The following is a 53508-nucleotide window of genomic DNA, read 5'->3' as shown; positions in this document are numbered from 1 at the left end:
GACATCGATCACCAGGCCGTCGTTGTTCATGGACATTCCGGCCACTGAGTGGCCTCCGGCACGGACGGCAATGGCGAGGGAATTTTCCTGTCCATAGCGCAGGGCCTCGGCCACGTCCGCGTCATTGGAACACTGGGCAATCACCGCCGGCCGCCGGTCAATGCTGGCGTTGAAGACCTTCCGGGCCGGGTCATAGTCGGGGGTGTCAGGCCAGATCCACTTCATCACAAACGCTCCTCAGCGACTGCGGCCCCTCCCCTTCCCCATAGCGTAGGACTTCGGCCCGGGACGTTCCATAGGCAGCCCAAATGAACCCTCGAACGGAGCAAAACCGGCGGTGACGTCGTTTTCGGATACGCGGTGAAAACTGATAATAAAACCCGCAAATGCGGACTAGAATCATGAAATGCCCACTATTCGCGTATCCGAAGCCGCCCGGTTCCTCGGCGTCAGTGACGACACCGTCCGGCGCTGGACAGAGAACGGCAGCCTCACCCCGATCAAGGACGACGCCGGCCGGCTCGCCGTCGACGGACTGGAACTGGCAAGGCACGCCCACAAGCTCGCGCAGCTTCCCGACGACCCGCACCGTGCAGGGAGCTCGGCACGCAACAGGTTCGTTGGCCTGGTCACTGGGATCACGGCGGACAAGGTCATGGCCCAGGTGGAACTCCAGTGCGGGCCGTTCCGGGTGGTGTCGCTGATGAGCAGTGAAGCCGTGCGTGAGCTGGGCCTGGAACTAGGGTCCGTGGCCACCGCGGTGGTCAAAGCAACCACAGTCATCATCGAAACCCCGCACGGAAAGAGCATCATTTGAGCACCCGCACACTTGCGAGAGCCGTCGTTATCGCAGCCGGCCTCATATTGGGCCTGGCCGCGTGCGCGCCGGCTTCCACGACGCCCACGGCCTCGCAGTCCGCCGGCTCGCAGTCCCCGGGCGCCACCGGTCAGGTGTCCGGGACCATCACGGTGTTCGCAGCCGCGTCGCTCAAAAGCACGTTCACCAGGCTGGCCAGTGACTTCGAGGCGAAGAACCCGGGCACCGAGATTGTGCTGAGCTTCGCCGGGTCCTCGGACCTGGTCACCCAGATCACCCAGGGCGCGCCGGCGGATGTCTTTGCCTCCGCCGATACCAAGAACATGACCAAGCTGGCCGATGCCCAGCTCCTGGACGGGAGCGCGAAGAACTTCGCCACCAACGTCCTGGAGATCGCCGTCCCGCCGTCCAATCCGGCGTCGATCGCGTCCTTCGCCGACCTGGCCAAACCCGGCGTCAAGGTGGTTGTGTGTGCCAGCCAGGTTCCGTGCGGGGCCGCAGCGGACGCCGTGGAAAAGGCCGCGGGCGTGACCCTGACGCCGGTCAGTGAAGAATCATCCGTGACGGACGTTCTGGGCAAGGTCACCTCCGGCGAGGCCGACGCCGGCCTGGTCTACGTCACCGACGTCAGAGGCGCCGGTGACAAGGTCAAGGGAATCCCGTTCGACGAATCCGGCAAGGCTGTCAATACCTATCCCATCGCCACAGTAGGCTCAAGCCGGAACAAGGAACTGGCGGCAGCCTTCATCGCCAGCGTCACCGCAGCCAATGGGCAGAAAACCCTCAGCGCGGCCGGCTTCGGGGCACCGTAGCGCCCCGCCCCGCAGCACCCGCCCCCGAGGAGACCATGAAACAGGCCACGAATTACGGCGGCATCCCGCGCTGGATTTACGTCCTCGCGGCTGCCGGCGGACTGTTCGTGGTGCTGCCGCTGGCGGCCATGGTGGCCAAGGTCAACTGGGCCCAGTTCATCCCGCTGATCACGTCGGAAGCGTCGCTGCAAGCCCTTGGGCTGAGCCTGCGTACGTCCGCGGCCAGCACCGTCCTGTGCATCGTCCTGGGCGTGCCGCTGGCCCTGGTCCTGGCCCGCGGCAGCTTTCCCGGCCAGCGCTTCCTCCGCTCCCTGGTCCTGCTCCCGTTGGTCCTTCCGCCGGTAGTGGGCGGCATCGCGCTGCTTTACACCTTCGGGCGGCAGGGGCTGCTGGGCCGGACACTGGAAGTTGCAGGCCTGCAGATCGCATTCTCGACGACGGCGGTAGTCCTGGCCCAGACCTTTGTCGCCCTTCCGTTCCTGGTGGTCAGCCTCGAGGGCGCCCTGCGGACCGCCGGGAACCGGTATGAGGCGGTGGCTGCGACGCTCGGCGCGGGTCCCACCACGGTGCTCCGCAGGGTCACCCTTCCGCTCGTACTGCCGGGCCTCGCGTCCGGCGCGGTGCTGTCCTTCGCGCGCAGCCTGGGCGAATTCGGTGCCACCCTCACCTTCGCCGGCAGCCTCCAGGGAGTGACCCGGACCCTGCCGCTGGAAATCTACCTGCAGCGGGAAACGGACGCGGATGCCGCCGTCGCGCTTTCCCTGGTCCTCGTGGCGGTGGCAGTGGTTGTGGTGGCCCTCGCGTACCGCAGTCCCCGCGCCGCTGAGCGGGCCCCCGAACCCAGCGGCGAACGTACGACGCCGGCGCGTGCCGCGGGCGGTGAAGCCAGGTGACGTTCTCGGTTCAGGCTGCCGTGGCTGGCCGCGGGTTCGACGTCTCCCTCGCGCTGGGGCCGGCCGAAACGGTGGCCGTTATGGGAGCCAATGGCGCGGGCAAATCCACCCTGCTGAACGTCATCGCGGGGCTTCTGCACCCGGACTCGGGCTCTGCCGAACTGGACGGCAGAACCCTGTTTGACCTCACCGCAGGCCGCGCCGAATGGACGGCACCGCACAGGCGCGGCACGGCGCTCCTGGCCCAGGAACCGCTGCTGTTCCCGCACCTGAGTGTGCTGGAGAACGTGGCCTTCGGGCCCCGGAGTGCAGGCGCGTCAAAGCAGGCCGCCCGGGAGTCCGCCCTGCGGTGGCTCGCGGAAGTGGAGGCCACGGAACTTCAGGGACGCCGCCCGGCCGAGCTCTCCGGGGGCCAGGCGCAGCGCGTTGCGGTGGCCCGGGCGCTTGCCGCGGACCCCGGCCTGCTGCTCCTGGACGAACCGATGGCTGCGCTGGATATCCATGCCGCGCCGCTGCTGCGGCGCCTGCTCAAGCGCGTGCTGGCCGGCCGGCGCGCCATCATCATCACGCACGACGTCCTCGATGCCCTAATGCTGGCCGACCGTGTGGTCATCCTCGAAAACGGGCGGATCAGCGAGGAAGGCCCAACCCGCGAAGTCCTCCAGCGCCCGCGCAGCCGGTTCGCAGCGGGGCTCGCCGGGCTCAACTTTGTGGCCGGCCGGATCACCGAACACGGTCTTCAGGCTGGCGGCCTGAACCTCTACGGACACCGCGACGCAGCCGCCCCGCTCCCCGCTGGGCAGCCGGGAGTAGCTGTCTTCCCGCCGTCGGCCGTTTCCGTTTTCCCCAGCGAGGCGCATGGCAGTCCGCGGAACTCCTTCGCCGTGACCATTACCGACCTGGAGCCGCACGGGGACGGGATCCGGGTCCGCGCCGGGGAGGGCGGGCAGCTGAGCGCGGACATCACCCCGGCGGCCTCCGTTGACCTTGGGTTGGCCCCGGGGATGCAGGTCTACTTCGTGATCAAGGCCGGCGCTGTGGCCATCTACCCCGGCTGAACGGCATGAGAATCCGCGGGTAGGCTGGTCAACGTCGTCCGGACGCGGCGGCGGTATTGGGGGAGAACCATGAAGAAAATTACGACGGCGGCTGCCGTACTTGCGCTGCTGGCGGGCCTGTCCGGGTGCAGCCTGTTTCCGTCCCCTCCACCACCGCCGGACATCGCCCCGGCCACGCCCATGTCCGTGCTGCCGCCGGAGTGCCCTTTTGTGGGCCGGGATGACGTGTCGCCGGTCCGGATCCCCAAGGGCACGCCGCGTGAAACCATCGGCAGCGTCCTCAACGCCTACAGCGGCTGGCTCAACGCCGGCTCCGAGCTGGTCACGGCCTGGAGTCCGGGCAAAGCCGTCCCGGCAAACTGCGTCGCCGACCTCGCGGCCAGAAACTCCGAGGCCTACTCGAGCACGCTGTTCACCACCCACAGCGACGTCGCGTGGCAGGAATACTTCGCGGCGGTGAAGGTGATGAACCAGCAGAACCTGGCGGCGGTCCGCGTTGCCGAGCCGGGGACCGGCAGGCGCGGGACGTTTGAGCTGTTGCAGGAGATCGATTCGAGCGCCACGGACAGCGGGACGTTCCTGAAGTTCGACGCCGTCTACCGTCCCACCGTTGCCGGGCAAGGCGGCTGGGAGGATCTGGACAAGCCGACCCGCTGGTATGTGGAGCTTGTCCCGGCGGGGGAGTTCCTGGTCATCAACTACATCGAAACCAAGCCGGCAGCCGGCTATCCGTGAGTCCGTCCGGGCTGCCCCCGGAAAACTTAGTTGACTGATTCTGTCATTTAACGTGACAGACTTCACATCCGGCAGTAATGTCGCCTGTGGATCGCCCGCACCGATGGCCGGTCCATCCACTGGAACTGACCCGGCTGACTGCTGACCGCTGATGGCCGCGGGTCCACTTGCGAAGGAGCTACCCGCTTTGAAGATCGCCCGAATGCTGGCCACGGCCGCAGCAACCGCTGCCCTGCTGACCCCCTTGACCGCTTACGCCGCACCCGCCACCGGCGGTGATTCGGCCAGTCCGGACATTGCCGGCGGCACCACCACCACGATCTCCGCAGCCCCGTACGCCGCGCAGATTTCCTTCGATTCCACCGGGACCAACGTAGGCTGCACCGGCAGCCAGATCTCCGCGAGTTGGGTCATCACGGCCAAGCACTGCAACTCAACTTCACTGAAGTCCGTCCGGTTGGGCACCACGTACCTGGAAACCGGCGGAACGGTGAAGACGGTGGCCGCGCGTTATGCCTCCAGTACCGGCGATGTCCTGCTCCTGAAGCTCTCAACCCCGCACTACGGCTCATATGTGGGGCTCTCCAGTTCGTTCCCGGCCACGGGCGCCTCGGCCAAGGTCTACGGCTGGGGTGACCAGACCGAAGGTGCGGGCACCATGTCCTACTACCTCAAAACGGCCAACGTCACCGTTGCCGGACAGGGCGCGGACACCTACGGCGGGCCTTCCGTTCGGACGCAGTCACAGAGCGGCCACACGCTGGGCGGCGACTCCGGCGGCCCGCTGATCGTCAACGGCAAGCTGGTGGGAGTGCTCTCAACCTCCAGTATCCTGCCGCCGCAGAACCCGTCCGACTACACCCGTTACTACAACGACCACGCCTCGATCGCCAGCAATCTGTCCTGGATCACCAGCGTCTCAGGGGTTGCCGGCTCCTGACCTCTCGGCAGTTCTGATCGGCATGAACAGACCACCGGGCGGGTGGCTCCTTGGGGGAGCCGCCCGCCCGGAGTTTTTAACCCGGAGCTCTTAATCCCTGGTGCGCTACATCCCCGGGATGTCGAGCATTTCGTGGATCTGGATGGTGGCGCCTTCGCCGGACATGAAGTGCGGGTGGCCGTCCATCAGGGCAACGGCGGCGTCCAGATCCTCGGCCTGGATGATGCTGTAGCCGCCCAGCGTTGCCTCGGCGTCGGCGACGGACGAGCCGTCCATGACCTTGGTGGCGCCCCGCGGTGTGCCGAGGTCCACAATGCCGTCGCCGGCTTTGGCCGCCCAATCCATCCACATTTTCATGCTGCTGCGGCAGGGGTGCCGGGCCCGGATTTCCACTCGACAGTGGACGGCTCTGGACAGGCAGTTCGCCGTCGGCAAACATGGGGCGTAGAGGGCACATCCTCAAAGTTGAGCGTAGTAGACTCAACTTAGCGAACATGCGCATCCCCGGAAGGAGCTCTCTTTGGACGTCAAATTCACCACCAAGAGCCAGGAGGCTCTTTCGGCAGCAGCCATGAACGCCTCCACGGCCGGAAATCCCCAGGTGGAACCCGCCCACCTGCTCAAGGCGCTGATGGATCAGCGGGAGGGCGTCGCCGTCGCGCTTCTCCGCGCCACGGGCGCGGACCCGGACGCCGTCAGCGTGCAGGCGAGCGGCGCCATTAAGGCGCTGCCGGCAACGTCAGGCGGCTCCACGCAGCAGGCCCAGTTGTCCCGGCCCGCGCTGCTGGCAATCCAGAACGCCAAGAACGAAGCGGACCGGCTGGGCGATACGTATGTCTCCACCGAGGTGCTGCTGCTGGGGCTCTCTGCCGGGAGCGACGCCGTCGGGCGGTTAATGCGCGACGCCGGTGCCTCCCATGAAGCGCTGCTCGCCGCCCTGCCGGGTGTCCGCGGCGACCGAAAGGTCACCACGCCGGACCCGGAGAACACCTTCCAGTCGCTGGAAAAGTTCGGCACGGACCTCACCGCGATGGCGCGTGCGGGCAAGCTGGACCCGGTGATCGGCCGCGACACCGAGATCCGGCGCATCATCCAGGTGCTGAGCCGGCGCACCAAGAACAACCCCGTGATCATCGGTGAGCCGGGGGTGGGCAAGACCGCCGTAGTCGAGGGGCTGGCCCAGCGGATCGTGGCCGGCGATGTCCCGGAAAGCCTGCGCGGTAAAACGCTGATCGCCCTGGACCTCGCGTCCATGGTGGCCGGCGCCAAGTACCGGGGTGAGTTCGAGGAACGCCTCAAGGCCGTGCTGGAGGAGATCAAGAATTCGGATGGGCAGATCGTCACGTTTATCGACGAGATCCACACCGTGGTGGGCGCCGGTGCTACGGGCGAGTCCTCGATGGATGCCGGCAACATGCTCAAGCCCATGCTGGCCCGCGGTGAGCTGCGGCTGATCGGCGCCACCACGCTGGATGAGTACCGCGAGAATATCGAGAAGGACCCGGCACTGGAGCGCCGGTTCCAGCAGGTGTACGTGGGAGAACCCAGCGTGGAGGACACCATCGGGATCCTCCGCGGCCTCAAGGAACGCTACGAGGCGCACCACAAAGTCACCATCGCCGACTCCGCGCTGGTGGCCGCCGCAACCCTGTCCAATCGCTACATTTCCGGCCGCCAACTGCCGGACAAGGCCATCGACCTGATGGATGAGGCCGCCTCCCGGCTGCGGATGGAGATCGACTCCGCGCCGGAGGAGATCGACCAGCTGCGCCGTTCCGTGGACAGGCTCACCATGGAGGAGCTGGCCCTCGCGAACGAGAAAGACGCCGCGTCGGTGGAGCGCCTGGCTGCCCTCCGTGCGGACAAGGCGGACAAGAGCGAGGAGCTGGACGCGCTGAATGCCCGCTGGGCGGCCGAGCGCGCCGGGCTCAACCGGGTGGGCGACCTGAAGGCCAAACTCGATGAGCTCCGCTCCACGGCGGACAAGGCGCAGCGCGAAGGCGATCTGGAGACGGCGTCGCGGGTACTCTATGGCGAGATTCCGGCAGTGGAGCGGGAGCTCAGCGCCGCCGCCGCAGAAGAGGCGGTGACGGAAAAACCCGCCCAGATGGTGGCTGAACAGGTCACCGCGGACGACATTGCCGAGGTCATCTCTGCGTGGACCGGCATTCCCGCCGGGCGCATGCTGCAGGGCGAAAGCCAGAAGCTGCTGCATATGGAGGAGGAACTCGGCAGGCGCCTGATAGGCCAGTCCAAGGCCGTGGCAGCGGTGTCCGACGCCGTCCGCCGTGCCCGGGCCGGCATCAGCGATCCCAATAGGCCCACCGGTTCGTTCCTGTTCCTGGGCCCCACCGGCGTGGGCAAAACGGAGCTTGCCAAGGCGCTCGCGGACTTCCTCTTTGACGACGAACGCGCCATGGTGCGGATCGACATGTCCGAATACGGCGAGAAGCACTCAGTGGCCCGGTTGGTGGGTGCCCCTCCGGGGTACGTCGGCTATGAGGAGGGTGGCCAACTGACGGAGGCCGTCCGCCGCCGGCCGTATTCGGTGATCCTGCTGGACGAGGTGGAAAAAGCCCACCCGGAGGTCTTTGACATCCTGCTGCAGGTGCTCGACGACGGGCGGCTCACCGATGGGCAGGGCCGTACCGTGGACTTCCGTAACGCCATCCTGGTGCTCACCTCGAACCTGGGCAGCCAGTTCCTGGTGGACCAGACACTCGCTGCCGACGCCAAGCGGGACGCCGTGATGGCCACTGTCAATGCCTCCTTCAAGCCCGAGTTCCTGAACCGGCTGGATGAGGTGGTGCTGTTCGATGCCCTGACCGTGGACGAGCTGTCCCACATCGTGGAGCTGCAGGTGGCCGAACTCGGTAAGCGGCTGTACGACCGCAGGCTGACCCTGGAAGTGTCCGAGGGTGCCCGCGCCTGGCTGGCGATGTCCGGGTTCGATCCCGCATACGGTGCCCGGCCGCTGCGCCGGCTGGTACAGAAGGAGATCGGCGACCGCCTGGCCAAGGCCATCCTCTCCGGCGACATCGCGGACGGTGACACGGTGCTTGTGGACACCGCGACCGACGTCGACGAACTCACCATCGAAGGACTCGAGGCGCTCGCAGGGCCCGACGGTGGTGCTCCCGCCGGCACAGGGCTGGTGGTGCGGCGGAAGGAGTAGGCCGGGCTAGCCGGAGCGTCTCGCGGAGAAGTGAGTGGGGTGCTGCGGGCACCTGGCCAGGCATGCTTGGGGCGCCTGTAGGCTTCGTAGGTGATTCCCCGAAAGACGTCCCGTCTTCGATTCCGTCAGATGGCTTCAGTGGACCTGGACAACATGGCTGCGCTTCTGAATGATCCTGTTGTGATGGCCTATTACCTTGCGCCCAAGACGCGGGATGAGCTGCTCAATGGATCGCCTGGAACGAAGCGAACTACGCCACGCACGGTTACGGCCTTTGGATCGTGGAAACCCTCGATGGCGAGTTTTTGGGCGACTGCGGACTTACCTGGCAGCAGGTCAATGGTCGAAGCGAGTTGGAGGTCGGATTTCATATCCGGGCGGACTCGTGGGGCCGGGGATACGCGACCGAAGCGGCGGCGGCGTGTAAGGAATTCGCACGTGACGAACTCAACGTTGAGCAGCTCGTCGCCATTATCCATCCAGAAAATATGGCTTCTCGTCGGGTGGCCGAGAAAATTGGCATGATCCACATCGAGAACGATCATGGCGGCACCATAGCGACCCGGATGGTTTTCGGAGTTCAACTGGAGGCATGAGGCGCGACTATTACCTGGACGTCGTCTTCGTACAACAGCCGTCCGGGATCGTTTGAGTGAAGCACTTGCCACTCAACGCCGTACCGGCTTAGAAGGTCCGTGTAGAACCCAACGTGGACGAGCAAATGCCCGGCTGTGCACTTGAACCAAGCCTCCGCTGTTGGATTGATTTCATGGTCGTAGATCGATTTATCCACCGTCGACGGGTCCAGGTAGGCGGAGTCGTAATGGTCGTTTGAGCGCCGCCAGGATGCCCAGTCCTGGCTGCTGAGTCTGCCGCCGCGTGCTAATCCGTTGGCGAGATTAAAGATGCCCGGATGGCGTCCACGGCTATTGGGAATGCCTGCCTGGTAGCGCACATACGTTGATTCCATGGTCCCCAGCCCATCAACCGCCCGAAATTTGGAGGCCGCCGGCTATATCGTTCGCTTGACGTGCAGCGGCTTCAACCCGGGATCGATAGGCAGTCCATTCCTCCGACGTACGGCTTGGCACGTTCGGATCTTGCGGCCCGTTGCCCGCTGTGCCGTCGATCAACTCGCGCAAAATGTCGGCATGCCCTGCATGCCGGGCCGTCTCGACGCACACGTGAACCAGGATCTGATGAAGGGTTACACGTCGGCGCTCCGGCGTCCACCAAGGTACGCCACCTGCAGAATCGAGGCTGAGTGACTCTATCGTCGCGTCGCTACGACGAGCGGAGAAATGGTAGAAGTCAATGATGTCTTCCCGGCTCTCGTCGGCCGTTGCCCACATGTCATCGTCGGCCGCCCCGGCATCGGACAACCAGGGCACGTCCCGGCCGTGGGGCCTACCGAAGACGTCGGTGAAGTATTCCAATTGCACGCCTCCGACGTGCTTGACGAGCCCGAGGAGGTTGGTTCCCGTGGGGGGTCATCGGCCGGCGAATGTCGTACTCGCCGAGACCGTCCAGTTTCGCGAGAAGGTCTGCCCTTCGAAGGCGAAGGTACCCAAGCAAGTCACCCTTTTGATCCATGTCCCTCACTCTGCCGTAGGGCGACGCCTAAAACCGCAAACAACATGGCGGTTATCTGACGTAGGCTTTCAACCGTCCGAACGGGACCGCAACTTCTTGGGGGAAGAACACATGGATATTGTCCTGGCTGCCGTTTTTGCGGCCATTTTCTTTTATGTCCTCTATGGGGTCATCCGGGCGGCGACGCGGGACGGAATCATTGCGGCCCGGAAGGCCGAAAGGGCTGACGCTACTCGAACTGACGGCTCCGTGTGACCAGCCCGGACCTACGGCGGTGGCCTCCCAGTGACCGCAAATACCGTCGCTCAGAAGTCACAGCCGTAGTCGGAGGTGGTGACGATGTTTGGCAGCGCGCCGCATCTGATGTGCTCCGTTGGAGGGTCAAAACCGCGAGCGGGTTTGACGTTGACACCACTGGGCCGGTGTCGCCGGGCGACCGTGTGGTGATTCGGGCGCGCATGTTGGGCTTCACCGTTGTTGAGCCAGTCGAAGTGGTGGCTGTTGTGCAGGAGCCCAACCGAAGCGGTTTCTCGTACCGGACGATGCCAGGGCATCCTGTCAACGGCGAAGAGGCGTTCATTGTCCACCGTCGTGGCGACGACGTGCACCTCACCATCCGCTCACTGACCCGGGCGGCCGCTCGGCAACCATGGCGAGTGCTCTACCCCCTCCTGCTGGTGGCACAGCGAGTCGTGCGGAGACGATACCTGCGGTCTCTCCGATGAGTTGTGCGAACTGGTTGCCGGTGTTCACCGTCATCTCATAGCAGGCGTCCTAGCTCCCGTACTCGAAGCGTTTGACGAGCAGTTCCTCGGCAGGAGCAAACCCATACCTGGCATAGAAGGTCTGTGATTCGGCTGAAGGGGAGAGGACCATTCGTGCTGCCCTGATGCTCTGTGAGAATTGAAGCGCCGCCTCCACGAGCCGGCCTCCCACTCCGCGGTTGCGATATTCGGCAGCGACGAACGCGTTGCCGAGATACACCCAGCATGTCGACTTCCTGCCGGGTTTGGGCATCCGTTCAAAGACCATGAGATTCAGCATTCCTATAAGCGTGCCGTCCAGCTCTGCGACGAACATGGTGCGCGCGTTATTTTCCTGCCAGGCTCGATAGTCACTCTCAAAGTCCGGATCCTAGGTCCATTCCCCCTGTTTGTTCCGCAACCCACGCGGCCCGCAGACGGATGAGACCGGCCGTTTCGGGGGTGTTTGCACGGCGAATGATGAGCATCCGCCTACTTTAGCTACCACGCAAGGTCCTGTTCCCCGAGCGAACAGAAATGCGGCGAGGTGGGGTCGCCAGAGTCGACGAGTTTTCTCAGCTGCGCGGCAGCGGTGCCGGGATCCTTGGACGCGTCAGGCTGTCCCATGTCGGTTGCCAGTTTGCCCGGGTGCACCGCCCAGCAGCGGACGCGCCCCTGAAGGTCCTGAGCCAACGCGATGGTCAGCATGTTCTGCGCAGCCTTGGAGATCTTGTAGGCATAGCTGGTCTTCAGATCCGCGAATGTACCGCTGGCCTGGGCTGACAGGGAACCCAACCGTGAGGTCATGTTGATGATGATCGGGTCCGGCGCCGCCAGGAGGTTCGGCAACAGGAACTGCACCAGCCGCAGCGGACCCGCGGCATTCACATCGACCGCGTTCAGAACCCCTGCGGCCGGAATGGATCCCAGCTCACCGTGGGGCGCTCCTTGCGCCGCGTTATTGATCAGCAAATCGACCGGGCGGCCGTTCAGGACTTCCAGAAGCTCGGAGGCATCGTTGGACCGGACATCGTGCCGCACGGTTACCACGTCGGATGTGGTGGCCCCGGGGTCCGGCAGTTCCGGTGAACGCGTGAGGGCGATGACACTCCAGCCGCCCTCCGAGAACTCCTTCACGAGGGACAGGCCCAGCCCTCGGTTAGCGCCAGTAACGACAGCCAGCTTCTTCATCCGATCAGGCCAGGTCTTTAGGGCAGAGCGCTGGCGTTGATGACGTTTCCGCCGTCGGCCGTGACGTAGCAGTCCACGCGCCGATCCCCCGATTCCCAGCTGGTGCTGCTGGGGTAGGCCCGCTGGAAGTTCAGCGTGTACTCATTCGCTGCCGGCGCTAGCCTGGCCGCCTGGCAGGCCTCCAGGGCCTTGGCAGCGAGGGCCTCACGGCCCGGATAGGAGCCGACGGCGGGGTAGCGGAAGACGGCCACGAGCTGGGCCGAATGGCCGGTATCGCAGGCCACCACCGTTGACCGCAAAGCCTCGGGGTCAAAATCCTTGAAGCAGTCGCCCAGCCGGTACTCCGGCGGTTGCACACCCTCGCGGGGGAGGGGGAGTGGGGTGGCCAAAGGAGTGGGTGAGATCTCCACGATCCCCGAGCCGCCGTCGTCGGACGTCTCTGATGCCCCGGAATCCAGCCAGACGGCGAGCCACACCAGGCCTCCGGCCACGCCGAGCAGAACCACCACAAAGAGTGCCTTCAGGAATGTAGACGCGACCCGCCGGCGCTTCCGGGGGGAGGGCTCCGCCGCAGGCGCCGTGACCGCCACCTGCGGCAACCCCGCAGTGGGCGGAGCGCCGGGTCTGGGCGGGATGGGACGCAATTCCTGGTTGTCCATCCGGATACCCCTCCTGGGTTTCGCCTCGGTATGCCGCACGCTCCGTGCAACTGGATCGGCAGCTTATGAAGAGACTCTATCCAACAAAAAAGCCGGGAACGCTGCGCATCGCGGCGGTAAGGGTACCCGACATGTCGTCCACGCGCACGGGCCGGGCAGCACCGGGCGCGGAAAGCATGTAATCTAGGTGTTACGACAAATTGACCAAACATTCCGGGGCCTCACCGATAGCCAAGGTGACCACCTCCGGTCCGAGTACAAAAGGGGGTCACGCCATGGGGCGCGGCCGTCAAAAGGCAAAAGCTACCAAGCAGGCTCGGGATATTAAGTACTATTCCCCGAACACTGACTATTCGGCCCTTCAGCGCGAGCTCAAAGGTCCTGAAGGTCGTGCCACGAGCCATTTCGCGAATGACCCGGTTGAACCGGATTATTCGGCTTATGTGGATAAGTACGCGGACGATTTGGAAGAAGACGACGACGAGGTAGACACCCGTCGGATCGGCTAGCTGCCGCACCCCGGTCCCGCCGCAAGGCGCCCGGCCAGCGACACTGCAGTACGTTCGGACGCCTCGTTTGTTCGTGAGTACAGCACTTCTTTTCAGCACCCGGTTCCCAGCGGACCCGCGGTGCTGGCCTCAGTTATCAGGCCCGTTGCCTGCGCCGGAACCCGGTGCCGGCGGCGGGCTTTTTGGTGTTGACTGGAGGCATTGATGCGCTGTGCCGCCCGCGAAAGGACCTCCCATGACAGGAACTTCCTCATCCCCCAGCTACCGCCACGGTGAACCGTGCTGGGCTGATGTCCAGACCCGGGACGTGGAAGCCGCCAAGGCCTTCTACGCAGCGGTGTTCGGGTGGACCTTCAAGGACCTGCCCACGCCCGATGGCCGCAGCTATGCCCAGGCGTTCGTGGGCGAGGACCTCGTGGCGGTGGTGGCGCCGCAGAACCCGCACCAGGAATCACTCGGCACGCACGCCCAATGGAACATCTATTTCGCGGCGGAAGACGCCGGGGTGCTGGCCGAGGAAGTACCCCATGCCGGCGGCGCCGTGCAGTTCGGCCCCGAGGAAGTGGCGGACACCGGCGTGATGGTGTTCGTGGATCCTCCCGGCGGCGGGACTACCGGCGTGTGGCAGCCCGGGACGCACACGGGCTCCGGCCGGTACAACGAGCCCGGTGCGCTGTCCTGGACGGAGCTGCTGACGCCCGAGCCGCGGGCCGCCGTCGGCTTCTTCCAGCAGCTGTTCGGCCACGAGGTGACCGAGTATCCCCAGGACGACGGCGGGACGTACAGCACGCTGATGGTGAATGACGCGGAGGTGGCCGGGATCGTCGCGGCCGAGGCGCCTGCCAGGTGGCAGATCTACTTCGGGGTCACCGACGTGGCCGAGGCCGTGCGGAAGGCCGTTGCAGCCGGGGCGGAAGTCCTGATCGCGCCGGAGCCGGATGACGACGATACTCCCGGCGCCACAGCCACCCTCAAGGACCCGCAGGGCGGTGAGTTCAGCCTGCTGGAGGTTTAAACACGGTCGGCCCCCTCCCCACCGGCTCCCTCGCCTCGCAAGCTCGGCCAGGGAACCCTGCCGGCGTGGGCCCAACCAGTGGAGGCCGACCGTGGACTGGCTTTAGGCGTAGGCGTTGACCAAACGGACAGCGCCGCCATCCACGCCCTTGGCGCCCTGGACGTAGTCCGGACCGCTCTTGAGGATGGAATCCGAGTCCGCGGTGACAGTGCCCATGATCCAGGACGGCACGCCGCGGTCGTTGAGGCGGGCCACGGCGGCGTCGGCAGCTTCGGCGGACACGATGGCCACCATGCCCACGCCGAGGTTCAGGGTGCGCTCCAGGTCGGCCAGCGGGACGTTGCCCAGCTCGGAGACCAGCTTGAAGATGGCCGGCAGCTCCCAGGTGGCGCGGTCCACTGTGGCCACGAGGCCCTGCGGCAGCACGCGGGCCAGGTTGGCGGCCAAACCGCCGCCGGTGACGTGGCTGAAGCCGTGCACGGCTGCACCTCCGGCGGAGCCGCTGACCGGGAAGGCGCGCGCCAGGTCCAGGCAGTCTGCGGCGTAGACGCGGGTGGGTTCCAGCAGTTCCTCGCCCAGCGTGCGGCCGAGTTCGGAGACCTGGCGGTCCAGTGCCCAGCCGGCGTGGTTGATGACGCGGCGGACCAGGGAGTAGCCGTTGGAGTGCAGGCCGGAGGAGGCCATGCCGATCACAACGTCGCCGGCGCGGACGCGGTCCGGGCCCAGCAGGTCGGAAGCCTCGACAACACCGGTGGCGGCACCGGCGACATCGTATTCATGCTCGCCCAGCAGGCCGGGGTGCTCGGCGGTTTCGCCGCCCACCAGGGCGGTGCCGGCGACGGAGCAGGCCGCGGCGATGCCACGGACGATGTCCGCGATGCGCTCCGGGACAACCTTGCCGCAGGCGATGTAGTCGGTCATAAAGAGCGGCTCGGCGCCAACCACCACGATGTCGTCAACCACCATGCCCACCAGGTCAAAGCCGATGGTGTCGTGGATGTCCATGGCCTGGGCGATGGCAACCTTGGTGCCCACGCCGTCGGTGGACGTGGCCAGCAGCGGGCGCTTGAAGGTCAGCAGGCGTGAGACGTCGTACAGGCCGGCGAAGCCGCCCACACCGCCGATGACGGAGGAATTGTGGGTGGCCTTCACGGCACCCTTCATCAGTTCCACGGCGCGGTCGCCGGCTTCAACGTCAACACCGGCGGAGGCGTAGGTGATGCCTGCGGGGCTCAGTGGGCTGTTGCCGGCGGCGGGGGTTGCGGAAGTCATACGGACTCTTTCTTGTCAGCGCCGGGGGAGGTGGCTACGTGGTGGATCGCGGGCACGTGGTCTTCTTCGGTGAGCAGGTTCTCGAACTCGGCGTCCGGTCCCGGATCGCAGCCGGTGGCGCCGGACTTCTCCGCCGGGTCCTCGCTGTCGCCGATCGCGAGGGCGGCCGTTGCGCCGGGGAGGGCAGAGGGCGACGGCGTGAGGCCGCCGAGGTCGGTGCGCTCCAGCAGGTTCTTGCCCAGTTTGTCCGCGCCCGGGAGCGCGATGGGGTACTGGCCGGTGAAGCAGGCGGTGCAGAGGCGCTCCCGCGGCTGCATGGTCGCGTTGATCATGCCGTCCTCGGAGATGTACGCGAGGGAGTCGGCGCCGATGGCCTGCGAGATTTCCTCGATGGTGGCGCCGTTGGCGATCAGTTCCGCGCGGGAGGCGAAGTCGATGCCGTAGAAGCACGGCCACTTGACCGGCGGGGAGGAGATCTTGATGTGGACGGACGCGGCGCCGGCCTCGCGGAGCATCCGGACGATGGCACGCTGGGTGTTGCCGCGGACGATCGAGTCATCCACCACCACCACACGCTTGCCGCGGATCACGGACTCGAGGGCGTTCAGCTTGAGCCGGATGCCCAGCTGGCGCAGGGTCTGCGAAGGCTGGATGAACGTGCGGCCCACGTAGGAGTTCTTGACGAAGCCGTGGGCGAAGGGAATGCCGGATTCCTCGGCGTAGCCCACGGCTGCGGGGGTGCCGGACTCCGGGACCGGGATGACGATGTCCGCGTCCTGGGTGTTTTCGCGGGCCAGCTGGCGGCCCATCTCAACACGGGACTCGTACACGGAACGGCCCGCGATGGCGGCGTCCGGACGGGCGAGGTAAACGTATTCGAAAACGCAGCCGGCCGGCGTCGCCTCCGCGAAGCGCTTGGACCGTACGCCGTCCTCATCGATGGCGATGAATTCGCCCGGCTCGATTTCACGGATGAAGCTGGCGCCCACGGTGGCCAGGGCGGACTGCTCGGAGGCAACTACCCAGCCGCGCTCCAGCCGGCCCAGGACCAGCGGGCGGATGCCGTACGTATCGCGTGCCGCGTAGAGGGTGCCTTCGTCCATAAACACAAAGCAGAAGCCGCCCTTGATCTTCGGCAGCAGCTCCATGGCGGTCTGTTCGAGGGTCTTGCCCTCCTCGCCTTCGAGGAGTGCCGTGACCAGGGCGGTGTCCGAGGTGTTGCCCTGCTTCATTTCGCCGCTGAGCTGGCCGCCGTTGCGTTCCAGGATCATGGCGTTGAGCTCGGCCGTGTTGGTCAGGTTGCCGTTGTGCGCCAGGGCAACCGTGCCGGTGCTGGTGGCGCCGAGGGTGGGCTGGGCGTTGGCCCAGTGGCTGGCTCCGGTGGTGGAGTAGCGGCAGTGTCCCACCGCCAGGTGCCCGGTCAGGGTGTTCAGCGTGGTCTCGTCGAAGACCTGGGAAACGAGGCCCATGTCCTTGTAGACGTTGATCCGCTTGCCGTCACTGGTAGCTATACCAGCCGACTCCTGACCGCGGTGCTGCAATGCATACAGCCCGTAATAGGTGAGTTTTGCTACTTCTTCACCTGGCGCCCAGACCCCGAAAACGCCACAAGCGTCCTGAGGTCCCTTTTCGCCAGGGAGAAGATCATGAGAAAGTTTTCCATCGCCGCGTGCCACTGGTCGATTATCTCATGAGATGCGGTAAGACTTTTCCGCGCCCGGCATTGTGACCGCCTGCCGGCAGCCTACTGGCCGGTACCGTCATCGGGTTCCGAATCCGGAACCGCTTCCACGATGGCGCGTTTCTGGCGCTTGACGCTCCGCCGGTCCAGCAGCAGGGCCGCCACGGCGCCCAACACCGTGCCGCCGGCGCCGAACATGATCAGGAAGAAGCCGAACACCGAGCCGCGGTCGAAGGATTCGTCGCCGGGGAGACCGTACGCGACGGCGGCAGCCACCGCTGCGCCCACCAGGGCGCCGAGGATGAGGAACGGCACATACTTCGGTGCCCGGCGGACGGTGACCTCGCGGCGCTCCGCGGGGGTTTCTTCAAAAGCCATGCCCTCTAGCCTACTCATCATTGCCGTTGCCCTATCACGCACGGCTGCCAAACAGCTGCCAAACTGCCGGATGGGAACCGTAGGTGATAGAGCAACAGGGCGGGCAGGGGGGAGGGTCAGGGCTGTGACGTCCGGGATAGGATCCAGGTGTTGGTGCCGTCCTGCCGTTCGAAGATTACGGTGGTCACCAGCGCCTCGATGAGCGACAGGCCGCGGCCGGACTCGGAATCGTCGTCCGGGGTTCCCGGTTCCAGGGGGCCGAACGGGGGCTTGGCAAAAAACGCGCTGACCCGGGCCTGCAGGAGGCTGGGCTGGACGCTGATGTCCACTCCCAGCTCCACCGGCTGCTTCGCCTTGGCCGGCTGCGCGTGCTGGACGATGTTGGACGCGGATTCGATCACCGCCGTGGTGAACGTCATCTGGTCCATGGCCTGGACGAACGGGGCGTCCTCCCAGAGCTTGTCCAGCTCGTTGTGCACGGAGTCGATGGCCTCGGCCGTGGACAGTCCCCGGAACGTCCGCCGGGCCAGGACCTCAGTCATTGAGGAACGCCTCGTCGGCAGAGGCGTAGGCAGTCAACACCCGGTCCATGCTGGTCAGCTCAAGCACCATTTTCACCTGCGGCTGGACCGCTGCGATGCGAAGGTCCCCGCCGGCCTGGCGGGCGGCCTTGAGGCAGCCGATCAGCGCGCCGAGTCCGGAGGAATCCATAAACGCGGTGTTCTCCAGGTTCACCACGATCCGCGAGGAACCGCCGGCGATCACATCGGTGACGAATTCGCGCAGCTTGGGTGCCGACACCATGTTCAGCCGTCCGTCCGCCTTGACCTCCGCGTACGAATCCTTGACCTCGTAACTAAACTCCATCGGCTTTCCTCTCTCCTGCATCAACGTCCACAGCGGGTTCGTAGCCCTTGTACAAAACAGCCCGGACCAGGATGCTCATGACCACCAGGTCAAAAATAACCCAGCCCACGTTCACCAGGGTGCCAAGCGGCTCGGCCAGTCCCGTGGCCAATCGGATAATCCCGACGACGGAGGCCACCGCCAGCAGCACGCTCACCACGATCTGGGGCCGGATGAGGCTCCAGCTGGGGCCGCCGGTCTGGCGGGCTTTGGGGGTGACGGCGAACCCGAGGGGGCGACCGAACCAGACGTTCCGGGCCGCCGTCGAACACGCCTTGATCCACGTGGGGAACAGCGCCAGGCTGTACTGCTGCCCGCGCCAGGTGGGGATTCCCCGGCCGGCCACCGCGAACAGCAGCTGGTTGGCGACCATAAACGGGATGAACCGCAGGAAGAAGTCCCAGCTGAGGCTGGACACCGGCAGGACGCCCAGCAGCAGGTAGATGATGGGGGCGGCGAAGTAGATGACCGCCGCGTAGCCGCTCAGGTAGGTCCACATGGTGGCGAAGTACATGAGCCGCTGGCCGATCTTCAGGCCTTTCTGCACCAGCGGGTTCTCGCGGAGCAGCACCTGCATGGTCCCCTGCGCCCAGCGGAGGCGCTGCGTCAGCATGGTCTTGAGGTCCTCCGGCGCCAGGCCGTAGGCCAGGATCTCGTGGTGGTAGACACTTTCCCAGCCCATGGCATGCATGCGCATGGCCGTGGCCATGTCCTCGGTGACGGAGATGGTGGCCAGCGGCATGACCGGCTGGGCTTCGTCGCTCCGCTCCACATTCAGGGCATCGAGGACAGCCTGCACGGATTCCAGTGCGCCCAGCGGCGACCAGTCCCTAGCCGACATCCGCTGGACGGCGTCGTCTGCCACCACCGGGACGCCCGCGTCACCCACATGCGCGAGTTCCATGGCGGCGATCTCTTCAAGGTCGGCCTGCAGGGCGGACATGTCAGCCTGGACCAGCGTCTGAACGGCCGCGTCCACACGGCGGCGGACCCGGTACGTGATCTCACTCAACGGCTGTCCGGCCGCCAGCTGGTCCTGGGCTTCGCGCGTAGCGGCCTCCACCGCGTCCAGCACTTCGGCCACAAGCGGGGTATTGATGTCCGCGGATTTGCGCGCCTGGCGGATGGCGGAGCGGGAGGCCGTGAGGGCGCGGCGGATGCTCTTTTCGGTCTCCTTGACGTAGCCCACCAGGCCAAGCTGCATCAGGGCCTCGCGCCGGAGGATGGCGTTGGAGCCGCAGAAGAACGCCGCGTTCCAGCCGTCCTTGCCCTGCTGGATGGGGCCGTAGAACAGCGGTGCCTGGCTGCCGAGTGGATCGTGGGCGGGCACGTTGCTGAAGTACTGCGGCGTCTGGACCAGGGCCACCCGGCGGTTGTTGAAATAGCCCAGGGTCTTTTCCAGGATGTCCGGCTCGGGAATCTGGTCCGCGTCCAGGATCAGCAGGAATTCGCCGTGCGTGACCATCAGGGCGTTGTTCAGGTTGCCGGCTTTGGCATGGCGCGGCACACTGGCGGTCCAGTCCTCACTGCGCGTCACATAGCCCAGCCCGTGCTCTTCGGCGAGGGCCTTCAGCTCGGGCCGGGCGCCGTCGTCGAGAATCCAGGTGCTGTGCGGGTGCCGGATTTTCTGGGCGGCCAGGGCGGTGGCCATGACCATGTCCAGGTCTTCGTTGTAGGTGGTGATGAGGACATCGACGGTGGCATCGGGGGGCGGCGCGGGTGCTCCCTTGCGGATCTTGAGCTGCCACACGGTCATACCGAAAAGCATCACGTCGATCAGGCTGTAGGTCTCGGCCAGCACCAGCGGTACGGCGATCCACCAGGCATCCCAGTTCAGCGACGCGGCCCAGCGCCAGGCCACGTAGTTAAGGCCCAGGATGACGGTCAGAACCACCACCAGGCGGGTCCAGAAGCGCGTCATGCCGCGGCTGGCTCAGGCAGGCGGCGGACCACCACGACGGTGACGTCATCCTCAGCGGTTTCGGCGGGGGCCAGAGCCATGATGGCGTCGCTGGCGGACTGGGCGGAACGCTGGCCGTGGGCGGCGCCGAGCACGGCCGCAGTGAACTTCTCCACCGAGTCGAAGACGTCCAGCACTCCGTCGCTGACCACCACCAGGGAGTCGCCCGGGGCCAGACCGACGGCGGACTGTGGCCAGACTGACCCTGCCCAGGCGCCCACGGGCGGCCCGCCGCTGGGAAGACGGTGGACCGAGCCTTCGGCGGTGATATGCAGCGCCAGTCCGTGGCCGGCGTCGACATAGCTGACGACGCCGGATGCAGCGTCCAGCCGGGCATGGAAGAGGGTGACAAACGAGTTGGAGGAATCCAGGTCCGCCGCGATGGTGGTGCTGGCGGACGCGAAGGCGGCGTCCAGGTCCTGGCGCTGTCCGGTGGACCGCATCACCGCCCTGACGGTGGCCGCGATAAGGGCGGCGCCCATGCCCTTGCCCATGGCATCGGCGAACGTCAGGTGCAGGCCCTCGGGCGTGCGGTACCAGTCGTAGAAGTCACCGCCCACACTGCGGGAGGGGCGGAAGACGCCGGCGACGTCGTATCCGTCCACCCGGACGTCCTCCTGGGGCAGCAGGCTCTGCTGGACCTCGGTGGCGCGTACCAGCTCGCTCGTCACGGCTGTGTCCGCCACGGACGGCTGGCGGCGGCGGAACAGGGCGTTGATCCTGGACTGGAGTTCGCGCGGGCTGAACGGTTTGCTGATGTAGTCATCGGCGCCGTTGTCCAGGCCCGTGAGCTTGTCCAGTTCGTCGGCGCGGGCGGTGAGCATCACGATGAAAGCATCGGAGAATTCACGCAGGAGTTTGCAGACTTCCAGCCCGTCGATGTCCGGCAGGTTCACGTCCAGCGTGACCAGATCAGGCTTGGCGCGGCGGACCTCCTCCACGCCGGGCAGGCCGGCCTCGGCATGGGTGACCTCGAAACCCTGCTTGACCAGGATCCGCACAAGGAGGCCACGGATGTCCGGATCATCCTCAATCACAACGGCACGGCGCGGTTCGGGCATGGAAGGCATGACTCTACTTCTACCGTATTAGGGCCGATGAAGCATGTCATAGACGTGACAACGAGGGTTGATGTCGGTGAAGCTCCGGGCCTTCCTGGGCGGGCGGCCATGGCCTGGCCCGGTCTTGCCGCAAAACTTGCCTGGCCTTGATGGGTCCTTGAGGCTCCGTGGCCACACTCGAAGGACCAGCTACGAAGGAATATGCGGACTGCCGGAGGATGGTGCAGGGGTTATGGAAGCAACGGAATCCGTCAGGCTGCCGGGCAGGCTGGCACGCTCATGGCGGCTCTTGAAGCAGGGCCGCCGCCCGCGCAGCACAGTTCATTACCTGAGCCATTCCTGGAAGCTCCGCTCACTGTCCCGCTCGCTGGCCCGAGCCCTGGGTGAGTCCTGGGAGGCCTCGAGCTGGCCCGGGGACCGGTTGGCGGTCGGCATTGAGCTTTCGGAAAAGGTGGAACAGCTGACCCGCCTCCTCAACCGCGAAACCGAACTTCACGGCCGTCTGGCAGCCCTCACAAAGTAGCCGTTCCCTGCTGACCCGTTCCGTGCCACACTGGAGGGCAATCAAGTGGCTGGGGGATACCAGGTCAGGAGATTGCCGTGCATTGGTACACAGGGTGGGCCTACCTCTTAGCCGGGCTTATGACCATGGACGCGATGCTGCTGGCGTTGTGGTTCATAGACAACGACTGGCCAAGTAACTGGCGGAAGAAACCCTGACTCAGCGGAGGTCCAGGCGCATCAGGACGCGCGGGAATCCATTGAGCACCGAATCCGTATCTGCGGCCTTGACGAACCCGGCCTTCTCGAAGAGCTTGCGCGTGCCCACATAGGCCATGGTGAGGTCCACCTTGCTGACGCCGTTGTCCACCGGGTACCCCTCAATGGCGGGCGCGCCGTAATTGCGGGCCAGCTCCACGGCACCTTTGAGCACGTGGTGGGAGATCCCTTGGCCGCGGTAACCGGGCCGGACCCGGATGCACCACACGGACCAGACGTCCAGGTCATCCACGTGCGGGATCCGGCGGTTGCGGGCAAAACTGGTGTCCGCGCGGGGGTGGACAGCTGCCCACCCGACTACTTCGCCGCCGTCGTACGCCAGAACCCCTGGTGGCGGATCCTGCGCCACGAGCTCCTTCACCAGGTCGCCGCGGGCCGTTCCGCGCAGCGCAAGGTTCTGTTTGGACGGGATGCGGTAGCTCAGGCACCAGCAGACGTTGGCATCGGGCCGCTTAGGGCCAACCAGCGTTTTGACGTCCTCGAACAGCGTTCCCGGACGGACTTCGATCGCCATGCCTGACTCCCGGTTGGTGGGCTACCTGTGCCCAGCCAGACTAGACCCCCAGGGACTCCCGCAGGGCAGCGACGTGGCCCTGCGCCTTGACCTGGTACTGCGCCAGCGCCACGTTGCCCGCGGGGTCCACCACCACGGTGGAGCGGACCAGGCCTTCGACGATCTCGCCGTCGACCAGCTTTTCGCCCCAGGCGCCGTAGGCGAGGGCAACTGCGTGGTCCTCGTCGGAGAGCAGCGGGAAAGTCAGGTTAAAGTCGCCGGTGAAATCCCCCAGCTTCTCCGGTGCATCGGGGGAGATGCCCAGGACTTCATAGCCGGAGTCCTGCAGGGAGGAGAGGCTGTCGCGGAAATCGCAGGCCTCGGTGGTGCAGCCGGGGGTTGCCGCCTCCGGGTAGAAATACACGATGACGTTTTTGCCGCGGTAGTTGGCCAGGGAGGTTGCCTTGCCCCCGGCATCCTGCAGGGTGAAATCGGGTGCCTGGGTACCTGGCTGAAGTTTGATGGTCAGTTGGGGGATCATGGCGTTCCTTTGGGAGACTCTGATGGCAAAAGACAGGAAACCAGTGAATCGGCTTTCCAGCTTAAACAACAACCCCGGCGTCATTTGAAGTATTCCGGCTGCTCCACGGCCGGGACGTGGCACGGGGCCCTCTTTTGACCCGTGACCGTCCGGGCGGTCCATTGACTTGAGGCGCCGTATGGATACGGTTAGAGATACACATTACTGGTCTCCGCAGTACGTGATCCGCACTACGTAGCCGCTAGCCGGCATCCACGCACAACCGCTTGGTCCCAGCCCTAAGCGCCCGCCGCAAATGAACCCAAGGCTGTTTCCCCATGACCGCAAATTTCATCAGAGCACTGGCTGTTAAATCCCTTGATATCCCGGACAAGAAGCGGTGTCCGGACAAGGCCGAGTTCGATCTCGTCACGGTCGATGACTACTCAGTGGCCCGCCTTATCCTCGCTCCGGGCTGGCGGTGGTCCGAGTCCGCCAAACCCACGGAACTGACGGACTTCTGCGAGCACAACCACCTCGGCTACTGTGTCTCCGGCAGTCTGGAGATTCAAACGTCCGACGGCGTGAGGTCCACCATCCATGCGCACGACACCTATGCGCTGCCTCCTGGGCACGATGAGTGGGTGGTTGGGTCCGAGCCGTTCGTCGCCATTGAGTTCCTGGGGACGGCGTCCTTCGGCCGGCCGCGGAGCAGGGGACTGCACGCGCTGATCTGAGCCGGAGCCGGTCTGAGCCCGTCTGGGCAGGAACCGGTCTGGGCCCGCGCTGGTCTTTGGCCTAAACAGCCACGGGAGTCTCCGCGCGCACTGTCCGTTTGTGCACGATCCGCTTGAGCCTGGCCACAACCTCTTCCGGCGTGCAGTCGGCGTCGAGCAGGGCGAAGCCCGGGTATTCCGGCATGGAACGGTAGGCGTCGCGCAGGGCCACCAGGTCAGCCAGCGTCTCCGAATCGGTGCCGCGGGCCAGGATGCGCTGGTGTGCCAGCGCGGGTTCAACGTCCAGGTGCACCACGGCATCAGGGTCCGGCAGGGACGAAACCAGCCAGGGGAGCAGGCGGCCGCGTGGCAGTCCTTTGGCATTGCGCAGGGCAAGCTGGCAGTGGAGGTGCCGGTCCATCACCACCAGTCCGTCGAAACGGCTGGCCCGGGCATGGGAAATGAGCACGTTGGCCACGCGAAGGGTGGTTTCCACGGCGTCGGCAAGGCGCCGCGGCCAGCGGATGCCCAACCGTTCGGCCAGCACGGACATGCTCCGCCGGCCGGCGTGGTTGCTGAGCAGCAGAGCATTTCCGCCATCGGCCTGGGCCGCCTCTACCAAGGCGCGGGCTGCCGTGGATTTTCCTGAGCCGTCGATTCCGGTTAAGACAATAAGCACGTGGCCTCCTTTCGCCAATGGTTTAACGGAAGGGACACCGTGATCGTCCCGTCATGAGTCGGAGGTCACCTAAACTGGCGTCCGGACAGACTGCCTGCAACGGGCCGGTGGCCACACCAGGGGAAATGGGGATCTTCGATGCAGCTGGCCCAGCTTGCCGCGATTACGGCGTGCGTACTTTTGGCCGCGCTCGCGGTATTTCAGGCCGCGCTGATCGCGGGAGCGCCGCTGGGAAGGTTCGCGTGGGGTGGCCAGCACAACGTGCTCCCGGCCAAGCTGCGGATCGGCAGCGGCACCTCGGTCATCCTTTATGTCCTGTTCGCGTATGTTGCGCTGGCCAAGGCGGGCATGGCGGGCCCGCTGGTGAACCACGGCTTCACGGACGTCTTCTCTTGGGTGCTCACGGCCTATTTCGCGCTGGGCATCGTGATGAACGGAATCTCGCGCAGCAAGCCGGAACGCCTGGTCATGACACCCACAGTGGCCGTTCTGACGGCCCTCTATCTGGTCCTGTCCGTGCACTAGGGCAGCCGACGACGGCGGCCAACCGGCCGCCGTCGAACGTTAACGCAGGAGGCGCTTAGCTGCAGTGTTTCGTGAAGGCGGCGCCGGCTTCCTGGTAACCGGCTTCCAGTTCGGTGAGTTTGGCCTCGTCCGGGGCTTCCTTGGCGGACTCGTCGGTGAACTCGATGATGGATCCGAGCGCAGGCTTGAGGTCGTCCGATGCCACCACTTCGATGGGCCGGATCTGGTTGGCGAGACGCACCAGACCGGTCTTGCCCACGTTGTTCGCGGGGTTCGCCAGGACGGCCTTGACGCGGTCGCAGGTTTCGGGGGTGGAAAGTTTGGTGGGCGTGGTGCATGCAGAAGCGGAAAGCACGAGGCCGGCAGCGATCAGGGCGGTTGCGAGTTTCTTCATGGGTCCCTCAGTAGTTGATTGAGGTTTCGATTGTAAGCAGAGACCGCGGCGGCTTGCCGATCCGGGGCTCCGGAGGGCGGAGTGTGACCGCGTAAGGAGGGGGCTCCGGACTCTGGCGGGCCGGTTCCCACGGTGCATAGACTGGCAGGACAATCGTGCGGGCCTGCCGCAGGTTGGCCCGTGCGGATCATCCAAAATTCAAGGAAGAATCATGGCCCGCACAACCCAGAATTCAGGAAAAGTACAGCGCCGTACCGCCATTGGGTTCATTGCACTGATGGGGCTGTTGGCACCTGTCCTGCCGGCTTCAGCGTCGCCGCAGGAAGACTCAGTCATTGTGCTCAAGGGCGCCACCTCCGCCGAGGGGATCGCCGCCGGCAGCGGAACCACCTTCTACGCCGGCGACCTCGCACTCGGAGACATTTACCGCGGCGACATCCGTAAGGAAAAAGCGCGGTTGTTCATCGACGTCTCGGACTTTGATTCGCAGCCCAGGGCCGCCGTCGGCATGAAGGCCGATACCCGCAACGACCTGCTGTTTGTAGCGGGCGGCGCCACAGGCAAGGCTTTTGTGTACAACACGGAATCGGGCGAGCCCGTTGCGGACTTCACGCTCGCTCCCGGCTTCATCAACGACGTCACACTCACCCGGGACGGCGCCTGGTTCACGAACTCGGCCGCCGGTGAGCTGTACTTCCTGCCGGTGGGGTGGCACGGAAAGCTGGGCGACGTGAAGACGCTGAAGCTGAAGGGACCGGCGGCAGGGATGACAGGGCCCTTCAACCTCAACGGCATTGCAGCTGCGGACGACGGCCGTGTCCTGATTGTGGCTCACTCGAACAACCGGGCCCTCTACACCGTTGACCCGGAGACCGGAAAGAGCGCGAAGATCAAGGGCGTGGACGTGGAGAACGTTGACGGCATCCTGGTCCGGGGCCGGACGGTCTGGGCCGTTCAGAACTTCCTGAACCAGATCAGCCGCATCAGGCTCGCAGAGGATCTGTCATCTGGCGAGGTCAGGGAGGTCATCACCAGCAAGCACTTCGATATTCCCACCACCATTGCGCGGTTCGATGACACGCTGGCGGCCGTGAATGCACAGTTCAACCGGCCGGCCAGTCCCCATGAAGTGGTACTGGTGCCGGCCCGCAGTTAGGCCGCTTCAGTATGGACAGTGTGGGGCCGGCCTGACGCAAAGGCGGGCCCGGACTAACGCAACGCGGGGTCACTTTACGCCCGATGATCGAGGTTTATCGGGCTAAAAGTGACCCCGCGTTGCATCCCGGGCAGGTGGTGCCGCGACGGCTGCTGCAGCGTACGACGGCGGGATGGCGCCTTACGTGCCGGCTAGTCTTCGTCGGTGTCGGCACCCTCGGCGGGTTCCTGGGAGTGCACGCGGATGTCCGTTGGATCCGCGGTCTCGTCCCCTTCGGCCGGAGCCTCGCTGTGGATGCGCTGTGCCACTACTGGCTTTTCCTTCATGTCAACCGCTCCCGTGGTGTGTGGAATGTGCCTCAATCATCATTCAGCGCCTCCCGGAGCGGGGTGTCAATAACCCGTGAAGACCTCTGGCCGCGGCACGTGTTCTGTGCTGGACTGGAGCCGCACTGTGCCCGCTTCATCCTGTAAAGCTCTACGGCCAGCCGGTTCTGCCGGCTGTTGGGAAGGAACAATCTCGTGGCAACGCAGAAAATCGGATATTTCGTGGGGAGTCTGGCCGCCGGTTCCATCAACCGCACTCTCGCCAAGGCCCTCATCAAACTGGCCCCGGCGGACCTTGAATTCACGGAGATCCCTATTAAGGACCTGCCCCTCTACAGCTACGACTACGACGCCGATTTCCCGCCGGCAGGCCGCGCCCTCAAGGCAGCGATCGAAGCCTCGGACGGCATCCTGTTCGTGTCCCCCGAGTACAACCGGTCAATTCCGGGTGCCCTCAAGAATGCCATCGACTGGGCGTCGCGGCCCTGGGGCACCAACTCCTTCGCCCGCAAGCCGACCGGCATCATCGGCGCGTCGCCGGGCAGTATCGGGACGGCGGTGATGCAGTCCTCCATGCGGAGTGTGCTGAGCTTCCTGGACGCCCCCCAATTGAACGCCCCGGAAGCCTACGTCTCCTTCAAGCCGGGCGTCTTTGGCGACGACGGCGAAGTCCGGGATGAGGGCACAGCCAAGTTCCTGCGGCACTACATGGAGGAATATGCCGCGTTTGTGGAGCGCGTGCTGGCAGCGAACGCCCCGGGGCACATTGGCGACCTCGAGCCGGACCCGGAAAAGCTGTCCCGGTAAGTAAACGGGTCAATCCAGGGGCAGGGTTACCGTCACGGTGGTGCCCTGCCCTGGGTTCGAAGAGACGCTGACGGTGCCGCCGGCCTCGTGGACTGCCACGGACATCAGCCGCAGCCCGTAGCCGTGGTTCTTGCCGCTTAACGCGAGTTCGCAGTCAAAGCCCGTGCCGTCGTCGGACACCACCAAGCGGATGCCGTGGCCAACTGCCGCCAGTTGGACGGTGAGTTCGCCGGCGTCGGAGTACTTAAAGGCGTTGCTCAGCGCTTCGCGCGCCGACTGATACAGGAGGGACGCGCAGTCCGCCGGGATCTCGATGCCCCAGTGCGGAGTATCCCAGCGGACTGCCATTCCTTGCTGACGGAGAGGGCTGGTCAGCCGGTCAATGCAACCGGCCAGCCCCAACGTGTGGAAGTCGAGCGGGTGGTGATCAGTGATCACTCCATCCACTGCGACGACCTCGTCCAGAGCTGATTCGTTCCCCATGAATCTTCCTGCTTCCCCGCCGTTTTTCGTGGTGATAGATCCAGCGTGGACCGCCAACTGCATGAGTTGCGAAGGGTTGCGTCAAGTTTGGATCAATTTTCCGGGGAGCCCACCGGGGATCTAGATTGCGACGGGCGCCTTCTCAGCGCCACCCACGCTAAGCTCGGCGGCGTTGAGTCCGTCTTTACCAAAGCTTGCGCCTTAGTTGCTGGTTTTGTGCTGATGGATTGAGATGGCACTGGAAAAGTCATAGGAAAGTAAGAAATTCAAGACCTTTCCTGTGGGGACAAATTCACTTAATGCGCGCTGCGTCACAACTCTATATAACTGTCCGTGTTTTCGAACGGAATTTTCTGACTTCCAATGGCGCCCTTTCCGGGCTCGGATCCTCGTGATTACGGTACTTATTCCGGCGCACAATGAGGCTGTTGGAATCCGCGAAACCCTGACGTCGCTGAAATTTCAGAGCCGGCTTCCGGACAGGGTGATTGTGGTGGCAGATAACTGCACGGACGCTACCGAGGAAATTGCGCTCTCGGAGGGCGCAGAGGTTGTCCGCAGTGAAGGTAATTTGGATAAGAAGGCTGGCGCCCTGAACTTCGTTCTTGGCCGTCTCCTGCCAGGTGCCGAACCCGAGGACATGATCCTCATCCAGGATGCGGATTCTCAGCTGTCCCATGACTTTATCGAACGGGCCGTAGCCCATCTCCATCGGGATTCCCGGCTCGGCGCCGTCGGCGGTGTTTTCCGTGGCGGTCATGGAGGAGGCTTTGTGGGGCACCTGCAGCGGAATGAATACGCCCGGTATGCCCGCGATGTAAAGCGGCTCAAGGGCAAATGCCTGGTGGTCACCGGTACCGCGGCATTGTTCCGGGCCCGGACCCTGCGTGATGTGATCGCTGCCCGGCTGGACGGGTCATTGCCGCCCGGGAACGGCCGCGGCGGGGTCTATGACACGTCCGTCCTGACCGAGGACAACGAGCTGTCGTTTGCCCTGCTCACGCTGTGTTACCGCATCAAATCGCCTGCGGACTGCACGTTGGTAACCGAGGTGATGCCGTCCTGGCGCGATCTTGGGGCCCAGCGGCTCCGCTGGAAGCGCGGAGCAGTGGAGAACTGCGTGCAGTACGGCTGGACCCGGGTCACCCGGCCTTATTGGGGGCGGCAGATCCTGGCGATGCTTGGCGTATTGGTGACGCTTGGCTACTTCAGCACGGTGGCGGTTGCACTGGGCACGGGGGCCGGGCTGAACATTCAGCCGTTCTGGCTGGCCGTGACCGGTGTCTTCGTGATCGAACGTGTGGTCACGGTGCGGCTGCGGGGATGGAAATACATGCTCGCCGCCGCCACCATGTACGAGTTGGTGATCGACCTGTTCCTGCAGGTGGTCCATGCCAAGGCGTACCTGGACGCAGCCCTCAACAAGAAGAAAGCCTGGTAACAACTATGTATGACAACCCAGCAGCTCCTGCCGCGGCAGGAATTGGTTCCGGAACACTCGCCATGACCGGTGCAGGCGACCTGTTCTGGCTGGCACTTGCCGCCTTCGCGCTCCTGGCGCTGGGTCTGGCCATCAAGCGGATCGTCCCGGTTCGCGGCGACAAATCCTAGGCTGTTGCGCCGCAAGAGCTGAACAGAACACAAGAAGGCAGGGCGCCCGGAGATCCGGACGCCCTGCCTTTGTGTCTGGGCCGGCAGTCCTCAGGTCACCACACGGAGGGCGCTGGAGCAGCCGCCTGTGTCGCACACCTTGTACGTGGTGATGTTGCTGCCCTTGAAATTGTTGATGTAGCTCCCGCTGTTGGGCACGGTCTTCTGGACACCGTTGATCCATAGCGTCACGTTGGACCCCATGGCGCCGGTCCATTTCAGCGTGGTGGTGTTCACGCCCTTGGCTTTGGTGGTGGTGGCGGACAATTTGATGGCCGACGCCGGTGGGGGCGGCGTCACGGTGGCGGCGGGGACGAAGGAGAAGTCCCGGACCACTACTGATTCCGGCTTTACGTGGGCGGGATCCCCGCCTCCGCCGCCGGTGACCCACAGGTTGAAGTGCACCTGCTCCTTCGCCGGCACCGGAACCGTGGATCCCTGCAGGACTGTGCGCTTCAGGAGGGTGCCGGCGAAGCTCTGGCCGGCGAATGTTTCGAAAGTCAACTTGCCGGGTTCCCACACCATCCGGTGTGTGGTGATGGGGCTGGCGGTGACATCAAAAACTACGGTGTTGTTTCCTTGGCCGGGAGGCTTGGTGGCGTCGAACCAGTACCCGTGGCCTTGGCTGACCGGCCACGATTCGCCGTAGGCTGCTCCGCCGCCCCAGGCCGATGCTTCGCAAAGGTCGATTTCGTTGTAGCCGGGCTCGGCCAGAGGGTCGTAGGTGAACAGGCAGCCCCAGACCACTTCCTTCTGCAGCACGCTGAGGTTCTTCTCCACGGTGGTGCTGTAGGTTCCATACCCGAACCCCTGGCGGGTGGACTGGAATTCCGCGCCCACCGGTGCCCCACCCGTGGGATTGGTGAGCTTCAGGGTGACGTAGCCGTTGGCGTCGGGGTTGCTGACGTTGGCGGCGTCAAACAACTTGTTGTACTGCGGCGCCCCGCCCCAGAAACGCTTCTCCCAGTTGAAGCCCTTCCATGCAAAGCTCCCTGCCGGGCCGGGGTCCGGCGGCGTGGTTTCGGAGGCTTGTGCGGACGGCATGCACGCCAGCATAGCCAGGCCCACGGCCGCCAGCATGGCCAGAGGTCTCAGCGGGCGGATGGAGTGTGAGACAGGTAATCGAAAAGAAGCCATGCAATGCCCCTTACGTCGTGCTCCCCAGCGAGCAGCTTTGCGCCCCCATTGAGCACACGTTGATCATCAGCCACAGCAGTCACAGAACGCAATAGCCTAAATGCAACTAATTTGAGCCGACCAAATCCTCAAGAAATACGCAATATTTTGCCAACCTCAAGAATTCCGCAAATTCTTGCGAAGTGGAATTTTACTCCCAGGACGGTGTGTAGGCTCAATGATCAGACTGACCCCTCCCTGTCGCTGAAATACCCATCCGCTTGGTGTTCACCGACGAATAGATCACGACATATCCGGGATGGTGCGTTGCGTCGGCAGGAAATTATCAAACTTTGGGGGCAAAGATGGTGGAGCGGGGCGTTGCTGTTGTTGTTGAAGACGACGACGACATTAGGACATCGCTGAAGGAGGTGCTCCTGCAGTCCGGGTTTGCCGTGTTTGAAACGTCCTCCGGTTCGGAAGGCGTAAAGGCGGTGCGGGAACACAACCCCGTCATTGTCACCATGGATGTTGGCCTACCGGACTTCGACGGCATTGAGGCTTCGCGCCGGATCCGGACATTCAGCGACGCCTACCTCATCATCGTCACCGGCCGGGTGGAAGAAGCCGACGCGCTGATGGGGTTCGAGGCTGGGGCGGACGACTACCTCGCCAAGCCTTTCCGTCCCCGGGAACTGCGTGCCAGAATCGCCGCGATGCTCAGGCGTCCGCGGTCGATTAGTTCCGTTCCAGGGGACACGAATGCGGCGCCCCGCGCGCTGGCCGAACCGCAACCGGCGGCTCCCGCCGTGCCCGCCGCCGTCGTCGCCGCCCCACCCGCCCACGCCGGCGCCGCCGTCCTGTGCGACTTCGAGCACAGGGGCCTGACGCTGCACGAAGGATCCCGTTCCGCAGCCATCCACGGCGTACCGCTGGACCTGACCCGCACACAGTTTGACCTGCTCCTGGTCCTGATGGAGAACGGCAGGGTGGTGCAGACGAAGGCCGACCTGGTCCGCCGCCTCCGGAACGAGCCTTACAACACCGGCTCGTTCGTCACCACCGGCGAGGAACGCGCCGTCGAGGTCCACCTCGGAAACCTGCGCAAGCGCCTGGGTGACAGTTCCCGGTCACCGCGCTGGGTGGAAACGGTGCGAGGCGTGGGGTACCGCCTGGCGCCGTAGCAGCAGCGCCCGGCGCCTCTTAGGCGTCGCAGGCCCGGGGAGGGCAGTCGTACGAGTTTGCTGACGGAGGCCCTGAAGTCTCCTGAGCGGGGCTCCTATCTGCTCTTTATGGCCTCTTCGAATGCGGGCAGGCTGCGTTCGATCATGTCCTCGTTGGCCGTCAGGGAGATCCGGAAGAAGCCCGGCGTTTCGAACAGCACGCCCGGCAGAACGAAGACATCCCGGCGGGCGAGTGAGTTGGTGAACGCCTCGTCGTCCGGAACAGGGGACCTGACATACAGGTAGAACGTGCCCTCCGGACGCCAGAGGCGGTAGCCCATGCCGTCGAGCGCGTCGACGAGGCGGTCCCGGCGCCGCTGCAACTGTCCAACGTCGATGGAGAACTTCTCCAGTTCGGGAAGCGCGTGCTGCAACAGTGCGTTCGGGTATACCCATCCCATGGCCACCTGCAGGCTGGTGATGGGCGGGCCCATTTCGTCCCGATCCGGCATGGTGGGTGGCAGCGCCAGGTAGCCCACCCGCTGGCCCGGCGAGAGATGGGTCTTGCCGTAGGAGTAGGCCAGCAGCGTGTAGGCGTAGAACTCCACCGGGCTGTGGAAGCGCAGTCCGTCGAACACAATCCGGTTGTAGGGCTCGTCCGAAATAAGGTAGATCCGCCGTCCGATCCTCGCCGAGGCCGCCTCCAACAGTTCCGCCAGCCGGACCAGCAATTCGGGTGGATAGATCCGTCCTGTGGGGTTGTTGGGCGTATTGACGATCAGAACACGGGTGCGCTCCGTGATGGCAGCCTCAATGGCGTCAAGATCCAGGTCAAACGTGGTGGTGTTGATTTTCACCTTCACCGGTACCAGTCCGGCTTCAAGCACCAGCGGCTCGTACAGGAACCACGGCGGCAGGCTGTAGATGACTTCATCGCCCGGATCGGCCACGGTCTTCAGCGCCAGGGCGATTGCGGCGAAGCCACCGGTGGTGAGGTAGATATCCTCCGTCCGGAACGGCACCCCCAGCAGTCTCTGAAGTGATTCCGCGGCGGCCTCCCGGGCCGCCTCCCCGTTGGTCTGGTAGGCGAACCACTGATCATTCTGAGGCGTCAGGGCGTCCCGCAGCGTGTTGACGTAGCGGGCGGCCGGCATATGGTGCGGATTGCCGAAGGTGAAGTCGCACCCGGGCGCCTGCCCGTGCCTGCGGGAGCCATATTCGCGGATGTAGGCCTCAACCCGCCGGAAAGACGGGATCGAGGCCAGCCGGGCAGCGCGGGCGGATACCGCTGAGGTGGCTGTCGGATCGTTCATGTGACCACTCCTGTGCAGGGCAGCCGTGGGCCGGCAGCCGGACGGGCAGCGCGCTGCTGAGTCAGTGGAGGCTGTGGTGCGACCTATTCTGGACTCCGAGATGAGTCGAAGTAAAGGGCCGCGGGAAAGTAAATGACCAGGAGTGTCCAGGCTCTCCACCACTACGTCCGGCCAGTAGCCAACTTCATTCGGCTCAGCCCAGCTCGCCGGTCCCGGCCGCCGCGAGCGGCAGGATGTGGCTCCAGAAGTCCTCGGGGATATCCCATTCCGCGAGCCGGACGGTTTCCTCGACACGGCCGGGCTCGGACATGCCCACAATGGTGGAGCTGACCCGCGGATCCCGGCTGGAAAACTGCAGCGCCGCGGCAGCCAAAGGCACGCCGTATTCGTTGCAGATCGCCGCCATCTTCTTGACCCGCCCGATGATGGCCTCGCTGGCCGGGCGGTAGCAGTAGTTGGGTGCGGCGTCCGGGCCCTTCACGAGCATGCCGCCGCCGAACGGGGCAGCGTTGAGGTAGGCCACGCCGCGGTCCGCCGCGTCCTGGATGAGCGGCTCGGCAGTCTGGTCCACCAGCGTGTAACGGTTGTGGCTGATGACGACGTCGAAGGCCTCGGTGGCGAGGTACTTCAGTTCCAGGTCGATGGGGCCGCCGGCCACGCCGAGGTGCCCGATGACGCCCTGGTCGCGCAGTTTGATCAGCGCTTCCAACGGGCCGACCGCCGCGGTGCCTTCCTCGAAGGTGATCTTCTCGGGATCGTGGAGGTATACCAGCTGCAGCCGGTCCAGGCCGAGCCGTTCGAGGCTCTCGTCCACGGAGCGGCGGACCCGGTCGCCGGAGAAATCGCTGACGCCGCGGATGGGATCCACCTTGGTGGCCACCACAACGCCCTCCGGCAGGCCGCCGGCGGCCGCCAGGGCCTGGCCAATGCGGCGCTCGCTGTTGGTCTCCCCGTACTCATTGGATGTGTCGATGAAGTTGAAGGGACCGTCCAGGACCCGGCGGATGGTGGCGACGGCCATGCCAGCGCCCAGGTCCTGCTGAGCGGGGCCGCCGTGCTGAGCGGCTGCGCAGCGGGATACACCGCGGACGGCAGTTCCGTGCGCGTCGACGCCTCCGGCATGAAAACCATTTCCGGAACCTGGCGCCTGGCCCGGCCACGATTTCGGTGACGGCGGACGGGTGTGGATTGAGCGCACAGGCCAGGCCTTCGTCAACGATGAGATGATCCTTGAGATTGTGGCCATCGCGCTTGGCATCTCCTTCGACCGCACTAGTCCGGTGGCCGCTTCCCGCCGGGCTGTCGAGACTGTCATCGACGCCGCCCCGCTCGACAGGCGGATGGACGCCGCCGCAATGCTGCATCTCGAACGGGAGTCAAGCTACAGAGTGGTTGCCGTTCCGGCCTCTGTGACGCTGCCGGGGCCAAGCTCAGTGATCTACACCGGAGTGGGGCCGGTACGGGCAGCCATCCGCCGGCTTTCGGACGCCCACCCGCCGGATGGCCAGCCGGGCGTCCGGTGGGGCGTTGGCCTGGCAATGGTTCCCGGCGCGCTGGACCGGTCATGGGCGTCGGCTCTCTTCGCCCTGCGCCTGACCACCCCGCAGAATCGTTGCCAGCTCGCCGAGGACCTGGGCAGCCTGTTCGTCTTCGCGGAATTGGCAGATTCTGGCCGGTTCGAACCCCCGGACCTTACGGCGCTGAAACTGCTCCTCCAGTCACAGCCCAAGGCACTGGCGCTCCTTGAGTCCCTTGCAACGGCCAGCAGCCTGCGGGCCGTCGCCGAGGAAGTGGGCCTGCACCACTCCAGTGTTCAAAGCCGGGCGGCGGACTACTCAGCGGCGCTCGGGTTCGACCTCCGCACCGTGCCGGGACGTGTGCGATTGTCACTCGTACTCACCCTCTACAGGCTGTCCACTACAACGTTCGGCCAGTAGTGAATGGCCGGCAGAGAGGGTCTGTTCGTTATCCCCGCAACAGTTCGGCGCCAATCGCGCCGGCGGTGGATCCTTGTGCGCCCGGCAGCACCACAATTTAAGGACCAAAAGTCAGGCCCAAAGGAGGGTGTGATGCGCAGTCCGGCCACGCCAGGCGCGGCAATTCCCCTGGCTATTCTGATGGCGCTGCTACTGGCGGGGTGCGGCCCGCAGGCAGGCCCGACGGCGACAGTCACGCCGGGTGCCCCCGGCACCGCGCCGGCCACCGGAACCACAACTGCCGTTCCGACGGCGGCAGTCTCGTCGAGTGCCACCGGCACCGCACCGGCGTCGGCCGTTTGGACCGCCTTCACCACGGCGGACGGCCAGCTGACGTTCGAACACCCGGCCGCGTGGAGTGTCCGGGACCCGGCTGGCGAACTGCCGGAGGGCGGCGGTGCCTTCGCGGAGGTGACCAACCAGGCCGGCAAGCCGCTGGCGACACTCCGGACCAACATGGCCACCGGGTCCACGTGCCTGGAGCGGTTCCCGTACTCGGTCCTGGAGGCGCAGGAGATGCCGGCCCTGACGCAGGGAGGCGTGGCGCCCCGGTACGTTTTCGAGACCCGCGGCAATGATGCGGCGCCGGGTCCGGCCGACACTCCGGCCGCGGCCTACGGCATCACGTCGGTCCCCGCACCGGTCGGAGGCTCGGCGTGCGCCATCTTCCATTTCTTCACCTGGCCGCCCACCGCAGCCATGTTCGGTGCCTTCTACAATCCCGGGAATAACGTGACGCCGGGGGCCGAGTCCCTGCCGTATCTGGAGCAGGCCACGAAGTACGCGGAGACCCCGGAGTACCGGGACATCAAGAGGATGATCACCTCATTGAGGCCAGCGGGTTAGCGGGCAGACGGCTGGCTCAAGGTTCACACAAGATTTCGGCGACCCGGCCATTTTCGACCTTTGCGTCCGCGTGGATTCGGTAAATTGATCTCGGTTTCGGTCCCCCCACGAAACCCCGGAAGCCCCCGCGCTCGAGTTCAACTCGCGTGGGGGCTTCCAACCAAAGGGGTTCGTCCGCGGACAGGTTTACGTCGGGGCGCGACGGGCTACATGATGCCGGTGGGTACCAGCAGGGCCCAGGCCAGCGCGGGGGCCACCAGCACCACTCCGCCGGCGTACGTCATCAGCTGCTTGTAAACGCGCTGACGGTCGTTTTCGCGGGCGTTGGCGACAATGAGGGCGCCGTCGGTGGAGAAAGGCGAAACATCCACGACGGTTGCGGCGATGGCAAGCGCCGCGACAGTTCCCGAGGCGCTCAGCGAACTGGACGCCAGGAGGGGGCCGGCCAGGGGAATGAATGCGGTCAGCAGTGCTGTGGAGGAGGCGAAGGCTGAGCCGACGCCGATGACGTAGCAGAGGACAAGGGCGATCAGCAGGGGCGCCCCCAGTGCCAGGGCATGCTCGGCGAGTGTGTCGATGACGCCCACGTGCTGGAGCAGGGAGACGTAGGTGATCATGCCGGCCACCAGGAGGACGGTGGACCAGGAGACGCCGCCGATGAAGGTCCGGTGTTCCTTGATGTTGATCAGGGCCAGGAGGAGGCCGGCGGAGAGGGCGACGAAGCCGATCGGCATGTGGAAGCCCAGGGTGCAGACGAGCATCGCAACGATCAGCAGAAGGGTGAGGATTTGCTGGCCGTGCGGGCGGCTGGTGCGGGGTGCGTCAAGGCCGAGGTGCTGGGCGCCTTCGCCGTCTTTCAGTTTGCCCAGGAGGGCGAACAGTGCGACGGTCAGGGCCGAGAGGATGAGATTGAGGGCGAAGCTTGCGGCGAAGAGCCCGCCTTGGGAGATGGGGAAATCATTTTCCAGTGCGATGTCGTGGACCAGGACGCCGGCAACAGACAGGGGGGAAAACCCGCCTGCGTGGGCGCCGTTGATGATGAAGGCACCCATGAGTACGGGGTGGATGCGTGATTCGTAGGCGAAGCCGATGGCTGCAGGTGCCAGAAGGGCGACGGCGGCGGGGGAGAAGGTGCCCAACGAAGTCAGTGCGGCGGCCATGAGGAAGAACACCCAGGGGAGCAGCAGTGTCTTGCCCCGAACGAGGCGCACGCAGGTCTGCACGATGATGTCGATGGTCCCGTTTCGCTGGGCCATGCTGAAGAAGTAGGTGACACCGATGATGGTCAGGACGATGCTGGCGGGGAATTCCTTGAGGATCTCTTTGTCGCTCATTCCGAGCATGAAGTACCCGACGCCGAACGACGCCACCAGCCCCATCACCCCGATGTTCAGTGGCCATTTCGTGGCGACGACGAACATCACGACGAGGATGACCAGTGGGATGATCTGTGTTGCGGTCATGGTCGGCTCCGATTCCGGGGCGGCTGCCGGGTTGAAGATGGCACCCCCGAACACGAGGGTGACCAGACCCAGGATCGCGATCGCGGCTGCCGATATCAGAAGGATACGGCGGCGGCGATTGGGACGCTTGGCGGGGACTTCCGGGGTGTCGCTCTCTGCTTTGGGAGCAGGCTGGTAAATAGTCTTAGTCATGATCTTGGCTCCTCATTGAGTGGCTGATGCTAGTGAGGCTTCGACGGCGGTGCCGAGGGCCTCCGGGAGGTGGATGATGGTGGTGGCGATGGTGCGGGCTGTTCGGTCGACGCCGACCAGCAGGGACCCGTCGCGTTCCTCGCTCCAGGTCTCGATCACCCCGGCAGGAGTGCGTAGCCTCAGGATGGCCCGCGGTGCGTCGCCTGTGATGCTGTTGAGCACGGTGCCCCGGGTGCGGGCAGCGAGCGTCAGGGCGATGCTGCCGGTGATGGCCAGGGCGGGGTGGGGCTTGCCCATCGAGAGCATCATGACGTTGACGTCGCAGTCCGGGTCCAAGGGGGTAGGGGCTGCAACGATCGCGAGCTTGGGGATGGCGCGGGCTGCTTCGGCGGTGGTTGGTGCCAGCCCCATCCGCACGGCAGCCTGACGACGGATGTGTTCCAACGTTTCCAGCTGCAGTTCCACCCCGGCAACCCAGCTGTCGTACCGGGCCGGGTCCAGGCCAAGTTCTTCAGCGCGGACCATCACCACCGGAGCTCCTGCGTCGACCATTGATACCGTCCAGCGTGTTCCGCCTGCGGTTATGGTGTCGGTTGCGGCGCCGGTGGGCAGCAGCTTTCCAGTGGTCTTGCCGGCTGGATCCTGGAAGCCAAGCCCGACCCGGTAGCCGGGAAACGCAACCCCGGGCATCTGCGCATCCGGAACGATGGGCAGGGCCCCTGCGGGAGTGGCCACGCGCTGAACGATGATCTGCCCGGTGTTGGTGTTGCGGGTGATGATCCGGGTGACGTCTCCGTGGGGGACCACCCACCCCTTTTCGATCGCGTAGAGTCCCACAACCGCGGAGCAATTCCCGCAGTTGCTGCCCCAGTCCACTGCTGCCTCTTCGATGCCGACCTGGGCGAAGGTGAACTCCACGTCCACATCCTCCTCGGACGGTCGGCGGAGGATCATGGCTTTGCTGGTTGTCGATGTTGCCCCGCCGACACCATCAATCTGCCGGGGGTCCGGACTTCCGAACAACCGGGGGAGTAACTCGTCCAGGCTGGTGCGGGCCTGGTCCAGGTGCTCGGTTTCGAAGACCCAGCACTTGCTGGTGCCTCCGCGCATCCATTCAGCTTCTATCTTCATCGTGTTTCCCACATCTCTTCCTGCCACGCATATTTTCGAGGGCCTGGTAAAAGAATGAGCCGGATCACAAATGAAGACAATGTTCAATAATTGAGGGGGGATGTAGAAATACTTAACTCATGGGCAGCGGAGACTCCCAGCTCCATTTTTGAGTCCAGCACCGCCGGGAAACGGCCCCGGCATGGCGCCGATTCACTCGCACCTGCATAGAATGAACCAAACAGATGGAAGGCTGAAGCTTTGCTTAACGATGAAGGCCAAGATTTATTCGACATCCGACGGCTGGCCCTCCTTGTGGAGGTCGTCGAGCAGGGATCGATCACCGGTGCGGCCGAGTTGATGATGTACAGCCCGTCCGCAGTGTCCCAGCAGCTGCGGAAGCTCGAACAGGAAGTCGGGCAGCCCCTGCTCAACCGCCGCTCCCGTGGAGTTGCGCCCAGCGAGGCCGGCCAGGTGTTGGCCGGCCACGCCCGCAAGATCATCGGACAGATGCGGGCAGCCCAGTCCGACCTGGATCAGATCGCTGGACTCAGACGCGGCTCCTTGACCATAGGTACATTCCCCACGCTCGCCGGATCATTTCTGCCCGTGGTGATCCGCGCCTTTAAGAAGCGATATCCGGCTATTGGCCTGTCGGTGCGCAGTGCGCGCTTTGACGAACTTGTGTCGGACCTCGAGTCCGGGGTCACCGGCCTGTGCCTGCTCTGGGACTATCCCTGGAATCGGTTCCACGACGATGCAATCCGGGTAACAGAAGTCTTCCAGGAGAGCACAGTGATCCTGGTGGCCCGTGGCCACCCACTCGCGGACCGGGATGAGGTGAGGATGGAGGACCTACGAAAGGAGTCCTGGATAGTTCGGGCGGAGGCCCACCCGGTGGTCGAGGTCCTGCAACGCTCAGCCCACGATGCCGGGTTCGAGCCGACCATTGGCTTCCTGGCCAACGACTACCAAGAGGCTCAGGCCATGGTCAGTGTCGGAATGGGCGTGGCCATGGTGCCCAAAACTGCAGTGGCCCTCCAGCACCCCGATGTCAGGGTAATAAGTCTCGGTGCTGCCGCGCCCATGCGGCGGGTATTGCTGGCCCAGCGCCAAGACAAGGTCTACGCCCCGGCGGAGGTCGCTTTCCAATCCACCCTCTTGGAAATCGCCCGCGAACATGTCGGCGATTACCTCTAGGCCTGGGCCGATGGCCAGTTCGGCGGCGAGATGGAGGAGTGGACGCTGGCTTCGGCAGCTCCTACGGACGCCCGTCGGTTACCACTGCCGGCTGTCGCCCTTTGCCCAGCGATAGCTTGGGTGTCGCGGCAACGAGGAGGGCGGCCACGGCCACCGCGGCGCTCAGGATCAGGCCCGGCCGGTACTGTTCCAGCATCGCGGCCGCATCGACGGCGGCACCTGGGGCGGACGCATTGCCATGACCGCTCACCATTGCCGTGGTGACGGCCAGCACCAGGGCGGCACCGACTTGCGTGCTGGTCTGGATCAGGCCTGCGGCAAGACCTTGCTCGGAATCACGGATGCCCGCGGTGGCCTGGACGTTGATGGACGGGAAAGCCAGGGCGAAACCGACCCCCAGCAACAGCACGGACGGCAGAATGTCGGTCACGTAATTGGGCGAGGTGCCAACGCGAAGGAACAACACGTACCCGAGCGTCAGTGACGCCAGTCCAGTCAGGATCAGCCGAGGGGTGCCGAATCTCTCGATGAGCCGGTCTGCGAAGGGAGCGCTCGAGGCTACCAGCAGGCCGGTCGGGAGCAGAGCCAGCGCCATGCCTAGGGGGCTCCATCCCAGCACGGACTGCAGGTACAGCGTCAGGATGAACTGGAAACTCAGGTAGGAGCCGAACAGCCCCACGGCACTGAGGTTGGCCCTGGCAACCCAGCCTTCCTTGAGGATGCTGAACCGGATCAGGGGGTGCTTGACGCGGGTTTCGATCACGCCGAACGCTGCAAGCACCGCGGTGGAGGCCACGAACCCGGCGATAGTTGCCACAGATCCCCAGCCGTTCCCCGGCGCCGCTACCAGCGTGTACACCAGCCCCAGCATGCCGCCCGCGAGCGTGATGGCGCCCCAGATGTCATGCCCGCTCTCTTGCTCCCCGTCGGCATTTTTGCCTGCGGCCTGGCCTGCGGCTCCGTCCCGGGGGATGTACTTCAGCCCGAGGATCACAACGATCACTGCCACCGGAACGGAGACCAGGAAGGTCCAGCGCCAGCTCAGGGCAGTCATGAGGCCACCCACCACCAGGCCGAGGGAGAATCCGCTGGCGCCGAACGTGGTGAAGATGGACAAGGCGCGGTTGCGTTCGCGCCCTTCAGCGAAGTTCGTGGTGATGATGGAGAAGGCAGCGGGAGCCGTGAATGCGGCGGCCAAGCCCTTCACGAAACGGGTGGCGATCAGCAGGGCCGGGTCATCCACCAGCCCGCCGAGCAGGGATGCTGCGGCGAAGACGCTGAGTGCGATGAGGAAGATTTTCCGACGACCGAGTAGGTCCGCCATGCGTCCGCCCAGCAGGAGCAGGCTTCCATAGCCGAGCACGTAGGCGGAGACGATCCACTGGAGGGATTCGGTGCCGAGATGAAGTTCGTTGCCGATTGAAGGCAGGGCCACACCGACCATTGATACGTCCAGTGCATCAAGTGCCAGGACGGTGCACAGGACCAGGAGGAGCATCCACTGTGCACGGGTCCAGCGCACGGCGGTCAGCCGGCCTCCGGCTGATCTTTCAAGGGTGGAAGTTGAAGTCATAAGAACAACTTATATGACGCGTCATTGAATGACAAGGAATATTATGACGTGGACTTTTAATTGGTCATGAATTAGAATCGCTGCATGGCAAAACCGCAGGACCGCCAGTTGGTTGAGCAATGGCGCAGCATCCAAACCACGTACTTCAACACTGCGGGGGCGCTCGAGCGTGCGCTGGAATCGAAGTTCGGCATCGGCCTGACGGAGTTTGAAATCCTGGACCTCGTCGCCGAAAGCACGGACGCGGCATGCCGCATGAAGCAACTCGGTGAGCGCACACCCATGACGCAGAGCGCCATGTCCAAGGTGGTGGACCGGCTCGACAAAGCCGGACTGATCTCCCGCCAGTCCTGCGAAGATGACCGGCGCTCACTGTTCCTGGAACTCACCGACGCCGGCCGCGCGCTCCACCGACAAGCCGCCGTCGAACACCGCGCCCTACTCAGGGAAAACCTGGGCAAAGACTAACCGTCAGCGCTTGCCGTCCTGGCCGGTCTCTTCCTCATCCGAGGTTCGCGATGCCAGGCACGCAAGCAGGCCACGCTTCTTATCTCGGCGGCTGCTGTGTAGTGTCTGACCTAATAGACAGACTTGTCCAGTCTGGTGGTCCTCAGAGACCTTATTCCGCTCAGCGACCGGGAGAATTCCTTCGCAAGTCATAGAAGGCCGCACCGTGGAACCGTTCACCAATTCCAATACCCCACCTCTGTCCATCGCCCAGGTCGATTGGACCATCGCCGGAGAACACGAGCCGGAGTCACCCGCGTCCAAACGGGCGGCTGCTGACCTGTTAACCATGCAGGAGGCGCTGCTAGCCGCAGTGACTACCCGCGTCGGCGAGGTCGAGGCCGCTGAGTGGGCCCTTGACCAGGCAAAAGCCGCGTGCGAGGTGCAGATTGAGGCCGCCCTGGCTGCCGGGGTGCCGGCTGACAAAGTCATGGCGGCGGCAGGCGAACTGGCGTCCCCGCCCGAATTCGTAGAAGACGTAGAAGACAGGGAACCAGTGCCCGCCGAGGGCTAACGCACCCCTGCGCTCGCTGGTGCTCTACTCTGCCCGGACTCCCTGTCCGCCACAGGGACTAGTTCTCTAGACTGCACCCATGTCCGAAACTGAACGAACCATCACAGACCCCGCCTTCGAAGCTGCCTATGAGGCCGCACAAAAGAGCCTCCGAGAGGGCGGCATCCCGATCGGTGCTGCATTAGCCCGCGGCGGGGTGGTCATTGCCAGCGGCCACAACGAGCGTGTCCAGCATGGCGATCCAATCGCCCATGGCGAGATGTCTGCGTTGCGGGCTGCCGGACGCCAGAAGAGCTACCGGGACACAACCCTCTACACCACGCTGGCGCCGTGTGCGATGTGTACCGGGACCATCATCCAATTCAAGATTCCGCGCGTGGTGGTGGGCGAGGCCGAGACGTTCCCCGGCGAATTCGACCTTCTCCGCTCACGCGGCGTCGAAGTGGTGGTGTTGAATGATGCCCGATGCGTTGAGATGATGCGCACCTTCCAGGACGAACACCCAGAACTATGGGCAGAAGACATCGCCGAGTAGCACATCTGGCTGGAAGTTCAGTCGACCGGGCGGTCAGCAGCCGCAGGACCGGCGAACGATGAGCCCTGCGGGGCATCTCGAGGCGCCTCATCCAGGACAGGGCCGGCCAATGGCTGATGATGGCAGGGCTGACATCGGTACGGGGACTCTATTCCTGTACGCCAAAACCAAGGGCGAGTTGCTCCTGCTCGTGCAGAACTCCAGCTACGCCGACGCGCTCGCGGAGGGTAAAACGGCCGCCGGGGCCATCCCCGATGTGTTCGAGGCAGTGATGGCGATCGTTCGCCCGGTGGTGGAGTGCAACCGCAAGCAGATCGACAACGGCCGGACCTATCTTCGAGAGATCGTGTTCGGCGACCCCGAGGAACCCCACCACCGCGATGCCCTCGCCGAGATCTCAGAGCACGTGGGCGTCCTGGTCTCCCGCCACTAGGAATTACTCATCGGGGCCATACAGGTCCCCGCACCGTAGAAACTTGGTCAGCCACCCGAAAAGCTGCCACTGCATTTGGGTTCCTTTCCATATTTTGGGGGCGCCTGGCTGGATAGCATGAGGTGACCGGACAGAGCCGTCCGGCCAGCTCTACGCAGAAGGATGCCCATGGCAGCGGTTACGGTGGACGATATCCTCTCGGATCTCCCCCTGGGTTTCGCCAGCCTCATCCTCAGGCCAGCCCCGGCCGGCTCTGCGATCGACCGGTTCCTGATCGTGGATGCGGATGATGAAACGCCCGACGGCGGCGCGGCCTTTGTCCTGCTGATCGGCGTCCGCGGCCGCTCGGCTTTGCCCGCGCTGCGGCGGCTCCTGAAGAACCCTCCGCCGGTGGTGGCCGTCAAGGGAAGACGTGAAGAGCTCGGCGAAGCTGAAGAGCTGCTGCGCGAAGCCGGCACAGGCCTGCTCCTGGTGGATCCGGGGGCTGACTGGGACCGGCTGCTGTCCATCGCCAAGGACCGCATCCAGCCGCGCAGCTACCAGAGTGAAGTGCTGACGCTGCTGGAAGAGGACCTGTTTGCCATCGCCCAGACCACTGCCAGGCTCACATCCAGCCATGTGCTCATCGAAGACGCCGCCAACAAGGTCCTGGCGTACTCCACCGTTTCGAACGACATCGACGAGCTGCGCAAGGCCTCCATCCTGGCCCGGCGTGGTCCGCGTAAATACGAGCTGCTGCTGAAGGACCTGGGAGCCTACCGTGAACTGCACCGGACCCGGCTGCCGGTGCGGGTACCGGCCCGGCCCCAGGACGGGCTGCGGGAACGGGTGGCCATCACGCTGTTCGCCGGCGACCGGATCATGGGCTACATCTGGCTGCAGGAAACCGGTGACGGCTTCGGCCCGGACGTTGATTATGTGCTGAAAGGGTCTGCTGCCCGGGCCTCCGCCGAGCTGATCCGTCACCGCAACCAGCAGTCTGTGCATATGCGCGAGGACCGCATTGTGCGGATCCTGTCAGGTTCGGCGGAAGCCGCGGCCAGTGCCCACAGCGAGAAGATCTCCGCCGAGCGCCCGGCCGCACTGATCCTGATAGGAATGCCCGTTTCCGAAGCCCAGGCCGACGACGCAGCACTGAAGCACGGCGAACTTGCCAACCTGGCATCCATCCACGCGGCCGCCTACAAGCCGTCCGCCGTCGTGGGCCAGTTCAAGGGCGACACCGCCGTCATTGTCCCCGGCCTGCAGTCAACCTCGGCGGAGCCCGGGTTGCGGAGCCTGGCGGAGTCCATCGTTCGGGATGCCGGCAAGCATCTCGGCATCAGCCCGTTCGCCGCCGTCGGTCCGGTAGTCCCGGACCTGCTGTCCCTGCACTCAACCACCCGTATCACCGAGGCCCTGTTGAGGTGTGTGGGCACGTCTCCGGACCGGGGTGTTGCCACGGTGGACGAGTTCGAGGGAGAGATCCTCTTCCGCGAGGCGGTCCAGAATTTCACCTCCTCCACGTTCCGCCACCGCGGTCTTTCCGCCCTGCTGCGGCAGGACACCGAACTCGCGGAAACCCTGCACGCGTACTTTGATGCCTCACTCGATGTGGCCGAGTGCGCCAGCAGGATGGGGCTGCACAAGAACACCGTCTATTACCGGATCAGCAAGGCATCCCGGGCCACCGGGCTGGACTTCGGCAACCCGCGCGACTCGCTGGTGGCCCTGCTCCACATCCAGGAATGGGCCAGCACACCTAAAGAACAACTGGGCAGGAAATGACCACAACACTCAAAGCACCGCCGCTGGACCGGATACTGGACGACGTCGTCCGCAACCACAGGCCACAGCGGGAAACCGGGTCGGTCCCGGCCAACATCCCCCTCCTGGCAGAGGTACCCTTCAGCAGGTTCGGAATCGCCGTCGCCACCACGTCCGGTGAGGTGTTCAGTTCCGGCGATGCCGACGTCCCGTTTTCCATCCAGAGCATCTCCAAGGTGTTCACGCTGGCAATGGCGCTTCGAGGCGACAGCTCAGGAAAACTGTGGTCCCGGGTGCTGCGCGAACCGTCCGGGACCTCGTTCAACTCCCTGGTCCAGCTGGAGGTGGAGCATGGCATCCCGCGAAACCCGTTCATCAACGCCGGCGCCCTGGTGGTCACCGATCACCTGATGGAAGAAACGTCCGACGCCGCCACCCAGGTGTTGCGGTTCCTCACCACCCAGGCGGCCAGCACCGGGCCCTTCATCGATGAGGCCGCCGCTGCCAGCGAGCTTTCCAGCAGCAGCCGCAACCTGGCGTTGGCGCACTTCCTGAAGGGCTTCGGCAACCTGGGGCAGGCCGCGGAATCCGTGGTGGAAAACTACGTCCGCCAATGTTCCATCATGATGTCCTGCGTGGAACTCGCCAAAGCGGGACTCTTCCTCGCCCGCGACGGCCAGGGAACGCTCGGAACTGTGGTGTCCCGCAGCGACGCGAAACGCATCGGCTCCATCATGCTGACGTGCGGGATGTACGACGCCGCGGGCGAGTTCGCCTACCGGGTGGGACTTCCCGGGAAAAGCGGTGTGGGCGGCGGGATCCTGGTGATCGTTCCAGGTGTTGGTGCCATCTGCGTCTGGAGCCCGCGGCTGGACGCCAAAGGAAACTCCCTTGCCGGTACCGCGGCTCTCGCCGACCTTTCCGACCGCACCGGCTGGTCTGTTTTTTAACCGGTTTTCTTGCCCGTCGGGGCGCACGCCCCACAACTTCTTTCCCATCCCAGCAGGATCTTCTCCGTATCGAAAGGATCAACCATGCCCAACCCCAATGACGAGGTTGTACTGAAACAAATCGACGGCGGCCATGCGCATGCCTCCGAGTCCGCCTTGCATGCCGAGGATAAGGGGTATCACAAGAACCTCAAACCGCGGCAGATCCAGATGATCGCGATCGGTGGTGCGATCGGGACCGGTCTGTTCCTCGGCGCTGGCGGACGCCTCAACGCCGCGGGCCCGTCGCTGGTCATCGCCTACGCCGTCTGCGGTTTCTTCGCGTTCCTCATCCTCCGGGCCCTGGGCGAACTCGTCCTGCACCGGCCCTCCTCGGGCTCGTTCGTTTCCTACGCCCGGGAATTCTTCGGCGAGAAGGCCGCGTTCGTGTCCGGCTGGTTCTACTGGATCAACTGGGCCACCACCACCATCGTGGACATCACCGCCGCCGCCCTCTACATGAACTTCTTCGGCCACTACATCCCCTGGATGGCGGCCGTCCCGCAGTGGGCCTGGGCCCTGATCGCCCTCCTCGTGGTCCTGGCCCTGAACCTCGTCTCGGTGAAGGTCTTCGGTGAACTCGAGTTCTGGTTCGCCATCATCAAAGTCGCAGCCCTGGTCGTCTTCCTCATCGTGGGCACCTACTTCGTCATCTTCGGCACCCCCGTGGACGGCCAGCAAGTAGGCCTCAGCCTCCTCTCGGACAACGGCGGAATCTTCCCCAACGGCCTGCTCCCCATGATCATCCTCATGCAGGGCGTCCTGTTCGCCTACGCCTCCATTGAACTCGTAGGCACCGCCGCCGGCGAGACCGAAAACCCGGAAAAAATCATGCCCAAAGCCATCAACTCCGTGGTCTTCCGCATCGCCGTTTTCTACGTCGGCTCCGTCATCCTCCTCGCCCTCCTCCTCCCGTACACCTCCTACGAAAAGGGCGTCAGCCCGTTCGTGACATTCTTCGGCTCCATCGGCATCCAGGGCGTGGACGTCATCATGAACCTCGTTGTCCTCACCGCCGCACTCTCCTCCCTCAACGCCGGCCTCTACTCCACCGGCCGCATCCTTCGCTCCATGTCCGTCAACGGCTCCGCCCCCAAATTCGCCGGCCGCATGAACAAAGCCGGCGTCCCCTACGGCGGCATCGCCATCACCGCCGGAGTATCCCTCCTCGGCGTCCCCCTGAACTACCTCGTCCCCGCCCAAGCCTTCGAAATCGTCCTCAACGTCGCCTCCGTCGGCATCATCATGACCTGGGCCACCATCGTGCTCTGCCAAATCCAACTCCACCGCTGGGCCAACAAAGGCTGGCTCAAACGCCCGTCCTTCCGGATGTTCGGCGCCCCCTACACCGGCTACCTCTCCCTGCTCTTCCTGGCGAGCGTGCTGGTCATGGTCTTCATCGACTCACCCCTCACCATGCTCGTCACCGCCATCGCCTGCGTCCTCATGGTCTTCGGCTGGTACGCCTGCCGGGCACGCATCCGCGAAATCGCCGAAACCCGCGACGGCTACAGCGGCACAGCACCCGTCATCGCCAACGCACCCGCCGACACCTTCAGATAACCCCGCACCATCCACTACCAACGCCAAACCAGTCCAAACAGCCAAAGAAAGCCCATGACAACGGAAACCGAAGCAACCCTGACCGCATCCCACACCCTGCCCGTCGCCGTCGGGAATTCCGACCACGGCTCCCGGCCGTCAATCCATTCGGAGGTGCCGCAGGCCGGCACCGGCCAGGCACTGAAATCAGCCGGGCACATGATTGTTGATTCGCTGGTGGCCCATGGTGTGGATCGCACCTATGTGGTCCCCGGCGAGAGCTTCCTCGATGTGCTGGACGGCCTGCACACATCGGACATTGAGACCATCGTCTGCCGGCACGAGGGCGGGGCCGCGTACATGGCCGAGGCCGACGGGAAAATGAACCAGCGCCCCGGCATAGCGATGGTGACCCGGGGGCCCGGCGCGGCCAACGCGCATGTGGGGCTGCACACCGCATGGCAGGACTCCACCCCCATGCTGCTGTTTGTTGGCCTCATCCCCTTCGCGCACCGGGACCGCGAGGCGTTCCAGGAGTTCGACATCAAGGCCTGGTTCGATACGGGCGCGAAGCGCGTGATGGTCCTTGACCACCCGGAGCGGGCGTCCGAGATCGTGGCCGAGGCGATGTTTGCGGCCATGAGCGGGCGGCCGGGCCCTGTGGTGGTGGGGCTGCCGGAGGACATCATCCGGCAGCAGATTGACCCGGCGATTCACCCCGTCATTCCGGTGGCAGCCGGCGGGATGAGCAGCACCGACGCCGCCGCCCTGCAGGCTGCGCTGGCAGAATCCCGCAAGCCGCTCTTTGTCACCGGCGGCAACGACTGGACGCAGGAGGCAGCGGACCAGCTGACGGGATGGCTGGAACGGCACCATATCCCGGCGGCAGCTGAATGGCGGACGCAGGGAACGGTCTCCTTCGATTCCCCCTCCTATGTGGGCCCCATTGGCTACGGCCGCCCCCGCCCCACCTACGACCTGCTGGAGGAAACGGACCTGCTGGTGTTTGTGGGGACTGTTCCGGGCGATGTGATTACGGACGGATTCCTCTGCCGGCAGGACTGGAACAAGAAGAACTTCCTGGTCACTGTGGACCCCTCCCTCCGTGGCCGGTCGGGACCTGTTTCGCGGCAAATCCTGGCCAAGCCGGAGGCCTTTGTCCGCGACCTGGTGGGCCTCGACCTGCCGGTGAAGGAAGAGTGGAAGGCATGGACGGACCGGATGCGGGGCGAGCAGGACAGGTTCGCCGCGTTACCCCCGGCGGCGCCGGCAGCGGGACAGGCGAGGATGGACACCTTGATGGCGAACCTGGTGCCCAGGCTGCCCGAGGATTCAATGGTGACATTCGGCGCGGGCGAGCACACCAACTGGGCCCACCGCTATTTCCCCACCCGCCGCTACGCCTCCATGATCAGCGCCCGCAACGGCTCAATGGGCTACTCGGTCCCTTCGGCCATCGCGGCGTCACTGGCTGAACCCGGGCGCCGTGTGGTCACCATCGCCGGGGACGGGGAGTTCCTCATGAACGGCCAGGAGCTGGCCACCGCGGCCCAGTATGGGGCCACGCCGCTGGTGATCGTTATGGACAACCAGGAATACGGCACCATCCGCACCCACCAGGAGCGGCACTACCCGTCACGCGTGTCCGGGACGCAGCTGAAGAATCCGGACTTCGGCCTGATGGCCCGGGCCTTCGGCGGTTTCGGCATCACTGTCACCGAGGACTGTGACGTTCCGGCGGCACTGGACGCCGCCCTGGCGGCCATCGACGACGACGGCGTCTTCGCGCTGATCCATCTCATTGTGGAGCAGCGCGTTAAGGCTTACTGAGCCAGGTGCTGACGGGACGCGGTCGATGGCGGGACATCCCGCCGTCGTCCGCTGTCTTTTTGTGGGCGATCACTACGGCATTTTGTGTGGCGGTGAAGATCCTTGGCAGTGGCGCTGCCCAGCCGGGCGTCGAGTTCGACGGCGGGTGGCGGAATATCTGCCGGATGCTGCGGCTTGTCAATAGGGGGCCCCCGTCGGCACGACGCCCCGCCGCGACACATCGCGCGGGCCCCTCCAGAACATGGAACCCTGCCGACGCGAGCGCATTCACGCAGCACACACCAGAAGGAGCACCATGACTACCGGCGTAGGAACAGCAGCGGCCAACGGACGGACGGCACTCGTCGTAGGAGCCACCGGCATCGCGGGCTCCGCCCTGGTGGACACCCTGATTGGCGAGGGATGGGCCGTCCTTGCCCTGTCCCGCAGGCCCGGCCCCGAGCGCGCCGGAGTCAAGTGGCTCTCCGCAGACCTGACCTCGGCTGCCTCACTGGCCGCTGTGCTTGGCCCGGAGAACCCCTCGCATGTCTTTTTCACCGCCTGGTCGCGGCAGGCCACCGAGGAGGAGAATATCGCCGTCAACGCCGGCATGGTGCGTGACCTCCTCGCAGCCCTCCGTGGCAAGGACGTGGCCCACGTTGCCCTGATGACCGGCCTCAAGCACTACCTCGGACCGTTCGAGGCCTACGCCGCCGGAGAGATGCCGGACACGCCCTTCCACGAGGAGGAGCCGCGCCTTCCTGTGAGGAACTTCTACTACGCGCAGGAGGACGAGCTCTGGGCAGCGGCGGCGGAGCAGGGGTTCACCTGGTCCGTGCACCGCGCCCACACCGTGATCGGGCATGCGGTGGGCAACGCCATGAACATGGGCCTCACCCTTGCCGCGCAGGCGACCCTGTGCCGGGAAAACGGGGAACCGTTCGTGTTCCCCGGGTCCGAAACGCAGTGGAACGGGCTGACTGACATGACGGAGGCAGGCCTGCTCGCCGAACACATGCTCTGGGCCTCCACCACCCCCGCAGCCGCCAACGAAGCATTCAACATCGTCAACGGCGACGTGTTCCGCTGGCGCTGGATGTGGCCCAAACTCGCAGCGTACTTCGGTGTGGAATGGGAGGGGTACCAGGGGGAGCCCCGCCCCCTCGAGCAGTCCATGGCAGGGCGGGAAGACCAGTGGCGTGAGCTTGCCGGGCGCCATAACCTCAGCGAACCGGAGCTGGACCGCGTGGCATCCTGGTGGCACACGGACGGTGACCTGGGGCGCGGCATCGAGGTGGTGACGGACATGGGCAAGAGCCGAGATGCCGGCTTCACGGGATACCGGCGGACGCTCGACGCCTTCACAACACTCTTTGACCGCTACCGCGCCGAGAACCTGATTCCCTGATCGCGGCGCTCGACGTCAGGCAGCAGTCACGCCGAGTCCCGAACAGCGCCCGGCCGGATTCACCGGCCGGGCATTCTCGTTGGCTGCTTAGTGGACCGCCCCAAGCTCGATGAGCAGGACGCCGCCTATGATGAGGCCGAGCCCCAACATCATCACGGGGGTGATCCGTTCCTTGAAGAAGACGCGGCTTCCCACGGCGGTCAGGGCGACGCCGGCAGCTGCCCAGGTGCCGTACGCAACTCCCAGGCTCATTCCCTCCTTGAGGGTCAGGGTGAGCAGGGTAAACGCCAGGAAATACCCGACGCCGACCGGTACGTACCAGCGGCGCTTGCCGGTGGAAGCGACACGGAGCAGCAGGGTTGCGCTCACCTCGGTGAGGATGGCCTCGGTCAGCAGAAGCCACATCATGGGTTGGCCATTTCCCTGGCCGGCTCTTCGGCCGGCGTCTCGGCCGGTGGGTGGTGCGAGCCGAGTTCAACGCAGAGGACTCCGCCGATGACCATAATCACGCCTGCCAGCATGACGGGGGTCAGCGTTTCGCCGAAGATGAGGGCCGCCAGCAGCACCGTGAGGGTGACGCCCAGCGCCGCCCAGATGCCGTAGGCGACGCCCAGACCAAGGCCCTGGCGGAGGACCCCGGCAAGGAAACCGAACGAAGCGGTGTAACCCAGGACCACCACAATAAAGAAGGCAGGGTTGTCCAGGGCAGCCTTCAAGGCAAGGGACGCGGTCACCTCACTGAGGATCGCGCCTGCCAGAAGAATCCACGTCATTTAATACGTCCTGGAAAATCGTTGGGGTGGTTATGCCTGGGCTACCAGCCCGGAGCCGGCCACTGCCGAACTGCCGAGGTCACTGCCCGTCAGGGCCTGCCCGCTGTCCAGCGCGTCAGTCCACTGAGAAGTATCCGCTACCGCTGCCCAGTTTGAGTTCAGCAGGGCCAGGAGGGTGGTGTGGACCGTCTTCGCATCAGCGAAACCGGCGTCGTTGGCGAGGTTGATGGCGCCGGTGGCATCCGAGAGGACCTCGGTGCTGAAGCCGAGGACCTCTGCCTCCACGGCTGAGGCGAGCACGCAGTTGTTGGTCATGTAGCCCACCAGGGTGACCGTGTCGACGTCGTGCTCCCGCAGCCAGCCGGCGAGGTCCGTGTCCGCATAAACGGACCCGTACTGCTTGACCACTGACTTCCAGGCGTCCGTTTTTCGGCCTTCGATCTCCGGGTGCAGGTCGAACTCCGGCGTGCCGGGCGCAAAGACCGGCGCACCAACGCCGGCGGAATGCTGGATCACGGCGATGGGAATGCCGGCGACGGTGGCGGCGTCCACTGCCCGGGCGATCATGGGAAGCGATTCCTGGTGGGGCGGGTACTGGATCTCGAGCGGGCCGCCGAAGTACTGCTGCTGGAGGTCGATGAGGATGAGGGCGCGGCGGGGGCTGGTCATGGTGGTGGTTCTCCCTGGTGGTTTATGGGCCGCCGGTTGGCGACCGTTCCAGTCTTCCTGCTGCCGGCGAAGGCCAACAGTGGCACGAAGGCAGATATACGATGGAATCGGGCCAATGGCAGGAAGAGGTGCAGCATGAAGATTGCGGTGTACGCCTTCGACGGGGCGACGATGTTCCACCTTGCCGTACCGCAGATGGTGTTTGACGAGGTGGCCCGCCAGGGCCTTGCCAACTGGAAGACCGTGCTCTTTGCTGACGAGGCAGGCGGGATAACAACCGCTGAGGGCTACCGGCTGGGCGAGGTAAAAGGGCCCGAGGCAGCGGAGAAGGCGGACATCGTGGTGGTGCCCTCATGGTTCGACGACGGTCGCATGCTCACTGATGCGCTGCGGCGGGTGCTGCAAAGGGCGCACGTCCGGGGCGTGCCGATTCTGGGACTGTGCCTGGGTGCGATCCCGGTGGCGGACGCGGGGCTGCTCGCGGGGCGCCGGGCCGTCACGCACTGGCAGGCGTTCGATTCCCTGGCGGCACGGCACCCCGATGTCCCGCTGGACCAGTCCGTGCTCTATATCGACCATGGCGACGTCATGACCTCGGCCGGCACTGCTTCTGCACTGGACGCCTGCCTGCACGTGGTGCGTTCCCGGCTGGGGGCGGATGCTGCGAACAAGGTGGCACGCAGCCTGGTCATTGCTCCCCACCG

At 64.9% G+C, this 53508-nt stretch carries 60 protein-coding genes and 2 pseudogenes (2 of these 62 running past the window's edge); 33 read left to right on the top strand and 29 right to left on the bottom strand.

From position 1 onward, the window contains the following. Positions 1-225 carry the start of an FAD-binding oxidoreductase gene (locus ACZY0Q_RS17655; RefSeq protein WP_463918778.1) on the bottom strand. The gene continues 1110 nt to the left of window position 1, outside the view, so the window shows 225 of its 1335 coding nt (coding positions 1-225); it begins with the start codon at positions 223-225; its stop codon lies off the left edge, out of view. Between the two features lie 181 nt (positions 226-406). On the opposite strand from ACZY0Q_RS17655, the gene ACZY0Q_RS17650 reads away from it, so the two are divergent. The 6 genes from ACZY0Q_RS17650 to ACZY0Q_RS17625 all read left to right on the top strand — a co-directional run bounded on the left by ACZY0Q_RS17650 (position 407) and on the right by ACZY0Q_RS17625 (position 5255). Next, positions 407-817 carry a TOBE domain-containing protein gene (locus ACZY0Q_RS17650; protein ID WP_463918777.1) on the top strand — a complete coding sequence of 137 codons (411 nt, stop codon included), beginning with the start codon at positions 407-409 and terminating at the stop codon, positions 815-817. Further along, on the top strand, positions 814-1629 hold the full coding sequence (gene modA / locus ACZY0Q_RS17645) for a molybdate ABC transporter substrate-binding protein (RefSeq protein ID WP_463918776.1): 816 nt from the start codon (positions 814-816) through the stop codon (positions 1627-1629). The genes ACZY0Q_RS17650 and modA overlap by 4 nt, the downstream gene beginning before the upstream one ends. A 35-nt stretch (positions 1630-1664) precedes the next feature. Beyond that, positions 1665-2522 (top strand): ABC transporter permease, encoded by an 858-nt coding sequence (locus tag ACZY0Q_RS17640; protein WP_463918775.1) that lies wholly within the window; start codon positions 1665-1667, stop codon positions 2520-2522. Continuing rightward, on the top strand, positions 2519-3580 hold the full coding sequence (locus tag ACZY0Q_RS17635) for a sulfate/molybdate ABC transporter ATP-binding protein (protein ID WP_463918774.1): 1062 nt from the start codon (positions 2519-2521) through the stop codon (positions 3578-3580). Before ACZY0Q_RS17640 ends, ACZY0Q_RS17635 begins: the two co-directional genes overlap by 4 nt. Positions 3581-3649: 69 nt before the next feature. Then, complete coding sequence (locus ACZY0Q_RS17630) at positions 3650-4315, top strand: hypothetical protein (protein WP_463918773.1); 666 nt, start codon at positions 3650-3652, stop codon at positions 4313-4315. A gap of 187 nt (positions 4316-4502) precedes the next feature. Beyond that, positions 4503-5255, top strand: coding sequence for a S1 family peptidase (locus ACZY0Q_RS17625; RefSeq protein WP_463918772.1), 753 nt, complete (start codon positions 4503-4505; stop codon positions 5253-5255). A 105-nt stretch (positions 5256-5360) separates the two neighbouring features. Here the strand turns inward: ACZY0Q_RS17625 and ACZY0Q_RS17620 are convergent, their stop codons facing one another. After that, positions 5361-5606 (bottom strand): YciI family protein, encoded by a 246-nt coding sequence (locus ACZY0Q_RS17620; protein WP_463918771.1) that lies wholly within the window; start codon positions 5604-5606, stop codon positions 5361-5363. Positions 5607-5775: 169 nt separating this feature from the next. On the opposite strand from ACZY0Q_RS17620, the gene clpB reads away from it, so the two are divergent. Then, positions 5776-8430 carry an ATP-dependent chaperone ClpB gene (gene clpB, locus ACZY0Q_RS17615; protein ID WP_463918770.1) on the top strand — a complete coding sequence of 885 codons (2655 nt, stop codon included), beginning with the start codon at positions 5776-5778 and terminating at the stop codon, positions 8428-8430. A gap of 281 nt (positions 8431-8711) precedes the next feature. Beyond that, positions 8712-9026, top strand: coding sequence for a GNAT family N-acetyltransferase (locus tag ACZY0Q_RS17610; protein ID WP_463918769.1), 315 nt, complete (start codon positions 8712-8714; stop codon positions 9024-9026). Here the strand turns inward: ACZY0Q_RS17610 and ACZY0Q_RS17605 are convergent. Continuing rightward, positions 9011-9400: a hypothetical protein gene (locus ACZY0Q_RS17605; RefSeq protein WP_463918768.1), complete on the bottom strand. Its 390-nt coding sequence runs from the start codon at positions 9398-9400 to the stop codon at positions 9011-9013. The genes ACZY0Q_RS17610 and ACZY0Q_RS17605 overlap by 16 nt on opposite strands. A 13-nt stretch (positions 9401-9413) precedes the next feature. Beyond that, positions 9414-9866, bottom strand: a complete 453-nt coding sequence (locus ACZY0Q_RS17600; protein ID WP_463918767.1) for a mycothiol transferase — start codon at positions 9864-9866, stop codon at positions 9414-9416. Positions 9867-10134: 268 nt separating this feature from the next. Here ACZY0Q_RS17600 and ACZY0Q_RS17595 point away from each other — a divergent pair, with 268 nt between their 5' ends. Together ACZY0Q_RS17595 and ACZY0Q_RS17590 are read left to right on the top strand one after the other, a co-directional pair. After that, entirely contained in the window at positions 10135-10278 is a 144-nt protein-coding gene (locus tag ACZY0Q_RS17595; RefSeq protein WP_463918766.1) for a hypothetical protein, read from the top strand. Then, positions 10275-10748: a DUF1990 family protein gene (locus ACZY0Q_RS17590; RefSeq protein WP_463918765.1), complete on the top strand. Its 474-nt coding sequence runs from the start codon at positions 10275-10277 to the stop codon at positions 10746-10748. Before ACZY0Q_RS17595 ends, ACZY0Q_RS17590 begins: the two co-directional genes overlap by 4 nt. A 49-nt stretch (positions 10749-10797) precedes the next feature. On the opposite strand, the pseudogene ACZY0Q_RS17585 reads toward ACZY0Q_RS17590, so the two are convergent. From ACZY0Q_RS17585 to ACZY0Q_RS17575, 3 genes and pseudogenes are all read right to left on the bottom strand, one after another. Continuing rightward, positions 10798-11130: pseudogene (locus ACZY0Q_RS17585) on the bottom strand (GNAT family N-acetyltransferase); the annotation flags it as partial. 137 nt (positions 11131-11267) lie between these two features. Then, a complete protein-coding gene (locus tag ACZY0Q_RS17580; RefSeq protein WP_463918764.1) occupies positions 11268-11957 on the bottom strand; it encodes an SDR family NAD(P)-dependent oxidoreductase in 690 nt (229 codons plus the stop codon). 17 nt (positions 11958-11974) lie between these two features. After that, entirely contained in the window at positions 11975-12616 is a 642-nt protein-coding gene (locus tag ACZY0Q_RS17575; RefSeq protein ID WP_463918763.1) for a septum formation family protein, read from the bottom strand. Positions 12617-12891: 275 nt separating this feature from the next. Between ACZY0Q_RS17575 and ACZY0Q_RS17570 the strand changes: the two genes are divergently transcribed. Continuing rightward, a complete protein-coding gene (locus ACZY0Q_RS17570; RefSeq protein ID WP_463861731.1) occupies positions 12892-13125 on the top strand; it encodes a DUF3073 domain-containing protein in 234 nt (77 codons plus the stop codon). Between the two features lie 235 nt (positions 13126-13360). Then, the gene (locus tag ACZY0Q_RS17565; RefSeq protein WP_463918762.1) at positions 13361-14140 is read left to right on the top strand and encodes a VOC family protein; all 780 of its coding nucleotides are present in this window, start codon (positions 13361-13363) and stop codon (positions 14138-14140) included. A gap of 102 nt (positions 14141-14242) precedes the next feature. Here the strand turns inward: ACZY0Q_RS17565 and purM are convergent, their stop codons facing one another. The 7 genes from purM to ACZY0Q_RS17530 all read right to left on the bottom strand — a co-directional run bounded on the left by purM (position 14243) and on the right by ACZY0Q_RS17530 (position 21407). Further along, positions 14243-15412, bottom strand: coding sequence for a phosphoribosylformylglycinamidine cyclo-ligase (purM, locus tag ACZY0Q_RS17560; RefSeq protein WP_463918761.1), 1170 nt, complete (start codon positions 15410-15412; stop codon positions 14243-14245). Continuing rightward, positions 15409-17088, bottom strand: a complete 1680-nt coding sequence (gene purF, locus ACZY0Q_RS17555; protein ID WP_463918760.1) for an amidophosphoribosyltransferase — start codon at positions 17086-17088, stop codon at positions 15409-15411. Before purF ends, purM begins: the two co-directional genes overlap by 4 nt. Positions 17089-17156: 68 nt before the next feature. Then, positions 17157-17471: a hypothetical protein gene (locus tag ACZY0Q_RS17550; protein WP_463918759.1), complete on the bottom strand. Its 315-nt coding sequence runs from the start codon at positions 17469-17471 to the stop codon at positions 17157-17159. 116 nt (positions 17472-17587) lie between these two features. After that, positions 17588-18013, bottom strand: coding sequence for an ATP-binding protein (locus tag ACZY0Q_RS17545; RefSeq protein ID WP_463918758.1), 426 nt, complete (start codon positions 18011-18013; stop codon positions 17588-17590). Then, the gene (locus ACZY0Q_RS17540; protein ID WP_463918757.1) at positions 18006-18338 is read right to left on the bottom strand and encodes an STAS domain-containing protein; all 333 of its coding nucleotides are present in this window, start codon (positions 18336-18338) and stop codon (positions 18006-18008) included. Before ACZY0Q_RS17540 ends, ACZY0Q_RS17545 begins: the two co-directional genes overlap by 8 nt. Next, positions 18328-20298: a glycosyltransferase family 2 protein gene (locus tag ACZY0Q_RS17535; RefSeq protein WP_463918756.1), complete on the bottom strand. Its 1971-nt coding sequence runs from the start codon at positions 20296-20298 to the stop codon at positions 18328-18330. Before ACZY0Q_RS17535 ends, ACZY0Q_RS17540 begins: the two co-directional genes overlap by 11 nt. Then, a complete protein-coding gene (locus ACZY0Q_RS17530; RefSeq protein ID WP_463918755.1) occupies positions 20295-21407 on the bottom strand; it encodes a PP2C family protein-serine/threonine phosphatase in 1113 nt (370 codons plus the stop codon). Before ACZY0Q_RS17530 ends, ACZY0Q_RS17535 begins: the two co-directional genes overlap by 4 nt. 223 nt (positions 21408-21630) lie before the next feature. Between ACZY0Q_RS17530 and ACZY0Q_RS17525 the strand changes: the two genes are divergently transcribed. Further along, positions 21631-21921 (top strand): hypothetical protein, encoded by a 291-nt coding sequence (locus ACZY0Q_RS17525; protein WP_463918754.1) that lies wholly within the window; start codon positions 21631-21633, stop codon positions 21919-21921. 198 nt (positions 21922-22119) lie between these two features. Here ACZY0Q_RS17525 and ACZY0Q_RS17520 read toward each other — a convergent pair whose 3' ends face one another. Beyond that, positions 22120-22692, bottom strand: a complete 573-nt coding sequence (locus ACZY0Q_RS17520) for a GNAT family N-acetyltransferase (RefSeq protein WP_463918753.1) — start codon at positions 22690-22692, stop codon at positions 22120-22122. Positions 22693-22732: 40 nt separating this feature from the next. Then, a complete protein-coding gene (bcp, locus tag ACZY0Q_RS17515; RefSeq protein WP_463918752.1) occupies positions 22733-23212 on the bottom strand; it encodes a thioredoxin-dependent thiol peroxidase in 480 nt (159 codons plus the stop codon). Positions 23213-23529: 317 nt separating this feature from the next. Between bcp and ACZY0Q_RS17510 the strand changes: the two genes are divergently transcribed. After that, positions 23530-23928, top strand: a complete 399-nt coding sequence (locus ACZY0Q_RS17510) for a cupin domain-containing protein (protein ID WP_463918751.1) — start codon at positions 23530-23532, stop codon at positions 23926-23928. Positions 23929-23989: 61 nt separating this feature from the next. Here ACZY0Q_RS17510 and ACZY0Q_RS17505 read toward each other — a convergent pair whose 3' ends face one another. Then, complete coding sequence (locus ACZY0Q_RS17505; protein WP_463918750.1) at positions 23990-24586, bottom strand: dTMP kinase; 597 nt, start codon at positions 24584-24586, stop codon at positions 23990-23992. 138 nt (positions 24587-24724) lie between these two features. Here ACZY0Q_RS17505 and ACZY0Q_RS17500 point away from each other — a divergent pair, with 138 nt between their 5' ends. After that, the gene (locus tag ACZY0Q_RS17500; protein ID WP_463918749.1) at positions 24725-25111 is read left to right on the top strand and encodes a hypothetical protein; all 387 of its coding nucleotides are present in this window, start codon (positions 24725-24727) and stop codon (positions 25109-25111) included. Positions 25112-25166: 55 nt separating this feature from the next. Here the strand turns inward: ACZY0Q_RS17500 and ACZY0Q_RS17495 are convergent, their stop codons facing one another. Further along, positions 25167-25505: a hypothetical protein gene (locus tag ACZY0Q_RS17495; RefSeq protein ID WP_463918748.1), complete on the bottom strand. Its 339-nt coding sequence runs from the start codon at positions 25503-25505 to the stop codon at positions 25167-25169. Positions 25506-25716: 211 nt separating this feature from the next. Here ACZY0Q_RS17495 and ACZY0Q_RS17490 point away from each other — a divergent pair, with 211 nt between their 5' ends. Further along, positions 25717-26661 carry an SMP-30/gluconolactonase/LRE family protein gene (locus ACZY0Q_RS17490; protein ID WP_463918747.1) on the top strand — a complete coding sequence of 315 codons (945 nt, stop codon included), beginning with the start codon at positions 25717-25719 and terminating at the stop codon, positions 26659-26661. Positions 26662-26852: 191 nt separating this feature from the next. Here ACZY0Q_RS17490 and ACZY0Q_RS17485 read toward each other — a convergent pair whose 3' ends face one another. Then, positions 26853-26987: a hypothetical protein gene (locus tag ACZY0Q_RS17485; protein WP_463918746.1), complete on the bottom strand. Its 135-nt coding sequence runs from the start codon at positions 26985-26987 to the stop codon at positions 26853-26855. Positions 26988-27182: 195 nt separating this feature from the next. Between ACZY0Q_RS17485 and ACZY0Q_RS17480 the strand changes: the two genes are divergently transcribed. Next, complete coding sequence (locus ACZY0Q_RS17480) at positions 27183-27794, top strand: NADPH-dependent FMN reductase (RefSeq protein ID WP_463918745.1); 612 nt, start codon at positions 27183-27185, stop codon at positions 27792-27794. A gap of 9 nt (positions 27795-27803) precedes the next feature. Here the strand turns inward: ACZY0Q_RS17480 and ACZY0Q_RS17475 are convergent, their stop codons facing one another. Continuing rightward, positions 27804-28277, bottom strand: coding sequence for a sensor histidine kinase (locus tag ACZY0Q_RS17475; protein WP_463918744.1), 474 nt, complete (start codon positions 28275-28277; stop codon positions 27804-27806). Between the two features lie 391 nt (positions 28278-28668). Here ACZY0Q_RS17475 and ACZY0Q_RS17470 point away from each other — a divergent pair, with 391 nt between their 5' ends. Together ACZY0Q_RS17470 and ACZY0Q_RS17465 are read left to right on the top strand one after the other, a co-directional pair. Then, positions 28669-29718: a glycosyltransferase family 2 protein gene (locus tag ACZY0Q_RS17470; protein ID WP_463918743.1), complete on the top strand. Its 1050-nt coding sequence runs from the start codon at positions 28669-28671 to the stop codon at positions 29716-29718. 5 nt (positions 29719-29723) lie between these two features. Next, positions 29724-29888, top strand: a complete 165-nt coding sequence (locus ACZY0Q_RS17465) for a hypothetical protein (RefSeq protein ID WP_181577441.1) — start codon at positions 29724-29726, stop codon at positions 29886-29888. Positions 29889-29978: 90 nt separating this feature from the next. On the opposite strand, the gene ACZY0Q_RS17460 is transcribed toward ACZY0Q_RS17465, so the two are convergent. Then, entirely contained in the window at positions 29979-31064 is a 1086-nt protein-coding gene (locus tag ACZY0Q_RS17460; protein WP_463918742.1) for a glycoside hydrolase family 16 protein, read from the bottom strand. A 344-nt stretch (positions 31065-31408) separates the two neighbouring features. Here ACZY0Q_RS17460 and ACZY0Q_RS17455 point away from each other — a divergent pair, with 344 nt between their 5' ends. Next, entirely contained in the window at positions 31409-32227 is an 819-nt protein-coding gene (locus tag ACZY0Q_RS17455; RefSeq protein ID WP_463918954.1) for a response regulator transcription factor, read from the top strand. 95 nt (positions 32228-32322) lie between these two features. On the opposite strand, the gene ACZY0Q_RS17450 is transcribed toward ACZY0Q_RS17455, so the two are convergent. Then, positions 32323-33519 (bottom strand): aminotransferase class I/II-fold pyridoxal phosphate-dependent enzyme, encoded by a 1197-nt coding sequence (locus tag ACZY0Q_RS17450; protein ID WP_463918741.1) that lies wholly within the window; start codon positions 33517-33519, stop codon positions 32323-32325. 193 nt (positions 33520-33712) lie between these two features. Next, the gene (locus tag ACZY0Q_RS17445) at positions 33713-34540 is read right to left on the bottom strand and encodes an aldo/keto reductase (protein WP_463918740.1); all 828 of its coding nucleotides are present in this window, start codon (positions 34538-34540) and stop codon (positions 33713-33715) included. A gap of 160 nt (positions 34541-34700) precedes the next feature. Here ACZY0Q_RS17445 and ACZY0Q_RS17440 point away from each other — a divergent pair, with 160 nt between their 5' ends. Next, on the top strand, positions 34701-35456 hold the full coding sequence (locus ACZY0Q_RS17440) for a helix-turn-helix domain-containing protein (RefSeq protein ID WP_463918739.1): 756 nt from the start codon (positions 34701-34703) through the stop codon (positions 35454-35456). 132 nt (positions 35457-35588) lie between these two features. After that, positions 35589-36341, top strand: a complete 753-nt coding sequence (locus ACZY0Q_RS17435) for a hypothetical protein (RefSeq protein ID WP_463918738.1) — start codon at positions 35589-35591, stop codon at positions 36339-36341. Between the two features lie 206 nt (positions 36342-36547). Here the strand turns inward: ACZY0Q_RS17435 and ACZY0Q_RS17430 are convergent, their stop codons facing one another. Together ACZY0Q_RS17430 and ACZY0Q_RS17425 are read right to left on the bottom strand one after the other, a co-directional pair. After that, positions 36548-37996, bottom strand: a complete 1449-nt coding sequence (locus tag ACZY0Q_RS17430) for an SLC13 family permease (RefSeq protein ID WP_463918737.1) — start codon at positions 37994-37996, stop codon at positions 36548-36550. Positions 37997-38008: 12 nt separating this feature from the next. After that, positions 38009-39127 carry a PrpF domain-containing protein gene (locus ACZY0Q_RS17425; RefSeq protein WP_463918736.1) on the bottom strand — a complete coding sequence of 373 codons (1119 nt, stop codon included), beginning with the start codon at positions 39125-39127 and terminating at the stop codon, positions 38009-38011. 240 nt (positions 39128-39367) lie between these two features. Between ACZY0Q_RS17425 and ACZY0Q_RS17420 the strand changes: the two genes are divergently transcribed. Then, complete coding sequence (locus ACZY0Q_RS17420) at positions 39368-40306, top strand: LysR substrate-binding domain-containing protein (RefSeq protein ID WP_463918735.1); 939 nt, start codon at positions 39368-39370, stop codon at positions 40304-40306. Between the two features lie 61 nt (positions 40307-40367). Here the strand turns inward: ACZY0Q_RS17420 and ACZY0Q_RS17415 are convergent, their stop codons facing one another. Beyond that, entirely contained in the window at positions 40368-41879 is a 1512-nt protein-coding gene (locus tag ACZY0Q_RS17415) for an MFS transporter (RefSeq protein ID WP_463918734.1), read from the bottom strand. A gap of 84 nt (positions 41880-41963) precedes the next feature. Between ACZY0Q_RS17415 and ACZY0Q_RS17410 the strand changes: the two genes are divergently transcribed. The 9 genes and pseudogenes from ACZY0Q_RS17410 to ACZY0Q_RS17370 all read left to right on the top strand — a co-directional run bounded on the left by ACZY0Q_RS17410 (position 41964) and on the right by ACZY0Q_RS17370 (position 51362). Further along, entirely contained in the window at positions 41964-42347 is a 384-nt protein-coding gene (locus ACZY0Q_RS17410) for a MarR family winged helix-turn-helix transcriptional regulator (protein ID WP_463918733.1), read from the top strand. Positions 42348-42552: 205 nt separating this feature from the next. After that, a complete protein-coding gene (locus ACZY0Q_RS17405; protein WP_463918732.1) occupies positions 42553-42900 on the top strand; it encodes a hypothetical protein in 348 nt (115 codons plus the stop codon). A gap of 79 nt (positions 42901-42979) precedes the next feature. Next, positions 42980-43435 (top strand): nucleoside deaminase, encoded by a 456-nt coding sequence (locus ACZY0Q_RS17400; RefSeq protein ID WP_463918731.1) that lies wholly within the window; start codon positions 42980-42982, stop codon positions 43433-43435. A 124-nt stretch (positions 43436-43559) separates the two neighbouring features. Continuing rightward, positions 43560-43826 (top strand): annotated as a pseudogene (locus tag ACZY0Q_RS17395) (TetR/AcrR family transcriptional regulator); the annotation flags it as partial. A 210-nt stretch (positions 43827-44036) separates the two neighbouring features. Then, a complete protein-coding gene (locus ACZY0Q_RS17390; RefSeq protein WP_463918730.1) occupies positions 44037-45635 on the top strand; it encodes a PucR family transcriptional regulator in 1599 nt (532 codons plus the stop codon). Beyond that, complete coding sequence (locus tag ACZY0Q_RS17385; protein ID WP_463918729.1) at positions 45632-46564, top strand: glutaminase; 933 nt, start codon at positions 45632-45634, stop codon at positions 46562-46564. The genes ACZY0Q_RS17390 and ACZY0Q_RS17385 overlap by 4 nt, the downstream gene beginning before the upstream one ends. An 84-nt stretch (positions 46565-46648) precedes the next feature. Further along, entirely contained in the window at positions 46649-48166 is a 1518-nt protein-coding gene (locus ACZY0Q_RS17380; protein ID WP_463918728.1) for an amino acid permease, read from the top strand. Between the two features lie 54 nt (positions 48167-48220). Further along, complete coding sequence (locus ACZY0Q_RS17375) at positions 48221-49975, top strand: thiamine pyrophosphate-dependent enzyme (protein ID WP_463918727.1); 1755 nt, start codon at positions 48221-48223, stop codon at positions 49973-49975. Positions 49976-50270: 295 nt separating this feature from the next. Beyond that, positions 50271-51362: an SDR family oxidoreductase gene (locus tag ACZY0Q_RS17370; RefSeq protein WP_463918726.1), complete on the top strand. Its 1092-nt coding sequence runs from the start codon at positions 50271-50273 to the stop codon at positions 51360-51362. Positions 51363-51449: 87 nt separating this feature from the next. On the opposite strand, the gene ACZY0Q_RS17365 is transcribed toward ACZY0Q_RS17370, so the two are convergent. From ACZY0Q_RS17365 to ACZY0Q_RS17355, 3 genes are read right to left on the bottom strand one after another with little or no spacing between them, the layout of a single operon-like run. Beyond that, positions 51450-51770: a DMT family transporter gene (locus ACZY0Q_RS17365; RefSeq protein WP_463918725.1), complete on the bottom strand. Its 321-nt coding sequence runs from the start codon at positions 51768-51770 to the stop codon at positions 51450-51452. Next, a complete protein-coding gene (locus tag ACZY0Q_RS17360; protein ID WP_463918724.1) occupies positions 51767-52135 on the bottom strand; it encodes a DMT family transporter in 369 nt (122 codons plus the stop codon). Before ACZY0Q_RS17360 ends, ACZY0Q_RS17365 begins: the two co-directional genes overlap by 4 nt. 30 nt (positions 52136-52165) lie before the next feature. Then, positions 52166-52804, bottom strand: coding sequence for an isochorismatase family protein (locus tag ACZY0Q_RS17355; RefSeq protein ID WP_463918723.1), 639 nt, complete (start codon positions 52802-52804; stop codon positions 52166-52168). Between the two features lie 135 nt (positions 52805-52939). Here ACZY0Q_RS17355 and ACZY0Q_RS17350 point away from each other — a divergent pair, with 135 nt between their 5' ends. Next, positions 52940-53508: the 5' portion of a GlxA family transcriptional regulator gene (locus tag ACZY0Q_RS17350; protein ID WP_463918722.1), read on the top strand. The gene runs 382 nt beyond the window's last position; the window shows 569 of its 951 coding nt (coding positions 1-569); the start codon lies at positions 52940-52942; its stop codon lies beyond the right edge, outside the window.

This window comes from Pseudarthrobacter lactosi, from assembly GCF_055412785.1.
The sequence above is the reverse complement of the archived record's forward strand: the minus strand, read 5'-3'. Positions and strand labels throughout refer to the sequence as shown.

Excerpts from the sequence above, each read along its gene's own strand:
- ACZY0Q_RS17650 (WP_463918777.1), top strand. The coding sequence starts at position 407 with ATGCCCACTATTCGCGTATCCGAAGCCGCCCGGTTCCTCGGCGTCAGT.
- ACZY0Q_RS17640 (WP_463918775.1), top strand. The coding sequence starts at position 1,665 with ATGAAACAGGCCACGAATTACGGCGGCATCCCGCGCTGGATTTACGTC.
- ACZY0Q_RS17630 (WP_463918773.1), top strand. The coding sequence starts at position 3,650 with ATGAAGAAAATTACGACGGCGGCTGCCGTACTTGCGCTGCTGGCGGGC.
- ACZY0Q_RS17620 (WP_463918771.1), bottom strand. The coding sequence starts at position 5,606 with ATGTGGATGGATTGGGCGGCCAAAGCCGGCGACGGCATTGTGGACCTC.
- ACZY0Q_RS17605 (WP_463918768.1), bottom strand. The coding sequence starts at position 9,400 with ATGGAATCAACGTATGTGCGCTACCAGGCAGGCATTCCCAATAGCCGT.
- ACZY0Q_RS17595 (WP_463918766.1), top strand. The coding sequence starts at position 10,135 with ATGGATATTGTCCTGGCTGCCGTTTTTGCGGCCATTTTCTTTTATGTC.
- ACZY0Q_RS17580 (WP_463918764.1), bottom strand. The coding sequence starts at position 11,957 with ATGAAGAAGCTGGCTGTCGTTACTGGCGCTAACCGAGGGCTGGGCCTG.
- ACZY0Q_RS17575 (WP_463918763.1), bottom strand. The coding sequence starts at position 12,616 with ATGGACAACCAGGAATTGCGTCCCATCCCGCCCAGACCCGGCGCTCCG.
- ACZY0Q_RS17570 (WP_463861731.1), top strand. The coding sequence starts at position 12,892 with ATGGGGCGCGGCCGTCAAAAGGCAAAAGCTACCAAGCAGGCTCGGGAT.
- ACZY0Q_RS17565 (WP_463918762.1), top strand. The coding sequence starts at position 13,361 with ATGACAGGAACTTCCTCATCCCCCAGCTACCGCCACGGTGAACCGTGC.
- purM (WP_463918761.1), bottom strand. The coding sequence starts at position 15,412 with ATGACTTCCGCAACCCCCGCCGCCGGCAACAGCCCACTGAGCCCCGCA.
- ACZY0Q_RS17550 (WP_463918759.1), bottom strand. The coding sequence starts at position 17,471 with ATGGCTTTTGAAGAAACCCCCGCGGAGCGCCGCGAGGTCACCGTCCGC.
- ACZY0Q_RS17545 (WP_463918758.1), bottom strand. The coding sequence starts at position 18,013 with ATGACTGAGGTCCTGGCCCGGCGGACGTTCCGGGGACTGTCCACGGCC.
- ACZY0Q_RS17540 (WP_463918757.1), bottom strand. The coding sequence starts at position 18,338 with ATGGAGTTTAGTTACGAGGTCAAGGATTCGTACGCGGAGGTCAAGGCG.
- ACZY0Q_RS17535 (WP_463918756.1), bottom strand. The coding sequence starts at position 20,298 with ATGACGCGCTTCTGGACCCGCCTGGTGGTGGTTCTGACCGTCATCCTG.
- ACZY0Q_RS17530 (WP_463918755.1), bottom strand. The coding sequence starts at position 21,407 with ATGCCTTCCATGCCCGAACCGCGCCGTGCCGTTGTGATTGAGGATGAT.
- ACZY0Q_RS17525 (WP_463918754.1), top strand. The coding sequence starts at position 21,631 with ATGGAAGCAACGGAATCCGTCAGGCTGCCGGGCAGGCTGGCACGCTCA.
- ACZY0Q_RS17520 (WP_463918753.1), bottom strand. The coding sequence starts at position 22,692 with ATGGCGATCGAAGTCCGTCCGGGAACGCTGTTCGAGGACGTCAAAACG.
- bcp (WP_463918752.1), bottom strand. The coding sequence starts at position 23,212 with ATGATCCCCCAACTGACCATCAAACTTCAGCCAGGTACCCAGGCACCC.
- ACZY0Q_RS17510 (WP_463918751.1), top strand. The coding sequence starts at position 23,530 with ATGACCGCAAATTTCATCAGAGCACTGGCTGTTAAATCCCTTGATATC.
- ACZY0Q_RS17500 (WP_463918749.1), top strand. The coding sequence starts at position 24,725 with ATGCAGCTGGCCCAGCTTGCCGCGATTACGGCGTGCGTACTTTTGGCC.
- ACZY0Q_RS17495 (WP_463918748.1), bottom strand. The coding sequence starts at position 25,505 with ATGAAGAAACTCGCAACCGCCCTGATCGCTGCCGGCCTCGTGCTTTCC.
- ACZY0Q_RS17490 (WP_463918747.1), top strand. The coding sequence starts at position 25,717 with ATGGCCCGCACAACCCAGAATTCAGGAAAAGTACAGCGCCGTACCGCC.
- ACZY0Q_RS17485 (WP_463918746.1), bottom strand. The coding sequence starts at position 26,987 with ATGAAGGAAAAGCCAGTAGTGGCACAGCGCATCCACAGCGAGGCTCCG.
- ACZY0Q_RS17475 (WP_463918744.1), bottom strand. The coding sequence starts at position 28,277 with ATGGGGAACGAATCAGCTCTGGACGAGGTCGTCGCAGTGGATGGAGTG.
- ACZY0Q_RS17465 (WP_181577441.1), top strand. The coding sequence starts at position 29,724 with ATGTATGACAACCCAGCAGCTCCTGCCGCGGCAGGAATTGGTTCCGGA.
- ACZY0Q_RS17460 (WP_463918742.1), bottom strand. The coding sequence starts at position 31,064 with ATGGCTTCTTTTCGATTACCTGTCTCACACTCCATCCGCCCGCTGAGA.
- ACZY0Q_RS17455 (WP_463918954.1), top strand. The coding sequence starts at position 31,409 with ATGGTGGAGCGGGGCGTTGCTGTTGTTGTTGAAGACGACGACGACATT.
- ACZY0Q_RS17450 (WP_463918741.1), bottom strand. The coding sequence starts at position 33,519 with ATGAACGATCCGACAGCCACCTCAGCGGTATCCGCCCGCGCTGCCCGG.
- ACZY0Q_RS17445 (WP_463918740.1), bottom strand. The coding sequence starts at position 34,540 with ATGGCCGTCGCCACCATCCGCCGGGTCCTGGACGGTCCCTTCAACTTC.
- ACZY0Q_RS17435 (WP_463918738.1), top strand. The coding sequence starts at position 35,589 with ATGCGCAGTCCGGCCACGCCAGGCGCGGCAATTCCCCTGGCTATTCTG.
- ACZY0Q_RS17430 (WP_463918737.1), bottom strand. The coding sequence starts at position 37,996 with ATGACTAAGACTATTTACCAGCCTGCTCCCAAAGCAGAGAGCGACACC.
- ACZY0Q_RS17425 (WP_463918736.1), bottom strand. The coding sequence starts at position 39,127 with ATGAAGATAGAAGCTGAATGGATGCGCGGAGGCACCAGCAAGTGCTGG.
- ACZY0Q_RS17415 (WP_463918734.1), bottom strand. The coding sequence starts at position 41,879 with ATGACTTCAACTTCCACCCTTGAAAGATCAGCCGGAGGCCGGCTGACC.
- ACZY0Q_RS17410 (WP_463918733.1), top strand. The coding sequence starts at position 41,964 with ATGGCAAAACCGCAGGACCGCCAGTTGGTTGAGCAATGGCGCAGCATC.
- ACZY0Q_RS17400 (WP_463918731.1), top strand. The coding sequence starts at position 42,980 with ATGTCCGAAACTGAACGAACCATCACAGACCCCGCCTTCGAAGCTGCC.
- ACZY0Q_RS17390 (WP_463918730.1), top strand. The coding sequence starts at position 44,037 with ATGGCAGCGGTTACGGTGGACGATATCCTCTCGGATCTCCCCCTGGGT.
- ACZY0Q_RS17385 (WP_463918729.1), top strand. The coding sequence starts at position 45,632 with ATGACCACAACACTCAAAGCACCGCCGCTGGACCGGATACTGGACGAC.
- ACZY0Q_RS17380 (WP_463918728.1), top strand. The coding sequence starts at position 46,649 with ATGCCCAACCCCAATGACGAGGTTGTACTGAAACAAATCGACGGCGGC.
- ACZY0Q_RS17375 (WP_463918727.1), top strand. The coding sequence starts at position 48,221 with ATGACAACGGAAACCGAAGCAACCCTGACCGCATCCCACACCCTGCCC.
- ACZY0Q_RS17370 (WP_463918726.1), top strand. The coding sequence starts at position 50,271 with ATGACTACCGGCGTAGGAACAGCAGCGGCCAACGGACGGACGGCACTC.
- ACZY0Q_RS17365 (WP_463918725.1), bottom strand. The coding sequence starts at position 51,770 with ATGATGTGGCTTCTGCTGACCGAGGCCATCCTCACCGAGGTGAGCGCA.
- ACZY0Q_RS17360 (WP_463918724.1), bottom strand. The coding sequence starts at position 52,135 with ATGACGTGGATTCTTCTGGCAGGCGCGATCCTCAGTGAGGTGACCGCG.
- ACZY0Q_RS17355 (WP_463918723.1), bottom strand. The coding sequence starts at position 52,804 with ATGACCAGCCCCCGCCGCGCCCTCATCCTCATCGACCTCCAGCAGCAG.